Annotated in this window: 47 protein-coding genes and 1 tRNA gene (1 of these 48 running past the window's edge); 28 read left to right on the plus strand and 20 right to left on the minus strand. The window is 69.5% G+C overall.

The window, feature by feature from the left end; genetic code table 11:
• Window positions 1-734, minus strand: the beginning of a protein-coding gene (locus FV218_RS03010) for a 4Fe-4S binding protein (protein WP_056092165.1). The gene continues 1,258 nt to the left of window position 1, outside the view; 734 of the gene's 1,992 nt are visible here — the first part of the coding sequence; the start codon lies at window positions 732-734; the stop codon falls past the left edge of the window.
• A gap of 223 nt (window positions 735-957) precedes the next feature.
• Here FV218_RS03010 and FV218_RS03015 point away from each other — a divergent pair, with 223 nt between their 5' ends.
• From FV218_RS03015 to FV218_RS03070, 12 genes are all read left to right on the plus strand, one after another.
• Window positions 958-1,737 carry a biotin/lipoate--protein ligase family protein gene (locus FV218_RS03015; RefSeq protein ID WP_147708658.1) on the plus strand — a complete coding sequence of 260 codons (780 nt, stop codon included), beginning with the start codon at window positions 958-960 and terminating at the stop codon, window positions 1,735-1,737.
• Entirely contained in the window at window positions 1,734-2,291 is a 558-nt protein-coding gene (locus tag FV218_RS03020) for a DUF6505 family protein (RefSeq protein WP_147708659.1), read from the plus strand. The genes FV218_RS03015 and FV218_RS03020 overlap by 4 nt, the downstream gene beginning before the upstream one ends.
• A 37-nt stretch (window positions 2,292-2,328) precedes the next feature.
• Complete coding sequence (locus tag FV218_RS03025) at window positions 2,329-3,339, plus strand: DUF6352 family protein (RefSeq protein ID WP_147708660.1); 1,011 nt, start codon at window positions 2,329-2,331, stop codon at window positions 3,337-3,339.
• Window positions 3,340-3,350: 11 nt separating this feature from the next.
• Window positions 3,351-3,890 carry a DUF3305 domain-containing protein gene (locus FV218_RS03030; protein WP_056092155.1) on the plus strand — a complete coding sequence of 180 codons (540 nt, stop codon included), beginning with the start codon at window positions 3,351-3,353 and terminating at the stop codon, window positions 3,888-3,890.
• Window positions 3,887-4,600 carry a DUF3306 domain-containing protein gene (locus FV218_RS03035; protein WP_147708661.1) on the plus strand — a complete coding sequence of 238 codons (714 nt, stop codon included), beginning with the start codon at window positions 3,887-3,889 and terminating at the stop codon, window positions 4,598-4,600. The genes FV218_RS03030 and FV218_RS03035 overlap by 4 nt, the downstream gene beginning before the upstream one ends.
• Before the next feature lie 170 nt (window positions 4,601-4,770).
• Complete coding sequence (locus FV218_RS03040) at window positions 4,771-5,355, plus strand: molecular chaperone TorD family protein (protein ID WP_244474991.1); 585 nt, start codon at window positions 4,771-4,773, stop codon at window positions 5,353-5,355.
• 68 nt (window positions 5,356-5,423) lie between these two features.
• Window positions 5,424-5,669 (plus strand): formate dehydrogenase, encoded by a 246-nt coding sequence (locus tag FV218_RS03045; protein ID WP_056094054.1) that lies wholly within the window; start codon window positions 5,424-5,426, stop codon window positions 5,667-5,669.
• A 7-nt stretch (window positions 5,670-5,676) separates the two neighbouring features.
• Window positions 5,677-8,619, plus strand: a complete 2,943-nt coding sequence (locus FV218_RS03050) for a formate dehydrogenase subunit alpha (protein WP_147708662.1) — start codon at window positions 5,677-5,679, stop codon at window positions 8,617-8,619.
• 16 nt (window positions 8,620-8,635) lie between these two features.
• On the plus strand, window positions 8,636-9,232 hold the full coding sequence (fdh3B, locus tag FV218_RS03055; RefSeq protein WP_056092144.1) for a formate dehydrogenase FDH3 subunit beta: 597 nt from the start codon (window positions 8,636-8,638) through the stop codon (window positions 9,230-9,232).
• A 67-nt stretch (window positions 9,233-9,299) separates the two neighbouring features.
• Window positions 9,300-10,340 carry a formate dehydrogenase subunit gamma gene (locus FV218_RS03060; protein WP_147708663.1) on the plus strand — a complete coding sequence of 347 codons (1,041 nt, stop codon included), beginning with the start codon at window positions 9,300-9,302 and terminating at the stop codon, window positions 10,338-10,340.
• Window positions 10,341-10,362: 22 nt separating this feature from the next.
• Window positions 10,363-10,602 (plus strand): hypothetical protein, encoded by a 240-nt coding sequence (locus FV218_RS03065; RefSeq protein ID WP_147708664.1) that lies wholly within the window; start codon window positions 10,363-10,365, stop codon window positions 10,600-10,602.
• Between the two features lie 82 nt (window positions 10,603-10,684).
• Entirely contained in the window at window positions 10,685-11,248 is a 564-nt protein-coding gene (locus tag FV218_RS03070) for a hypothetical protein (RefSeq protein WP_147708665.1), read from the plus strand.
• Here FV218_RS03070 and FV218_RS03075 read toward each other — a convergent pair.
• The 4 genes from FV218_RS03075 to FV218_RS03090 all read right to left on the minus strand — a co-directional run bounded on the left by FV218_RS03075 (window position 11,214) and on the right by FV218_RS03090 (window position 14,311).
• Entirely contained in the window at window positions 11,214-11,717 is a 504-nt protein-coding gene (locus tag FV218_RS03075; RefSeq protein WP_056092126.1) for a DUF2721 domain-containing protein, read from the minus strand. The genes FV218_RS03070 and FV218_RS03075 overlap by 35 nt on opposite strands.
• A 15-nt stretch (window positions 11,718-11,732) precedes the next feature.
• The gene (nhaA, locus tag FV218_RS03080) at window positions 11,733-12,926 is read right to left on the minus strand and encodes a Na+/H+ antiporter NhaA (RefSeq protein ID WP_147708666.1); all 1,194 of its coding nucleotides are present in this window, start codon (window positions 12,924-12,926) and stop codon (window positions 11,733-11,735) included.
• A gap of 117 nt (window positions 12,927-13,043) precedes the next feature.
• Window positions 13,044-13,763: an anti-sigma factor gene (locus FV218_RS03085; protein ID WP_147708667.1), complete on the minus strand. Its 720-nt coding sequence runs from the start codon at window positions 13,761-13,763 to the stop codon at window positions 13,044-13,046.
• Window positions 13,760-14,311, minus strand: a complete 552-nt coding sequence (locus tag FV218_RS03090) for a sigma-70 family RNA polymerase sigma factor (protein ID WP_056092119.1) — start codon at window positions 14,309-14,311, stop codon at window positions 13,760-13,762. The genes FV218_RS03085 and FV218_RS03090 overlap by 4 nt, the downstream gene beginning before the upstream one ends.
• A gap of 231 nt (window positions 14,312-14,542) precedes the next feature.
• On the opposite strand from FV218_RS03090, the gene FV218_RS03095 reads away from it, so the two are divergent.
• A complete protein-coding gene (locus FV218_RS03095) occupies window positions 14,543-15,121 on the plus strand; it encodes a fasciclin domain-containing protein (RefSeq protein WP_056092116.1) in 579 nt (192 codons plus the stop codon).
• 204 nt (window positions 15,122-15,325) lie between these two features.
• Here the strand turns inward: FV218_RS03095 and FV218_RS03100 are convergent, their stop codons facing one another.
• A complete protein-coding gene (locus tag FV218_RS03100) occupies window positions 15,326-16,414 on the minus strand; it encodes an HD domain-containing phosphohydrolase (protein ID WP_147708668.1) in 1,089 nt (362 codons plus the stop codon).
• Window positions 16,415-16,975: 561 nt separating this feature from the next.
• Between FV218_RS03100 and FV218_RS03105 the strand changes: the two genes are divergently transcribed.
• A tRNA-Arg gene (locus tag FV218_RS03105) sits at window positions 16,976-17,052 on the plus strand.
• A gap of 562 nt (window positions 17,053-17,614) precedes the next feature.
• Here the strand turns inward: FV218_RS03105 and FV218_RS03110 are convergent.
• From FV218_RS03110 to FV218_RS22610, 6 genes are all read right to left on the minus strand, one after another.
• Window positions 17,615-18,463 (minus strand): DUF3313 domain-containing protein, encoded by an 849-nt coding sequence (locus FV218_RS03110; protein WP_246684968.1) that lies wholly within the window; start codon window positions 18,461-18,463, stop codon window positions 17,615-17,617.
• 261 nt (window positions 18,464-18,724) lie between these two features.
• The gene (locus tag FV218_RS03115) at window positions 18,725-19,324 is read right to left on the minus strand and encodes a DUF2147 domain-containing protein (protein ID WP_147708670.1); all 600 of its coding nucleotides are present in this window, start codon (window positions 19,322-19,324) and stop codon (window positions 18,725-18,727) included.
• A 141-nt stretch (window positions 19,325-19,465) separates the two neighbouring features.
• A complete protein-coding gene (locus FV218_RS03120) occupies window positions 19,466-20,104 on the minus strand; it encodes a TetR/AcrR family transcriptional regulator (protein WP_147708671.1) in 639 nt (212 codons plus the stop codon).
• Between the two features lie 663 nt (window positions 20,105-20,767).
• The gene (lpxD, locus tag FV218_RS03125) at window positions 20,768-21,862 is read right to left on the minus strand and encodes a UDP-3-O-(3-hydroxymyristoyl)glucosamine N-acyltransferase (protein ID WP_147708672.1); all 1,095 of its coding nucleotides are present in this window, start codon (window positions 21,860-21,862) and stop codon (window positions 20,768-20,770) included.
• A 409-nt stretch (window positions 21,863-22,271) separates the two neighbouring features.
• Window positions 22,272-22,583 (minus strand): hypothetical protein, encoded by a 312-nt coding sequence (locus FV218_RS03130; protein ID WP_147708673.1) that lies wholly within the window; start codon window positions 22,581-22,583, stop codon window positions 22,272-22,274.
• A 370-nt stretch (window positions 22,584-22,953) separates the two neighbouring features.
• Entirely contained in the window at window positions 22,954-23,121 is a 168-nt protein-coding gene (locus FV218_RS22610) for a hypothetical protein (RefSeq protein WP_187272950.1), read from the minus strand.
• Window positions 23,122-23,384: 263 nt separating this feature from the next.
• Here FV218_RS22610 and poxB point away from each other — a divergent pair, with 263 nt between their 5' ends.
• The 6 genes from poxB (at window position 23,385) to FV218_RS03160 (ending at window position 30,489) form a co-directional block, all read left to right on the plus strand.
• Window positions 23,385-25,145 (plus strand): ubiquinone-dependent pyruvate dehydrogenase, encoded by a 1,761-nt coding sequence (gene poxB / locus FV218_RS03135; protein ID WP_147708674.1) that lies wholly within the window; start codon window positions 23,385-23,387, stop codon window positions 25,143-25,145.
• A 74-nt stretch (window positions 25,146-25,219) separates the two neighbouring features.
• Complete coding sequence (locus FV218_RS03140) at window positions 25,220-25,963, plus strand: (Fe-S)-binding protein (RefSeq protein WP_147708675.1); 744 nt, start codon at window positions 25,220-25,222, stop codon at window positions 25,961-25,963.
• Window positions 25,960-27,519 carry a lactate utilization protein B gene (locus FV218_RS03145; RefSeq protein WP_147708676.1) on the plus strand — a complete coding sequence of 520 codons (1,560 nt, stop codon included), beginning with the start codon at window positions 25,960-25,962 and terminating at the stop codon, window positions 27,517-27,519. The genes FV218_RS03140 and FV218_RS03145 overlap by 4 nt, the downstream gene beginning before the upstream one ends.
• Window positions 27,516-28,109 (plus strand): LUD domain-containing protein, encoded by a 594-nt coding sequence (locus tag FV218_RS03150; protein WP_147708677.1) that lies wholly within the window; start codon window positions 27,516-27,518, stop codon window positions 28,107-28,109. Before FV218_RS03145 ends, FV218_RS03150 begins: the two co-directional genes overlap by 4 nt.
• Window positions 28,110-28,210: 101 nt before the next feature.
• Window positions 28,211-29,071, plus strand: coding sequence for a transglutaminase family protein (locus FV218_RS03155; protein WP_147708678.1), 861 nt, complete (start codon window positions 28,211-28,213; stop codon window positions 29,069-29,071).
• A gap of 146 nt (window positions 29,072-29,217) precedes the next feature.
• Window positions 29,218-30,489 carry a glycosyltransferase family 87 protein gene (locus FV218_RS03160; protein ID WP_147708679.1) on the plus strand — a complete coding sequence of 424 codons (1,272 nt, stop codon included), beginning with the start codon at window positions 29,218-29,220 and terminating at the stop codon, window positions 30,487-30,489.
• Window positions 30,490-30,554: 65 nt separating this feature from the next.
• Here FV218_RS03160 and FV218_RS03165 read toward each other — a convergent pair whose 3' ends face one another.
• From FV218_RS03165 to FV218_RS03200, 8 genes are all read right to left on the minus strand, one after another.
• Window positions 30,555-30,953 carry a PilZ domain-containing protein gene (locus FV218_RS03165; protein ID WP_244475089.1) on the minus strand — a complete coding sequence of 133 codons (399 nt, stop codon included), beginning with the start codon at window positions 30,951-30,953 and terminating at the stop codon, window positions 30,555-30,557.
• A 145-nt stretch (window positions 30,954-31,098) separates the two neighbouring features.
• Window positions 31,099-32,682, minus strand: coding sequence for a cytochrome c (locus tag FV218_RS03170; protein ID WP_147708680.1), 1,584 nt, complete (start codon window positions 32,680-32,682; stop codon window positions 31,099-31,101).
• A gap of 116 nt (window positions 32,683-32,798) precedes the next feature.
• Window positions 32,799-33,068 (minus strand): hypothetical protein, encoded by a 270-nt coding sequence (locus FV218_RS03175; protein ID WP_056096711.1) that lies wholly within the window; start codon window positions 33,066-33,068, stop codon window positions 32,799-32,801.
• Window positions 33,069-33,072: 4 nt separating this feature from the next.
• On the minus strand, window positions 33,073-33,567 hold the full coding sequence (locus FV218_RS03180) for a TspO/MBR family protein (RefSeq protein ID WP_056096708.1): 495 nt from the start codon (window positions 33,565-33,567) through the stop codon (window positions 33,073-33,075).
• A complete protein-coding gene (locus tag FV218_RS03185; protein WP_246684971.1) occupies window positions 33,567-34,781 on the minus strand; it encodes a geranylgeranyl diphosphate reductase in 1,215 nt (404 codons plus the stop codon). Before FV218_RS03185 ends, FV218_RS03180 begins: the two co-directional genes overlap by 1 nt.
• A 23-nt stretch (window positions 34,782-34,804) precedes the next feature.
• A complete protein-coding gene (locus FV218_RS03190; RefSeq protein ID WP_147708682.1) occupies window positions 34,805-36,142 on the minus strand; it encodes a BCD family MFS transporter in 1,338 nt (445 codons plus the stop codon).
• A 129-nt stretch (window positions 36,143-36,271) separates the two neighbouring features.
• Entirely contained in the window at window positions 36,272-37,726 is a 1,455-nt protein-coding gene (gene ppsR, locus FV218_RS03195; protein ID WP_147708683.1) for a transcriptional regulator PpsR, read from the minus strand.
• Window positions 37,727-37,761: 35 nt separating this feature from the next.
• Window positions 37,762-38,835: a cobalamin B12-binding domain-containing protein gene (locus FV218_RS03200; RefSeq protein ID WP_246684969.1), complete on the minus strand. Its 1,074-nt coding sequence runs from the start codon at window positions 38,833-38,835 to the stop codon at window positions 37,762-37,764.
• 120 nt (window positions 38,836-38,955) lie between these two features.
• Between FV218_RS03200 and bchF the strand changes: the two genes are divergently transcribed.
• The 8 genes from bchF to puhA are packed head-to-tail and all read left to right on the plus strand — an operon-like array spanning window position 38,956 to window position 49,929.
• A complete protein-coding gene (gene bchF / locus FV218_RS03205; RefSeq protein ID WP_056096701.1) occupies window positions 38,956-39,462 on the plus strand; it encodes a 2-vinyl bacteriochlorophyllide hydratase in 507 nt (168 codons plus the stop codon).
• A complete protein-coding gene (locus tag FV218_RS03210) occupies window positions 39,459-40,742 on the plus strand; it encodes a ferredoxin:protochlorophyllide reductase (ATP-dependent) subunit N (RefSeq protein WP_056096698.1) in 1,284 nt (427 codons plus the stop codon). Before bchF ends, FV218_RS03210 begins: the two co-directional genes overlap by 4 nt.
• 4 nt (window positions 40,743-40,746) lie before the next feature.
• Window positions 40,747-42,309, plus strand: coding sequence for a ferredoxin:protochlorophyllide reductase (ATP-dependent) subunit B (bchB, locus tag FV218_RS03215; protein WP_056096695.1), 1,563 nt, complete (start codon window positions 40,747-40,749; stop codon window positions 42,307-42,309).
• Window positions 42,284-46,066: a magnesium chelatase subunit H gene (locus FV218_RS03220; protein WP_147708684.1), complete on the plus strand. Its 3,783-nt coding sequence runs from the start codon at window positions 42,284-42,286 to the stop codon at window positions 46,064-46,066. The genes bchB and FV218_RS03220 overlap by 26 nt, the downstream gene beginning before the upstream one ends.
• Entirely contained in the window at window positions 46,063-46,974 is a 912-nt protein-coding gene (bchL, locus tag FV218_RS03225; RefSeq protein ID WP_056096691.1) for a ferredoxin:protochlorophyllide reductase (ATP-dependent) iron-sulfur ATP-binding protein, read from the plus strand. The genes FV218_RS03220 and bchL overlap by 4 nt, the downstream gene beginning before the upstream one ends.
• Window positions 46,975-46,985: 11 nt before the next feature.
• Window positions 46,986-47,708 carry a magnesium protoporphyrin IX methyltransferase gene (gene bchM, locus FV218_RS03230; RefSeq protein ID WP_147708685.1) on the plus strand — a complete coding sequence of 241 codons (723 nt, stop codon included), beginning with the start codon at window positions 46,986-46,988 and terminating at the stop codon, window positions 47,706-47,708.
• Complete coding sequence (locus FV218_RS03235; RefSeq protein WP_147708686.1) at window positions 47,705-49,135, plus strand: MFS transporter; 1,431 nt, start codon at window positions 47,705-47,707, stop codon at window positions 49,133-49,135. The genes bchM and FV218_RS03235 overlap by 4 nt, the downstream gene beginning before the upstream one ends.
• Window positions 49,136-49,152: 17 nt before the next feature.
• Window positions 49,153-49,929, plus strand: coding sequence for a photosynthetic reaction center subunit H (gene puhA / locus FV218_RS03240; RefSeq protein WP_056096685.1), 777 nt, complete (start codon window positions 49,153-49,155; stop codon window positions 49,927-49,929).
• The last annotated feature ends 2 nt before the right edge of the window (window positions 49,930-49,931 follow it).

The following is a 49,931-nucleotide window of genomic DNA, read 5'->3' on the forward strand; positions in this document are numbered from 1 at the left end:
GTGCCGACGAGGTCGGCCGCCGCCGTGATGGCGCGCTCCACCGCAGCCGGATCGCGCGGGTCGGCGCGAAGGTAGCCGCTGCGCAGATCATGGGCGGGAAACAGCGGCGTGCCGCCGGTGAGGTCGAGGACCACGTCGCAGGTCGAGGTGGCGCCGTTACGGGGCGGACCGAAGACGAGATGCGTGCGCGACGAGGGGGCGGGGAGGGCGTAATCGTCGATCCGCAGCTCGAACGCCCCGAGCCGGCCGGTGGCGCCCGCCACGGTGCCCTGGAGCACGGGAAAGTCGTTGCGCTGGGGCGGCTCGACGGCGTCCGGACGGGTCAGCAGCACGGTGACGTCGAGACTGTCCGAAAGCCGCCGCCCGGCCTCGATGGCGACGGCGTCCCGGCCGTAGATCAGCGCGATGCCCTGGCTCTCCATGGAGACGGTGCCGGCGTCGGGGACGGGTTCGGCGGCGGCGGCCAGGAGAGCGGCCATCTTCGGCCCGGCCGCTTCGGCCTCGGTGGACCAGCCCGCGGTCTCGCGGATCTTGGCGTAGGTGACGCGGTCCTCCGCGCCCAGCTCCTCGGCGACCTCGTCGAACAGGGGCGCCTGCAGGGTGCAAGACACGGTGACGGGCCCGCCCTCACCCAAAGCTTCGCGAAAGCGGTCGAGCTCCCGCCCGCAGAGCTGGTCGGCGGTCCGCAGGGAGCCGCCACAGCCGCGCGCGATGGCGCTTGCGTCGAGGGGCATGGTCCCCTCGCAGGAACAGGCGAACACGATGCGATCGGACACGTTTGACCCTGAGGCATTGGGAGCGGGCGCGGCCCCTTCGCGGGGCCGGACGCATCCGTTATATAATCGAACGGTTCGAAACTACGAACGGACCAATTGACCGCACCGGGGACGGGCCGCACGCCGGACCGGCGGCGGTTTCGGTCCCATCGCGAAGGTTCTCGACATCACGGCACCACCCATGACCCAGTCCTTCGTCCATGAGCCGGTCGTCCAGGGGCCGGTCATCCCTGAGCCGGCCGCGCCCGTACTGCCGCCGGCCTTCCGCTGCGTGCTCGCGCCGGCGACCGACGATGCCTTTTCGCGCGCCCGTGCGCTCGCCGAGGACGGGGCCGGCGACGCCGCGGGGACCCTGGTGCTGGTCGAGCGCGGGGACATCCTCGATCTCGCCGTGATCCTCGCCCCGGACGAGCCCCTGGCTTTGTCGCGGCGGGCCTTTCTCGTCGGCATGCTCGCCCTCATCGATGCGGTGGGCACCCACGCCGCGCCGGAGATGCCCATCACCTTGCTCTGGCCGGACACCCTGATGTTCGACGGCGCGCGCCTCGGCGGCGGGCGCCTCGGCCAGCCGGAGGGCTGCGCCGAGGACGCCGTGCCGGACTGGCTGGTCTTCTCCGCCATGCTCGTCGTCTCCAAAACCCGGATCGGGGACCCCGGCCTCACGCCGGATTCGACGGCCCTCGATGAGGAAGGCTTCGCCCCCGGCATCCGCCTCGCCCTGGTGGAGAGCTTTTCCCGCAACCTCATGAAGGCGTTCGCCGTCTGGGAGGAGGATGGCTTTGCCGGCATCGGTGCGCGCCTCCTCGCCCACCTGCCGCAGGCCGGCGGCGCGAAGGCGGAGATCGATCGCCACGGCGATGCGCTGCTGGAGCGGGACGGCACGGTCGGGCGACTTGCCCTGGCGCCCGGCCTGTCCGAGCCGGCCTGGCGCGACCCCGCCACCGGCACGGTGCGCCTGTGAGCCCCCTCAAGCTGCCCCGCACCCTGCGGCTCGACCCCTCCGACAGCTTCGTGTTCGCGCGGGCCGCCGAGCCCGGGGAATGGGCCGTCACCGGCTCGTTCCTGTTCTGGGACCGGGATCCGGCGAGCCTGACGGGCAAGGAGCGGGTCGCCTTCCGCTCGGGCTTCCTCGGCGTGCGCTCGTTCGGGTTCTCGACCTTGGTGGTGGTAAGCGAGGCGAGCGAGGGCGAGCGTGAGGACGCCGCCGCCAGCCTGGCCCGCCATCTCCAAGACCACCTCGGCGCCCCGGACCGCGCAGCGGCCCTCGCGGCGGCGCGGGAAGAGATCGATTTTGCCGCCTCGCTCTGCGATCTACCCGTCGGCACCGTCGTGGCGCTGCATCGCACGGAGACGAACGGCGCGATCGCGGAAGCTTTTCGCACGTTGCACCAGAAACCCGGCGGCGAAGATCGCCTCCATGCCGGCGCCCGCGCCTTCCGCTTCGTCGAGACCGACGACGACGGGCCGGAGGAACACGCCGACCTCATCGGCCTCGCACGGAGCCGGACACCGTGACCGCACGCCACGCACACGACAGGGACCGTCGCGCATCATGACCGAGTTCTGGGTGTCGAGCGGCCACCATCTCACCCGGCGCACCGAGGGCGGCGGCCTCGGCGTCACGGACGAGCTCATCCTGGCCTATCTGGCGCGGCCGGAACTGATCCCGCCGGCGGAGGCCTGCGCGGCCGAGCGCGCCCTGTACGCGGACCTTCGCGCCGAGCCCCGCCGCGCCATCGCACCGGAGGCGGTGGCGGCCATCGCGGACGCCGATGCGCGAGAGAACTGGGCGGTGCTCCTGGCGTTCCGCGACCGGCTGCTCGGCGCGCGCTCCATCGAGGCGGCCTACGTCGGTCTCGTGCGCGAGGGTCTGCAGGGGACCCCGTCCCTGTTCCTCAACCAGCTCGTCCACCTCATCCTGCGCAACGCCCTCGACGGCTGCGACGACCCCTACGTCCTGCGCGCGGCCGAGCTGTTCTTCCGCACCCAGCGGGTGAGCCGGCACGAGGGCGCCGTGCTCCTGGCCGATGCCGAGGTGATCGAGGCGCGCGAGGGCTCCGCCCCGCTCTCGCCCCTCGTGGCGATGCTCGGCAAGGAAGCCGCCAACGAGCTCGACGTGCTGAACGACGAGAACGCCTGGAGCTACTGGAGCCGCTCCGACGCGTTCTCCATGGCGCTCAACCTCGGCTCGAGCCCGAAGAGCCGGGCGGCGCTCGCCCGCGTCATCGAGGTGTTCGTGCGCCACCTTCTCAACACCGAGGTGACGGTGACGCCCCTCGACCGGCTGGAGGACACGGACTGGCGCTGGTTCGTCGGCCTCGACGCGGAGGGCACGCGCATCGGCAACGCCCTGTGGCGGGGAGAGGCCATCGACGCGGCGATGCAGGAGCGGGTGGTCGCCCTGTTCGCGCTGACCTTCCTCGACCCCACGCGGGTCGATCCGAACGTCGGCGAGCGGCCGGTCTACCTGCTGCTCGCCGGCACGGCCGCACATCTCGTCCAGGTCAAGCCGCAGAACATCGTCGCCGGCCTGCCCCTGCGCGCCGCGTACCCGGCGGCCTGAGGAACTCCACCATGTCAGAGCCCGCCCCCCTCCAAAAACCCGACAACCACTTCGAGGTCGGCGTGGTGGTGGAGAAGCGCCGCCTCAAGGGACCGTGGGCGACCCATGCCTGGCTCCCCGTCGCCGTCCTGCCGGCGGCGCCCGCCGCACCGCCGGGCACGCGCCTCTCCGGCACGGAGGACGAGGGCACCTACTATGCCGGGGCCTACGACGTGCACCTGCACCCGGCCGAGACTGCGCATTACCGGGACAACCTCGTCTCCGGGCGTCCCGCCCTGTGGGTCGCCCTGCGCAAGCTCGGCGAGGGGGAGTACGAGGTCGCCACCGTGACGGCCGATCCCTACGAGGGCGAATCCATGGCCGAGGGCATCGGCGAGGTGGTCGAGGCGGTGCCGATGCCGCCCGACCTCCAGGCCAAGCTGCTGGCCTTCTTCGAGGCCCACCACATCGAGCGCGTGTTCGAGAAGCGCAAGCGCGACCGGGCCGACCCCGAGGCCCTGGCCCGGCAGGCCGGAGGCGCCGAGACCGGCCGCAAGGGGAGGCGGGAATGAGCGACGGCTTCCTCGCGCGCTGGGCCCGGCGCAAGCGCGACGTTCGCGAGAGCGAGCGAACCGAGACTCCGCCGGCGGACATGGAAGCCGTCGAGACCGCAGCGGTGCCGGGCGACGACGCCGTCGTACCGGAAGCGGCCGGCACCGAGGCGGAACTCGACCTCCTGGCCGAACTCCCCTCCCTCGACGACCTCACGGCAGAGACCGACCTGCTGCCATTCCTGCGCGCCGGCGTGCCGGCGGCCCTGCGCAACGCCGCCCTGCGGAAGATGTGGTCCGTCGATCCGGCCATCCGCGACTTCGTCAGCGAAGCGCGCGAGTACGCCTACGACTGGAACACGCCCGGCGGCGTACCGGGCCTCGGCCCGCTCCTGCCGGGCGACGACGTGAAGGCCATGCTCGGCCGGCTGTTCAATCGCGACCCGTCCGAAGCCGCCGAGGCCGAAGCCGGTGCGCCCGAGGTCGACCGGGCGGACGTCGACCGGGTGGACGTCGACCGGGTGGACGTCGATCGGGCGGAGGTCGATCGGGCGGACTTGGTGCAGCTCGATCCGGACATCGCGTCGGACCCCGCGCCCGGCCGGACGCTCCCGACGACATCGATATCCGCTCCTGATCCTGCAGATTTACCGGAGCGGCTGCCCGTAATATCCGGAACGACAGTTGCGCCGGTACGCCTGCGACGCCATGGCGGCGCAATGCCCAGCTGAGCCGTGGAATCGCGATTGCGCCAATCTCGAACGCTTTTTATCCTAGCTCCAATGTAGGCGATCCGCCTAAGATACGGCGCTGGTCAGAGTTCGGGTTCAAGGGTGGGATGGGTTCCGTCGCAGTGGCTATCGAGCATGCGGACGAGGGGCCTCGAGACGGGTTCGCTTCGGTGAGCGGAACCGTCGACGCGGTCGATCTGGAGCGTGCGCAACATTACGATCTCCTCGCCGTCCTCCTCGGGCGGGCGCCGGATCGTGACCTGCTGGTGACGCTCGGTGGTCTTCGCGGTGACGACAGCGTCCTCGGCCAGCCCGTCGAGGCCGTGGCGCGCGCGAGCCGCACGGCGGCACCGGACACGGTGGCGCGCGAATATCACGACCTCTTCGTCGGCGTCGGCCGCGGGGAACTGCTTCCCTACGCATCCTACTATCTCACGGGCTTTCTCAACGAGCGGCCCCTCGCCCGGGTGCGTGCGGACCTCGAGAGCCTCGGGATCGAGCGGGACCTGAGCATGACGGAGCCGGAGGATCACCTCGCGATCCTCCTCGACTGCATGGCCGGCCTCGTGGCGGGCCGGTTCGCGTCGGAGCCCGACGCCGCGCGCGGCTTCTTCGCGAGGCATCTCGAGCCGTGGGCCGGGCGCTTCTTCTCCGATCTGGAAGGGGCCAAGGCCGCCCGCTTCTACCGGACCGTCGGCGGCCTCGGCCGTGCCTTCATCGCGGTGGAGGCGCAGGCCTTCGCCATGGACGCGTGAGCGCCCGCGACCATCAGAATCCCGGATGCGCCGAGCGCGCATCCCCCGCCGTTTGAGGAGTGCCGATCATGCGACAGGACCAGAAGGACCAGCTCGGTCGTCGCCAGTTCTTCCGCGCGCTGGGCGGCGGAACTGTGGCGGCCGCCGTGGGCGTGGCGGCGACGCCGATGACGGCGACGGACGCCCAGGCCTACGACCCCGGCCAGGACGAGACCAAGGGGCGCTACCGCCTCACCGACCACGTCAAGGCGTTCTACCGGACCAACGGGTACGAGACGCTCAAGAACAGCACCAACGACGCCGGCAAGAAGTGAGGCAGCCATGCTGACGAAGCGTAAGAGCGGCACGGCGAGCCGCACCAAGCATCAGGCGGTAGCCGCCGGCCTCGCCGCCGGAATGCTCGACCGTCGCGGCTTCCTGCGGAAATCCGGCCTCGCCGCCGGCGCCCTCGCCGCCGCCGGCTCGATCCAGCTCGGCTCCGTGCGGCAGGCGCGCGCCGCCGGTGCCTCAGCGGTGGGCCCCGAGACCGTCATCAAGAAGAACGTCTGCACCCACTGCTCCGTGGGCTGCACGGTGACGGCCGAGGTGGTCAACGGCGTCTGGGTCGGCCAGGAGCCGTCCTACGCGAGCCCGATCAACCGCGGCACCCACTGCGCCAAGGGAGCGGCCATCCGCGAGCTCGTCTCGTCCGACCGCCGCCTGAAATACCCGATGAAGCTCGTCGCCGGGCAGTGGCAGCGCGTTTCCTGGGATCAGGCCATCGACGAGATCGGCGACAAGCTCGCGGCGATCCGCGAGAAGAACGGCGCCGACTCGGTCTACTGGCTCGGCTCGGCCAAGTTCACCAACGAGGCCGCCTACCTCATGCGCAAGTTCGGCGCGTTCTGGGGCACCAATTCCGTCGATCACCAGGCGCGCATCTGCCACTCGACCACCGTGGCGGGCGTGGCCAACACCTGGGGCTACGGCGCCCAGACTAATTCATACAACGACATCCGCAACGCCAAGACGATGATCATCCTCGGCGGCAATCCGGCCGAGGCTCATCCGGTCTCCATGCAGCACCTGCTGTCGGGCAAGGAGATCAACCGCGCGAATATGATCGTCATCGATCCGCGCTTCACCCGCACGGCCGCCCACGCCACGGAATACGTCCGCATCCGCTCGGGCACGGACATCCCCGTCGTCTGGGGCATCCTGTGGCACATCTTCCAGAATGGCTGGGAGGACAAGGAGTTCATCAGCCAGCGCGTCTACGCCATGGACGATGTCCGTCGCGAAGTTGCCAAGTGGACCCCGGAAGAGGTGGAGCGCGTCTCGGGCGTGCCCGGCGAGCAGCTCAAGCGCGTGGCGGAGAAATTCGCCAAGGAAAAGCCCGCGACCCTGATCTGGTGCATGGGCGCGACCCAGCACACGGTCGGCACCGCCAACGTGCGCGCGCTCTGCATCCTGTGTCTCGCCACCGGCAACGTCGGCAAGCCGGGCACCGGCGCCAACATCTTCCGCGGCCACACCAACGTGCAGGGCGCCACCGATCTCGGCCTCGATGTCACGTCGCTGCCGCTCTACTACGGCCTCGTCGAGGGCGGCTGGCGCCATTGGGCCCGCGTCTGGGACGTGCCGTACGAGTGGCTGCAGTCGCGCTTCGACGAGGTGCCCGCCACGGCCGGCCGCAAGGCCCGGACCCGTAAGGAGAACATGGAATCTCCGGGCATCACCTCGACCCGATGGTTCGATGCCGTGAACCTGCCGCCCGAGCAGATCGACCAGCGCAGCCCGCTGAAGGCCTTCATGGTGTTCGGCCACGGCGGCAACACCGTCACCCGCCTGCCCGAGGCGGTGGAGGGCATGAACAAGCTCGAACTGCTGGTGGTGGCCGATCCGCACCCCACCACCTTCGCGGCCCTGGATGCCCGGCAGGACAACACTTACCTCCTGCCGATCTGCACCTCCCTGGAGATGGACGGTTCGCGCACGGCGTCGAACCGCTCGATCCAGTGGGGCGAGCAGATCGTGCAGCCGGCCTTCGAGTCGAAGAACGACTACGAGGTACTCTACCGACTCGCCGTCAAGCTCGGCTTCGCCGACACGCTGTTCAAGGGCATCAAGATCGAGAACAACATTCCCTCGGCGGAAGACCTCCTGCGCGAGATCAACCGGGGCGGCTGGTCGACGGGCTATTGCGGCCAGAGCCCGGAACGCCTGAAGGCGCACATGCGCAACCAGGCCAAGTTCGATCTCATCACCCTCCGCGCCCCCAAGGATGACCCGGAAGTCGGCGGAGACTATTACGGTCTGCCGTGGCCGTGCTGGGGCAAGCCCGAGCTGCGGCACCCCGGCTCGGCGATCCTCTACAACACGTCGTTGCACGTGAAGGACGGCGGCAGCACCTTCCGGGCCCGCTTCGGCACCGAGCGCAACGGCGAAACCCTGCTCGCCGAGAACTCCTTCACCAAGGGGTCCGACCTCACCGACGGCTACCCCGAATTCACGTTCGGGGTGTTCAAGAAACTCGGCTGGGACAAGGACCTCACGGAGGAGGAGCGCGCCACCATCCTCAAGATCGGCGGCGAGAAGCCCGACACCGTGAGCTGGGCCACCGACCTGTCGGGCGGTATTCAGCGGGTCTGCCTCGACCACGGCGTGATCCCGTTCGGCAACGGCAAGGCCCGCGCCAACGCCTGGAACCTGCCCGACCCGGTGCCGGTGCACCGCGAGCCGATCTACACGCCGCGCCCCGATCTCGTGGCGAAGTACCCGACGCGCCCCGACGAGCGTCAGTTCCGCATGCCGAATATCGGCTTCTCGGTGCAGAAATCGGCGGTGGAGCGCAACGTCGCCCGCGACTTCCCGATCATCCTCACCTCCGGCCGCCTCGTCGAGTACGAGGGCGGCGGCGAGGAGACGCGCTCGAACCCGTGGCTCGCCGAACTCCAGCAGGACATGTTCGTCGAGATCAACACCGGCGACGCCACCGAGCGCGGCATCAAGGACGGTCAGTTCGTCTGGGTGACGGGCGCCGAGAACAGCTCGAAGGCCAAGATGAAGGCGCTCGTCACCGACCGCGTCGGCAAGGGCGTCGCCTTCATGCCCTTCCACTTCTCGGGTTGGTACGAGGGCCGCGACATGCGGGACTACTACCCTAAGGGGACCGACCCGGTGGTGCTCGGCGAGAGCTCGAACTCGGTCACCACCTACGGCTTCGATCCTGTGACGGGCATGCAGGAAACGAAGTGCACCCTATGCCAGATCAAGGCCGCGTGAGAGGAGCGCATCCATTATGGCCCGTATGAAGTTCCTCTGTGACGCCGACCGCTGCATCGAGTGCAACGCCTGCGTCACCGCCTGCAAGAACGAGCACGAGGTGCCCTGGGGCATCAACCGCCGGCGCGTCGTCACCCTCAACGACGGCAAGCCCGGCGAGCGCTCTGTCTCCATGGCGTGCATGCACTGCACCGACGCGCCCTGCGCCGCCGTGTGCCCGGTGAACTGCTTCTACACCACGGCCGACGCCGTGGTGCTGCACTCCAAGGACATCTGCATCGGCTGCGGCTACTGCTTCTACGCCTGCCCGTTCGGCGCGCCGCAATATCCGCGCGTCGGCAATTTCGGCTCGCGCGGCAAGATGGACAAGTGCACCTACTGCTCGGGCGGACCGGAGCCCGACCTGTCGGTGGCCGAGTACGAGAAGTACGGCTCGAACCGCCTCGCCGAGGGCAAGCTGCCGCTCTGCGCCGAGATGTGCTCGACCAAGGCCCTGCTCGCCGGCGACGGCGAGATGATCGCCGAGATCTACAAGCAGCGCGTGGTCAAGCGCGGCTACGGCTCCGGCGCCTGGGGCTGGAAGACCGCCTACCGCGAGACCGTGGCGATCTGATCGCCGCTCCGGGGCCGCTGCCCACGGGCGGCCCCACCCGTACGAGACGACTTCGAAAGGAACGCCGATGCGGCGGGCAGTCACGCTCTTCAGCACCCTCGTCCTCGCGGCGACGCTCCTGGCCGCTCCGGGCGTGTTCGCGCCGGCGCAGGCGCAGAGCCCGCAACAGCAGGACGGGCTGAACCCCATGGGCACCAAGCCCACGGCGGATTCGGTCAACGAGGAGTTCCTGTTCAAGCAGGCCGACAAGATCACCGGGCGCGTCAGCATCCCGGACCAGAAATCCGCCAACCTGATCCAGCCGCAGGGCCGCGAATACCGGGCCTTCCGCGAATCCTGGCTGCCCTGGATCGGGGCGCTCGGCATCCTCGGCATGATCGGGGCCCTGGGCGCCTTCTTCATGTGGCGTGGGCGCATCCTCACCGACGACACCCAGGAATCGGGCAAGAAGATCCTGCGGTTCAACGCTTTCGAGCGGTTCGCCCATTGGATGACGGCGACGTGCTTCATCATCCTGTCCCTATCGGGCCTGAACTACATCTTCGGCAAGCGCCTGCTGATGCCGGTCATCGGCCCCGAGGCCTTTGGCACCCTGGCGCAATGGGCCAAGTACAGCCACGTCTATCTCGCGTGGCCGTTCATGCTCGGCGTGGTGATCATGGTCGCCGTCTGGGTGAAGGACAACATCCCGAACCGGATCGACTGGGCCTGGATCAAGGCCGGCGGCGGCTTCATCGGCCACGGCCATCCCCACGCCGAGCGGTTCAACGCCGGCCAGAAGGGCGTGTTCTGGATGGTCGCCGGCTTCGGCGCCGCCATGGGCGTCACCGGCCTGATGATGCTGTTCCCGTTCACGGTTCTCGACATCAACGGCATGCAGGTGATGCAGGTGATCCACGCCCTCATCGGCGTCGCGTTCATCGTCGGCATCCTGGCCCACATCTACATCGGAACGCTCGGCATGAAGGGCGCCTACGACGCCATGGGCAGTGGCGAGGTCGACCTCGCCTGGGCGCGCGCACACCACGACCTCTGGGTGGAGAAGGAGCAGGCCAAGACCTTGAGCGGTCCGCAGCTCAAGGGCCGCCATCCCGCGCCGGCCGAGTAGAATCGACCAGAAAGAACCGATCATGAAAGCCTTCGCCATTGCCGTCGCCGCCGCCATCGCGCTGGGCGTGCTGGCCATGCTCGCCCTCACGAGTTCCCAGAAGTTCGCCTATCAGGCGTTCGCGACCTCGGGCGCGCGGGTGTCGGAGCCGGGGACGAACCTCGTCGGCTCGAAGTGGAACGGCCTTCCCGTCCTCGGCGAGGCCACCGCCGAGGATCACGACAAGGTCAAGGGCGAGGCCTCGCATCCGAAGCGGTCCTGACCGCGCGAAGTCGCTGCCGGTCCGACCCGGCCGCTGGGTGAAGGGGTCGTGCCAACGACCGGGAAGGGTTGAGGACATCAGCATGTGGACATCCCCGTCGCGCGTCGCGCTCGTCATGGCCGCCGGCCTGCTCGCGCTGCCCGCCCTCGCGCAGGATGCGGCCCCGCCGGTCGCCGCGGGCGGCCCGGCCAACCTATGCCAGGAACTGAAGGCGTTCGTGACGGTGCCGGAGGCGAAGAAGCAGGAGGCGGCCACACCGCAGTCCCAGGCGACGGCGGTGTCGAACCCATCGGGCAAGAGCGACGCGAAGCCGTCGGGTTCCGGCGGCGAGCCGCAGCAGAAATCTGGCCTCAGCGGCGCAACGGGATCGGCGGACGCGGTGGCCCCCGGCGATCGGAAGGCGGCCCTGGCGCAGGCGAACGCCTCGGCCAAGGCGGCGGCCGCACCGGCCGCATCGCCGCCCCCCCCGAAACCCGATGCCGCCACCGTGGCTCGGATCGAGGCCGCGGCCGCGACCAACGATCAGGCGAGCTGCCGCGCAGCGGCCCTCGTCATGCGCAAGGCCGGCGTCCCGATGCCGCCACCGCTCCTGGCGCTGGCTGCCCTCGATCTCAAGTTCCAGACCGGCCAGGAGGCCCCTCGATAGCGGTGGCGTGACGGGTCTGGCGATCGACCTCGTCGCGGACCCCGCGCCCGGCCATCAGGATCTCGGTGAGGAAGGCCGCGATGGCCGCCACGGTGCAGACCAGCGCCACGCCGAAGCATCCGAACAAGACCGAGGCGGTGGCGGCGTCGCGGAGCGCTCCGACGAACAGCGTCAGCACCGCGATCCCGGTCATGATCCCGCCCGCCGAAGCCAGCACCACCGCGCCGTCTAGCACGAACGAGCGCCGCCGCAGGTATGACAATTGCCGCGACAGGCGGACGGCCTCGTCCGGGCTGGCGCCCCACAGCCGGGTCGAAGCGGCGTCGACCTTGTCGGCCACGCGCCCGAGGCGGGTGGAGAACACGTTCAGCAGCGTCGCCAGGGCCGTCAGCAGGAAGGCCGGCGCGAGGGCGATCTGAATGACGTGGGCGATGTCGTCGGGGGCGACGGGCGGCGACGGTGCGAACATGATATCCGTTGACGATCAGTCGCGGACGTCGGCGACGGGCCGCGGCGCGAGGAGGAGCACGAGGGCGCCGGCGACCATGCAGCTGACCGAGCCCAGGAGCACGCCGACCTTGGTCTCGGTCTCCAGGGCCGGGGTCTCCGCGAAGGCGAGGAGACCGATGAACAGGCTCATGGTGAAGCCGACGCCGCACAGGAGCGACAGGCCGTAGAGCTGCCACCACCCGGCCTGGGCGGGACGCTGGGCGAAGCCGAGCCGGATCGCGGCGACGACCGTGCCGAACACGCCGATCTGCTTGCCGAGGAAGAGGCCGAGGGCGACGCCGAGGGTGACGGGTTCGAGCAGCATGGCGAGGGAGATGCCCCCCAGTGCGACGCCCGCATTGGCGAAGCCGAACACCGGCAGCACGAGGTAGGACGACCACGGGTGGAGGGCGTGCTCCAGCCGATGGAGGGGTGAGGTCGGATCGTCCGGCCTGGCCGGCCTGGTGCGCAGGGGGATCGTCAGGGCGAGGACCACGCCCGCGATGGTGGCGTGGATGCCGGATTTGAGCACGAGGACCCACAGGACCGCACCGAGGAGCAGGTAGGGCGTCAGCCGGGTCACGCCGGCCCGGTTCAGGCCGGATAGGAACGCGACGATGAGCCCGGCGCCGGCCAGCATCGGCAGCTGCAGGTCGGCGGTGTAGAAGGCCGCGATGATGAGCACCGCCCCGAGGTCGTCGAGGATGGCGAGCGCCGTCAGGAACACCTTGAGGGAGACGGGCACCCGCGATCCGAGGAGCGCCAGGATGCCGAGGGCGAAGGCGATGTCCGTGGCCGTCGGGATCGCCCAGCCGCGCAGGGTGTCGGGCGAATGCCGGTTGACCATCCCGTAGATCAGGGCCGGGACGACCATGCCGCCGAGGGCCGCCACGCCCGGCAGGACGCGGTCCGGCCAGGTGCGCAGGCGGCCGTCCAGCACCTCGCGTTTGATCTCGAGGCCGACCAGCAGGAAGAACACCGCCATCAGGCCGTCGTTGACCCAGTGCAGCACGCTCAAGGGCCCGACATACGTGCCCACCAGGGCGAAATAGTCCGGAGCCAGGGGCGAGTTGGCGACGAGCAGCGCCAGCACCGCGCTCGCCATGAGCACCAGCCCGCCGCCGGCGTCGGTCCGCAGAGCGGCCCGAAGGGCGGAGACCGGGCGGCGGATGGCGGAGGAAACCTTCATGCCGCGACGCGTGCCAGCGATCGAGGATGCGGGCAACCCGTCGAGGGCGCGCGCCGCGCCGCCGGAGGCCGATCCGGCCGGCACGGTACAGGGGAGGCGGCCGCCGGGGCGACGACTTCAGTCCCGCAGGAGCTTGCCCGAGTAGACGATCGGCCCCGTCGGCGCGCCGCTCGGCGAACCGCCGGGCGGCTCGACGGTGACGGCCAGGAGGGCAGTGTCGAGGCGGGCGTCCTCGCGGGCGGCCTCCGGCAGGGCGAGGCTGGCGCGCCCGGCCTCGACGAGGCCAAGGGAGCGCGGCGTGCCGCCGCCGGCGATGTACCAGAGCTCCAGGCTCTTCTCCCGGGGCGTATCCGCCGCCACGGACCGTACCTGCGCGAGCCCGCGCCGCGTATCCACCCGCACCACCAGGGCCGGCAGCTCGCCGCCGCGGTTGACCACGGCGACGTACTGACCCGCCTCCGGGTCCGCCGGCGGCAGGAACCGGCCGAGGCCGAGCGCCAGGGCGAGGCCGGCGGCCAGGGCCAAGGCGCCGAGGGCCCCCAGACGCCAGCGACGCAGGCTCCGGGCGAGGCTTTGCACACGCGGGTCTTCTCCGGCGGGGCTCAGGGCCGCCCGGATGCGCAGCCAGAGGCCCGCCGGGGGAGCGACCTCCGGAACGGTGTCGGCCAGGGGCGTCAGGCGGATCTGCCAGCGCGCCACGGCCGCCTGCAGATCGACCTCCGTCGCCAGGGCGCGCGCGAAGGCGAGGCGCTCGGCCAGGGGCAGGGTGCCGAGGACGTACTCGGCCGCCTGGATGTCGCGGTCGGGCGGGCGGAAATCGGCGGGGCCATCGCTCATGCGTTGGCGTCCAGGCAGGAGCGCAGGTTCGCCAGTCCGCGGTGGAGCCACGTCTTGATGGTGTTCACCGGCCGCTCGAACCGGGCCGCCAGTTCCTCGCGGGAAAATCCTTCGCAATAGGCCAGCACGAGGCATTGCCGGTGCATCGCGTCGACGCGGCCGAGGCAGAGCGCCAGGGCGCCGCGATCGAGGATGTCGCTCTCGCCGTCGTGCGGATCGGGCACCTGATTCATCCAATCCTCGCCTTCGACGAGATCCGTGAGGGTGGTTTCCTTTCGGGCGCGCACCACGTCGATGGCCCGATTGCGGGCGATGGCGCACATCCATGTGATCGGGCGGCCGGCCGTGGGGACATACGCCCCGGCATTCTGCCAGATCCGGAGATAGACATCCTGAAGCACGTCCTCGGCGGCTTCACGATTGCGGAGGATACGGAGCACGAGCCCGAATAGTTTCGCCCCCGTCTCGTCGTAGAGCGCCTTGAGCGCCGCCTGATCCCCGCCCGCGATGGCGGTCAGGCGCGCCTGGAGCAGATCATCGTCAGGCACGCGGCACCGCCACCGAACTCACCATTCCCCGTCCCCCCGGCCGTGCTCCAAGCATCGAAACCTCGGCATCGACGCCAGGTCGCGGCTTGTTCGGCATTCTTAGCGATCCCTTAAAGCAGCGCGGACCGCACGAAGCACCTCATAGCAGATCTTTCCTGAAACTTTCATTCCGAACGCGCCGTAAGTCACCCCGATTGTCCCGCCCGGGACATCCGAGGAGACAAGAAATCGATGCATAATCTTACCGCACGCCGTCCGCTGGTCTCCAAGCTGGCCGCCTTCGGCCTCAGCCTCGCCATCGGCGCGGCGCTCCCGGCCGCCGCCCTCGCCAAGAACCCGACGGTCGGCGGCGCTCCGATGTACGCCTCGAAGACCATAGTCGAGAACGCCGTCAACTCGAAGGACCACACCACCCTGGTCGCCGCCGTGAAGGCCGCCGGCCTCGTCGAGACCCTGTCGGGTCCCGGTCCGTTCACGGTGTTCGCCCCCACCAACGCCGCCTTCGCCAAGCTGCCGGCCGGCACCGTCGAGACCCTGGTGAAGCCCGAGAACAAGGCGACGCTCACCAAGATCCTGACCTACCACGTCGTCCCGGGCACCTACACCGCAAAGGACCTGATGAAGCTCGCCAAGGACGGCGGCGGCGAGGCCCAGCTCAAGACCGCCGCGGGCGAGCCCCTGACCGTCCAGACCAAGGGCAAGAAGGTCTACGTGACCGACGCCAAGGGCAGCACCGCCACGGTCACCATCGCCAACGTCATGCAGTCGAACGGCGTGATCCACGTGATCAACGGCGTCCTCCAGCCCTGATTTCTTCGGGGGTCTGCCCCTCGGCCGAACCGTGATGAACGCCTCCCGGCCCTCGGCCGGGGGGCTTTTTCGCGAAGGATCGGCGTACAGGTCCGGCACCGTCGCATCCGCCGGTACCACCGCGCGGCATGCGAGTGGCGATTTTGCGGCCCGAGTGCACCCGATCCCGTGGACCCGCGGAAGACCGGCTTCACCCCGTCCGCCCTATGGCGCCACCGCCGTCATGGCATCGCCGAAGCACCGCACGAGACCGGATTCGAGCTTCGTGTCCATGCTCTCGAGGACCGCGAGGGCGTCGCGCGTCGGCATCGGCTCCTTGTACGACCGGCGCTCGGTCAGGGCCGCGTAGATGTCGCAGATGGTCAGGAGCCGCACGGTGTCGCCGATGGCCGACCCGACGAGGCCGTCGGGATAGCCCGACCCGTCCAGCATCTCGTGATGATGGCGCACGGCGCCCAGGGTGGCGTCGTCGCAGCCGCTGTCGCGCAGGATCTCGTAGCCGATCACCGGGTGGGTGCGCATGATCGCCATCTCGTCGGCGTCGAGGCGACCGGGCTTGTTGAGGATCGCCTGCGGGATACGGGCCTTGCCGAGGTCGTGCAGCAGGGCCGCCCGGACGAAATGCTGCCGGTCCTGCTCGGGAAATCGCAGGAAGTTGACGAACTGGGCGGAGACGCCGGCCACCAGCAGGCAGTGCTGATAGGTGGCGTCGTCGTGGGTCCAGACGGTATCGAGCCACCGGGTCAAGCCCCCCTCGCGCACGGCCGCCAGGATCGGCGTCAGGCCCGCTTCGACCACGCCGAGGGTCACGCCTCCGACGCGGGCCCCGGCGAACAAGCCGGTGAGCGCCTCCGTGGCCCGCACGATCCCCTGGCCCGCCACGCCCCTGGCGGTCTCGTCCCGCGCGGCGACCTGATCCCGGATCACCTGTGCGACGACGTGCGGGGACGTATAGGCCGGCAGGCAGACCGTGGCCCCGAGATCGCGCGCCTGCCGCAAATCTCCGTCCGAGGTCGAGCGCATGAGGCAGATGACCGGAATGCGCCCCGCTTGACCGGCCACGGGGACGGGCCCGGGGCGGGCGGCCTGACCGGAGGGCATCAGCGCGCGCAATCGTCCGACGGATTCCCGCCGGCTGAGGGTGAGATCGGAGACGATAGCGACCGGTGCGCCCGGCGGCGGCGTCTCCTCGCCGGCCACGACCGCGCAGCGACCGACGGTGTTGAGAATCGTTTCGAGGGCTGCGCTGCGATCGGGACGATCGGTCAGGAGGAAGATCGCGCCGTCAGTCATTCCCGTGCGTCCAAGCCCCTATCCCATGCGTCGAAGACCCTACCCCGTGCGTCCAAGGTCCTGCGTCTTCCACGCCCGCGTTGCCGGAGGATCGCGCCGAACCGGACGCGTGGCTCCCGGCGTCGTACGGAAGCTGCGCGCGGCGCTGCAAGAAGCCCGGAACTCGCGGATGGATTATCCGCGTCTTTCGTGTCCAAGGAAATACCCATTCCTTCCAATCGGGCACCTGCACACACCACCCGGAGCCGTTGTCGACCGGGGTCCTCGAAGAAGAGTCCCCGAAAAAGAGGACCGCCATGCCGTGCCGGAGACTGCGCCATTTCGGTCCAGAACGAGCGATCACTTTAGCAAGATTCGGTCCTTCAAAGGGCCGCCCCGGGGATCGCACGGCCCGTTGCTTCATCATCGCACGCGCGAACCATCGGTCGCGACGGCATGAATCTCCCGTCTTGGTGCATCGCAGCACTGCGCAGGCGCGTCGTCTCGAGGGCCACGGGCACGCGGCCGCACGCGGGGTTGACCAGGAGCGGCCCCCATGGCTTCTACCAGCCCTGGCACTCCGACTCCGTAGCTCAGCTGGATAGAGCAGCCGCCTTCTAAGCGGCAGGTCGTTGGTTCGAGCCCAACCGGGGTCGCCACAATATCAACACTGGGGTCAATAGTTTGGAAGGCGCTCTCGCCTTTCGGCTGGCAAAGCGTGCGGGGCAACACGGTCCGGGGGTTCAGGACGGGCGACGCCCCGGCGCAAGGCCGGTTCGGGCAACACGCATGGAACAGGCGCGGATCGTTTCGCGGTGCCGTCCGACATTCTTCGAGCGTCGGATTTCCACCCCCGCGGCCGGCGCCACGGGGGCCTCAGCCTCGCAGGGGTCCGTGGCGCCGGCCGGCGCGGCCTTGGCCGGCCCACGCATCGTCAAGGGTTTCGGGGAGCGATCCGCTCGCGCTCCGCCATGACCGGACAACGGCGCATGGGCACCGGGCGCCCTCCGCTACGGATCGCACAAGCTCGGGACGCTGCGGCCTTGGCCGCGAGGCGCTTCACCGAGCGGGCGGTGAGGCAAGGCGCGGCCGGTCGGGACTCATTGGTTGGGTGGATACTCAGAAGGACGGATTTCGGTAGTCTCCGACGCCGCGCGGCCTTGCCCGGAGGCCACCTGGGCTGACTGCGACGAGGTCCGGTCCGATCGAGGGGACACCGTATCAATCCGGCTTCTTCGCGCCATCGTCGCTCCATTCGGGCGGCAGTCCGAAATGGGTCGCCACGGCTCCGGCGAGGCCCGGGCTTCGGCCGAACGCTTCACAGACCGAGTTTTTGGGTGCCATTCCGAGGGCGCGCCCCATCTTGTCCGAGGACGGCCAGGAGCCCATGCGCCCGAAGGGACTTTCGCCGTCAACGAGAAGGTCGCTAAAATCCTCGCCGAACTTGCCGGCCAGGGTGTAGGCGTCGCCGACATCGGAGACGGTCGCGGCCGAGGCCATGATTTCGGCGCCGCGCGCCCACACCATCGCGGCTTTCTGGGCGCCCTTCGCGTCCCGCGCTTCCGCCTCCACGGAGAGGCTACCAAGGCCGAAGGGCAGGCGTGGGATGGGTGCGGGCACGCCGATCACCATGGGTACGAATCCGATGCCCTTGGAGACGCCCGCAGAGACCTGGTCGGTGACCTCGAGGTTACCCACGACGGCATGAACCGTGAGATCGGCGGGCTGCCCGGCCCCCACCATCTCGAAGCGCGCGCTGAGATCGGTACAGAGCGCACGGTCGACGGCGTTCGTCACCAGCTTGCGCTGGTCGGGGGTAAGAGGAACGTCCAAAGCTTTGCGCGAGAACGTCGTCGGCACGACGCGGACGGTGCGCGCCGCCTTGACCGCCGGCCCATCGACATGGACGAGGGCCTTGGTAACGAGTCCGTCGGATGGCTTCAGGTTCGCGTAGGATTGCAGGGAGCCGGATTGTTGCAGGTAGGTCTCCTGGCATCCGGCCGAGAGACCCAGGGGCGCAAGGATCAGCGCCCTCCCGAGCAGGCGTGCCGGCTGCCGCAGAGGCTTCAAGGGGACTGCATCGTTCTTGCGCATCGTACCGTTGCCTCGACGTGACGAGCGGCCGCGTGACCGGCTCGATGGGGGGTTCGCGGAGCGGGTGAGCGCGAACGGGAAAAGCAGCGACCGACACCTGCGGCGGCGACGAAAATTCAGGAAACCGGTCGGGCAGTGCGGAGAAGGGGGGCGTCTTCCACTCCGACCGACCGGTTCCACCGCGGGCCCGAGACGGGCCGCGCGGATCTGGGATGACGTGATGCGCGGGGCGCGAGGCTAGCGTCTCGGTTCAGGCGCGGCCCTGGCCTCGAGCGTCGGGCCGCCCGCCGTCGACGGGCGCTTCGGAGCCCACTCGCGATCCGCGCGCGGGCCGTTCGATTCGTCCGTGAGACCGTGAAGCTGACCGGGCAGGACGTCGGCAACCCGCCGCCAGGTCTGAGTGCCGCAGAGGACCGCGAGCATGCAGCCCTCGACCAGGAGTTCGCCGGATCTCTCGCTCCGGATCGTCACGTCGTACTGCTTGCCGTCGTCGGCGCTGTAGATCTTGCCCCCGTAACGGTCATTCTCGTCCAGCTTCAGCCCGAGGATCATCTGGTGTCCGAGAACAGGCCGGTTGCGCTTCCGAGCGTCAGGGTTCTCGGCGTCGATGCGAGGATCTTCACTCGCCGTCGTCGTCCCGGACCAGACGACGTAGCCGCAGAGATGCTTGTTTCCGGGACCGCATCGTTCGGTGCGAACCCGGGCGCGGCCATCCTCGGTGAGCCACGTTCCGGACGGGTCGACGGCTTCGGCCGATATCGATTCGACGGCGAAGTGGACGGACGTGGCAACGAGAACGGCCATCATCAGGCGCGGTACCACCAGAATCATCGTCATCGCTCGGGTCCTCCGTTCGGTTCGGGCAGCCGCCCGCGCTCCCCGAATCCGAGGGGGATGTGAGGTGAGACGCTCGGGGTAAGGCAGTTGGATCGGCGGGATCGGATCGAACGCCGTCGATCCGGCTCGCCCGTTGGAAACCTATCCGTCGACGGAGGATTTGCGCTGAGGAACCTTCGGCATTTGTCCGGCGAGGGCAGCCTCGATCAGGGCATGGAGTTGGGCCACGACCGGCCCGGCATCATAATCGTCCAAGAGGGCACGACAGACGATCATCCCCTTCAGGAGTGCGCTGATCGCCTCGAAGAGGGCATGCGGATCACAGTCCGGCGACGTCGCGAGCGAGGCCAACGCATCGACGAACCAATCCTGGCCGGCCTTCTCGCGCTCTCGGACGATGGCACCGACTTCGGTATTGCGCGTGGCCTCGGACCAGATTTCGAGGCGCAGGGTGGCATGGGCACGCGTGATGTCGAGGTGATGATACTCGATGATCCGCATCAGAGCGGAATGCTTGTCGCCCACCGCCTCGAATCGCCCCAGGCGGTCATTGCTCCTTTGCTTTTCCCGATCCGCGATCGAGACGAGAACCGCTTCCTTGGAGACGAAGTAGCGATAGATGTTCGGCGAACTCATCGCCGCTTCCTTCGCAATGTCCTGCATCGTCGAACGGTTGTACCCGCTGCGAACAAAACAGGCCTCGGCTGCATCCAGAATCTGCTCCTGGCGCGCCGAAAATGACCGCGATGAATTGAGTACGTTGCTTGCAGAAGCGCTCATCCTGAAGACCTCATCCTCATCATCAGCCAGCCACGCAGTACGGACTGTTTGGCCATCCTTACTGCACCGGAGGGTGACCGGGTAAGCGAGATTCGAGTTGGCATGAACCTCGAGTTGGCATGAGTCTCTTGTCGGATCTCCCGAACCGACGGAGCGGCATCCCCGCTTGGGTCCGCCCCGGCACGAAGCACCGGAGAACCCGACTGCCAGAAACGATAGTGACTGGTCATTATCATGTCAATCCGTTTTCCAGACCACGTCGCGCCTGTTCCCACGATTTCCTCCACGAGGCGTCCGTTTCGCGACGTGACGATCGAGATCCGGACGTCGGCGACGGCGTGACGACGATGGCCCGTGCCCGGCATCATGCGATCTTGGGATCTTGAGATCTTGGGATCTTGATCGTGACGTGCTTCGTCCGAACTGCCGGGATGACCTGCATCACGCCTCGTGCCGACTGGTCATGGGCGGTGTTCAGTTGCGCGAAGGCGACTCGCCCGTCCCCTCGAACAGGATCGCTGCATCAAACAGACCAAGTAGGCGGGACCGAAGGCGAACAGCGCGACGAGGAGGTTCGTGGTCATGACGGCCATGGGGATGCACTTGCGACGAGAGGGAGGGATTGCGAGGGAGGGAAGAGAAAGCGGCGTGCACGACCCCGCGTCATGCGTCGACGTCGGGCCCCGCTGCGGCCGACCATTCGACCGCGCGCCGATCGGCGGAGCGCTGGGCCAGTTTCTTCAGAGTCGTCTGTTCGCGGAACCACGTCCGGATCGGCTTGGCGGGCATCCCGCCCCACCGCGCGCCGGCCGGGACATCATCCATGAGCTTGGAGGCCGCGGCGAGACTCGCGCCCCGGCCGAGGCGCAGATGGCCGGCAATCGCGCTCTGGCCGCCCACGACAACGAAGTCCTCCAGCACGGTCGAGCCGGCGATGCCGACTTGAGCGACGATCACGCAGTGACGGCCGACCCGCACGTTGTGAGCGATCTGGACGAGATTATCGATCTTCGTCCCATGGCCGATGGAGGTATCGCGCCCCGAACCGCGGTCGACGGTCGTGTTCGCGCCGATCTCGACATCGTTCCCGATCATGACACGCCGGAGTTGAGGGATTTTCAGGTGGCCGTTCGCGCTCATCGCGAAGCCGAAGCCGTCCTGCCCGATGCGAGCGCCAGGATGAATGATGGTTCGGCTGCCGACATCGCAGCGCACGATGGTGACGCCCGCGCCAATCGAGCAGTCAGGGCCGATGGTCACGTCGGGTCCCAACACCGCATAGGCGCCCACGGTGGTACCGGGCCCGATCACGACCCCCTCGCCGATGACCACCGTCGGATCGAGCGCCACACCGGTTCCGATCCTGGCGGACGAGTGGATGAAGCGGCACGCACGCGTCCCGGTTTCCGGGAGCGCGGCCTCCGAAAGGTGGAGTTGCGGGCGCATCAGGTCGGGATGCAGCCGGGACAGCAATTTGGCGTAAGCCGTGTGCGGATCGCGGACCACGACGGCCACCGTACGGGACGGCACCATGTCGGCGAAGCGGTCCGAGACGATGCAGGCGCCCGCACGGGTGCCGGACAGCGAGGCGGCATAGCGGGGGCTGTCCATGTAGGCGAGGTGCCAGGGTTCGGCGGTCTCCAGGCTGGCGCCTCCGCGCAGGACCAGATCGGGATCCGCGGATACGGGAAGCGGGGCGCCGACCGCCGCGATCAGGTCGCTCAGGCGCAGGCCGGGGGGTTCGTCGAGGACAATCACGGCGCGCGCGCCTCCAGGCTTCAGGGGAGATCAGGAAATCGGGTCGTGCGCTCGCCGTCGCCCTTACCCGGGTCAGGCGCCGGGCACCCTGGCGGTCCGCCGTGTTCGCGGGTCAGGTCGGGATCGGCCGAGGAGGCGGGTCAGCGGGTCGGCCAGCCCCGGATGCGGTTGCTTCCGTCTCACGGCAAATGACCGTCAAAGTGCCTGGATGATCGGAGACTTGCAGGATCGAGATCCTTGAATCCCGACCGATGCCCCATCTCTTGGCCATGTGATCTTTTCCTTCACCGATCCGGCGGACGAGGTTCCGGGGGCCCCGATACGGCGAGCCGGACGACGGCAGACGACGACGGGTCTGGATCCTGGGCGGAATGGCGGGCCGCAGCCGCGAGGCGGCCTCGATGGGCCCTCACGGTCGCTCCGCTGCATCGGGCGGAACGCGGTCCGTGTCCGCCGCCGCCAGCGACGGGCCATGATGACCGGACTCGTTCCGCAGGACCGAGAAGACGAACAGGTCGGCCACATAGCGTCCGATGTACGGCTCGGCGCGGCGCCGCAGATCCCCCTCCACGATCCCAACCGTCGCGACGGCCAGCAGCGCGCCCAGCCAGGCGAGCCTCCTGATGTAGGCAACCTTCGCTTTGGGTCGGAGCACGGCCGTCGCATCCTTCGCTGGCAGCGGCAGACCGAACCTCGACTGAATCGATGTCGCTTCCGTCATCCCGTCGTTCCTCGGCCCTCCGGGACCGGCCGCGGGGTCCGGTCGAATACCCGGCGGCATTCGTCCGAACGAAAGCGGTCGCTCACCGAGCGTAGGACGGAGAGAATCTGACCGCCTCAAACAGGATAGTGAATGGTCATTATCGTGTCAATCGAATCACGCTGCCGGAAAATCGTCGCCTCGGAGATTCCGTCGGCGGCCGTCGGAACGATGGAATCAAACATCCGGGTCGACGTCGGGCATGCCCGGGAGGGCCGCTCATGCTTCGCGAGGAAGCGGCAGGTCTTTGCTTCGACGGTTCGAGCCCAACCAGGGTCGCCGACACGTCGTACGCCGGGTCGAGGCCGCGGTGGATTGCCTTCGCGTCGGCCTACAGCAGCGTCAGGGTCGCCAGCGGGAGCCAGGCTTCCTGGCGCTCGCCATCGACATCGCCGTCCACGAACCAGGCGCACAGGGCCAGGTCTCCCTCGATGCGCTCGACGGTCAAGGTCGCCTCGTTGTCGTCGGACGCGACGAAGTCGCCGGCCTTGATGCTCACGGATGCCGCCTCATCGAGAAGTGTTGTTGAGGAAGTTTGATCGGGGATAGATACTTGCACCGCGGGGATGGATACTTGCACCGAAGGAAATGCGGACCCGCCGCGGAGCATGCGCCGACCGGGACCCGTCCCGGTCCGGCCACCACGATAGCATCGCGGAACACCGGTGCAACGGTCCGCGCGGCGGCCCGCTCCGCACGACGGGCATGCCGGAACACCAGGGGAGGTCGGACGGTTCGGACCACCAAAGAAGGAAGCCCTCCATGAAGACCGTTACCGTCGCGGACCTCATCGTCGAGACCCTGGAGCAGGCCGGGGTCCAACGCATCTACGGCCTCGTCGGCGACAGCCTGAACGCGCTGACCGAGTCGCTGCGGGCGCGCGAGACCATCGACTGGGTGCATGTTCGCCACGAGGAGGTCGCCGCCTTCGCCGCCGGGGCCGAGAGCCAGATCACCGGGGACCTCGCGGTCTGCGCTGGGTCCTGTGGACCGGGCAACCTTCACCTCATCAACGGCCTGTTCGACTGCCATCGCTCGCGGACCCCGGTTCTGGCCATCGCGGCGCATATCCCGTCCGCCGAGATCGGCTCCGGGTACTTCCAGGAGACCCACCCCGAGACCCTGTTCCGTGAATGCAGCCATTACTGCGAACTGGTCTCGGACCCTTCGCAGCTGCCGCAGGTGCTGGAGAACGCCATGCGGGCGGCCATCGGCCTGCGGGGCGTCGCCGTCGTGGTGATCCCGGGCGATGTCGCCCTGAAGGACGCGCCGGAGCGGGGCGTCGCGCCGAATCCCGGCCTGATTCCGCCAAAGCCGATGGTGCGCCCGGCCACCCGCGAACGCGATGCGCTCGCCGATCTGCTCAACGGATCGAGCCGCGTCACCCTGTTGTGCGGTCGGGGCTGCGCCGGGGCCCATGCCGAGTTGCTGCAACTCGCCGAGGCCCTGAAGAGCCCCATCGTCCACGCGCTCGGCGGCAAGGAATTCGTCGAGTACGACAACCCCTACGATGTCGGCATGACGGGGCTCATCGGCTTCTCGTCGGGCTACGCCGCGATCATGGGCTGCGACACCCTGCTAATGCTCGGCACCGACTTTCCGTACCGGCAGTTCTACCCGACGGATGCGAAGATCGCCCAGGTGGACCTCCGCCCCGAACAGCTCGGCCGCCGGTGCAAGCTCGATCTTGGCCTCGTCGGCGACGTGAAGGACACGATCGCGGCCCTAATGCCGAAGCTCGCGCCGAAAGACGACCGCAAGCATCTCGACGCCGCGCTCAAGCACTACGCCAAGGCGCGCGAAGACTTGGACGACCTCGCCACCGGTGCCCCGAAGAAGGGTTGGTTCGGCCTGAAATCCGCAAAAAGCCCGATCCATCCGCAATACCTCACTAGGCTCCTGAGCGAGGCGGCATCCGAGGACGCGATCTTCACGGCCGATGTCGGTACGCCGACGATCTGGGCCGCGCGCTACCTCAGGATGAACGGCAGGCGCCGGCTGCTCGGCTCGTGGGTCCACGGCTCCATGGCCAACGCCATGGCGCAGGGGATCGGCGCGCAGGCGGCGCAGCCCGGACGTCAGGTGGTCTCCCTCTCGGGCGACGGCGGCTTCACCATGCTGATGGGCGACCTCCTGACCCTGCGCCAGGAGAAGCTGCCCCTGAAGGTGGTGGTGTTCAACAACGGCACCCTGGGCTTCGTCGAGATGGAGATGAAGGCCGCCGGCTACATCGAGACGGGGGTCGCCCTCGACAACCCGGATTTCGCCGCCATGGCCCGGGGCGCCGGCATCTTCGCCGTGCGGGTCGAGGACCCGGCGGAGTTGGAGGCGGCCGTGGCGCAGGTCCTGGCCCATGACGGCCCGGCCCTCCTCGACGTGGTGGTCGCCCGCCAGGAACTGTCGATGCCGCCCAAGATCGACGGGCAGCAGGTGAAGGGGTTCAGCCTCTACGTGATGCGCGCCGTCATGAGCGGGCGCGGGGATTCGGTCCTCGACCTCGCCAAGACGAACCTGCTTCGCTAAACCGGAACCGTCGATTCGAATGTTTCCAAGGTGGGCGGCGTCCCGGCGCCGCCCGCGAACAGAAGAAAAACGCCATGCGCATCGGGCTGTTCGTGCCGTGCTACGTCGATGCCTTCGAGCCCGAGGTGGGCATGGCCACCCTCGAGCTGCTCGAACGCTTCGGCCTCGACGTCCACTACCCGTTCGACCAGACCTGCTGCGGCCAGCCGATGACCAACACCGGCTGCCACGCCGAGGCCGCCGCCACCGAGGCGCTGTTCGTGAAGAACTTCTCGGGGTTCGACTACGTCGTCACGCCGTCGGGCTCGTGCGCGCATCAGGTCCGAGAGCACCTCACCGCCATTCCGCAGACGGACGACGTGACGGCCGTGCGGTCGAAGACCTTCGAACTGGTGGAATTCCTCCACGACATCCTGAAGGTCGAGGAATTTCCCTGGGCCGAGTTCCCGCACAAGGTCGGCTACCACTCGAACTGCAACGCCCTGCGCGGCATCCACCACGCCCGGCCGTCGGAACTGAACAAGCCCTATTACTCCAAGCCCCTCGATCTTCTCGGCAAGGTCAAGGGCATCGAGATCGTCACGCCGTCCCGCCCCGACGAGTGCTGCGGCTTCGGCGGCACCTTCTCGGTGTTCGAGCCCGCCGTCTCGGCCAAGATGGGCTACGACAAGGTCACGGACCACGCCCAGGCCGGCGCGGCCTACGTCGTCTCGGCCGATTCCTCCTGCATGATGCATCAGAAGGGCTGCGCCGCCCGCCTCGGCACGCCCCTGAAATTCATCCACATCGCCCGCATCCTCAACGGAGCCGCCGCATGAGCATCGAGGATCAGGGCTTGCGCGAGACGGCGCCCGAGAGCGATCACGGCCAGGACGGCCGCCGCCTCCAGCATGCGGAGGCCGCGACGAAGCCTGTCGCGGTGAAAACTTCGGCGGTGAAGACCGTTCGCGAACCGCAGCCGCGCGGCGCCAAGATCCGCGGCGACCGGCCCATCGATCAGGCCGAGGCCGCCGAGCGCTTCCTCGCCGCGCCCCTGCATCAGAAGGCACACGACGCCCGCCTGTGGGACCTGCGCGGCAAGCGCGACGTCGCCGCCTTCGGCATTCCCGAGTGGGAGGAGCTGCGCGAGCTCGCCTCGCAGATCAAGACCCACACCCTGTCGAACCTCGACCGCTACCTCGAGGAGTTCGAGGCCAACGCCCGGGCCAACGGCGTCCACGTCCACTGGGCGGCGGACGGCGCCGACCACAACCGCATCGTCCACGGCATCCTCAAGGATCACGGCGCCAAGACGCTGATCAAGTCCAAATCCATGCTCACGGAGGAATGCGGCTTTCGGCACTACATGGCCGGCACCGGCATCGAGGTCATCGAGACCGACCTCGGCGAGCGCATCCAGCAGCTCGACAACGAGGAGCCGAGCCACGTCGTGGTGCCGGCGGTGCACAAGACCCGCTTCGACGTGGCGGAAGTCTTCGCCCGGACCATGGGCACCGACCCCGAGAACGACGACGCCCACTATCTGGCGGAAAGCCAGCGCATGCACACGCGGCCCCTCATCCTCGACGCCGATGCGGGGATGACCGGGTGCAACTTCGCCATCGCGGAGACCGGCACCGTCGTCACCTGCACTAACGAGGGCAACGCCGACCTGTCGGGCAACGTGCCCAAACTCCAGATCCACTCCATCGGCATCGAGAAGCTGATCCCGCGGATCGAACATCTCGGTGTGTTCATCCGCCTGCTGTCGCGCTCGGCGCTGGGCTCGCCCATCACCCAGTACACCTCGCACTTCCGGGGTCCGCGCGCCGGCACCGAAATGCACATGGTGCTGGTCGACAACGGCCGCTCCGAGCGCCTCGGCATGGAGGAATTCTGGACCTCGCTGAAATGCATTCGCTGCGGCGCCTGCATGAACACCTGCCCGGTCTACCGGCGCTCGGGCGGCCTCTCCTACGGCGCCACCTATTCGGGGCCCATCGGGCTCATCATCGACCCGACTTTCAACAAGCGGAAGTATTCGACCCTGCCGTTCTCCTCGACCATGAACGGCTCCTGCACCAACGTCTGCCCGGTGAAGATCAATATCCACGAACAGATCTTTGCCTGGCGCAAGGTGCTGGCCGAGGAGCACCAGATTCCGTTGCTGAAACAGGGAATGATGAAGGCGGCCGGGCAGATCCTGAGCCGGCCGGCGGCCTACCGCGCCGCCATCGGCGCGGCCGACTCCGCCCTGCGAACCCTGCCGCGCTTCGCCGTCTACAACCCCCTCAACACCTGGGGGAAGGGACGCGAGATGCCCGAGACCCCGCGCCAAAGTTTCCACAGCTGGTACAAGCAGAACCGCATGACCCGGCAGGACGGCTCGAAATGAGCGCCCGCGAAGACACCCTCGCGCGCATCCGGAGGAACCGGCCGGCCGGCGACCATCCCCTGCCGGACGTGCCACTGTTTCCCCCCCTCGTCGGCGACGATCACGTGGCGGAGTTCGGCGAGCGCCTGAAGCGCATGGGCGGCCGAATCGCCGCTCCGGTTCCCGGCGAAGACCCGTTTGCTGCGGTGCGCGAACGCCTCGACACGGCGACGGTCATCGCCTCCGCAGTGACGGAGATCGCCGGCAATCGCGATCTCGGAGCAGTCGCCCGCCCGCAGGACCTCGCCGACGTGGATGTGGCCATCGTGCGCGCGGTGTTCGGCGTGGCGGAGACCGGTTCGGTGCTGTTCACGCAGGACGAGTTGAGGGTGAACGCCGTGGCCTACCTCGCCCAGCACCTCGTGGTGCTGCTCGATCCGGTCGACATCCTGGTCAACATCCAGGCGGCCTATCGCCGGCCGGATTTCGGCCGTGCCGCCTACGCCGTGCTCCACACCGGCCCCTCGGCCACGGCCGATATCGAGGGCGTGCTGATCCACGGGGCGCAGGGCGTGCGCTCCCTCACGGTGATCCTGCTGCCGCGATCCTGAACCGCCCCGCAGGGGGAGGGCAGGGGATGAAAAGCGCATAGCCGCCCGGACGAAGAGGCGTAATCCTTGCTAGCTTTCGAGGCACAAAGGAAGGAGCTTCCATGCGCTACACCCTCGGCTGCAGCCTGTCGTACAACATCCTCTCGGACACGACCTTCATCTTCAACCTTGAAGTCGCCAAGCTTCGCAGCCTGGAGATCTTCACTGAATCCCTAATCCTGACGCCGAACCTCAAGCGCGACGTCTACACGACGCCGGATCTCCTGAACCGCTATCTCGGCGTCAACGTGCCGATGGGGCAGTTCTCCCTCGAATACAACGCCGAGGTCGAACTCACCGTCCACCGCGCCGACCCGGCGACCATCGACGAGACGCCGATCGGCCAACTGCCCCTGGACATCCTGCCGTTCCTGCTGCCGAGCCGCTTCGTCTCGTCCGACCGCCTGACGCCCTTCGCCCAGGCCGAGTTCGGGGCCCTGCCCAAGGGGCACCAACGCGTCAACGCCATCTGCAACTGGATCCACGACCACCTGACCTATCAGCCGGGCACGAGCGACGGCGAGACCACCGCCGACGAGAGCCTGCTGAAGCGCGCCGGCGTCTGCCGCGACTTCGCGCATATCGGCACGGCGTTCTGCCGGGCGCTCGGCATCCCCGCCCGCTTCGTGAGCTGCTACGCCCACGGCCTCGTGCCGAGCGATTTCCACGCGGTGTTCGAGGCCTATCTCGATGGGCGCTGGTGGCTGTTCGACGCCACGCGTCAGGCCGATCTCGACGGGCTGGTGCGCATCGGCGTCGGGCGGGATGCCGCCGAAATCGCGTTCTCGACGCCCTACGGCAACATGCAGCCCGTCAACCAGCAGATCCGCATCGTCCGCTCGGATGGCCTCGGCAGCCCGCCCCAGCGCACGGTGGACGCCATCTCCACGGAGGTGCCGGCGCCGCATGCGGGCGCCGCCTGAGGGTCGGGGATCCGGCGGAGTCGATCGGTATCCGTCCGCGTCATCGGCGTGGCGCCGACGGATTTCAGGAACTCTTAAAGCGAACGCGTCAAGGCTCGGCCGGCGAAGACGAGAGCGGGTCGCCCGGACCCGGCCGGGAGGACACCATGCGGACGGCCCTGGAGCAGGAGGCGATGGTCTCGAGACCGTATCCCGCCCGCGCAAGCGGCCCGGTGGCCACGACCCCGTCGCCCCTGTTCCTGCCCGCGATCCTCGCCATCCTCACGGTCCTGCTCATCGCGAAGACCGTCGAACTGACGGGGCAGGACCCCGGGCGGATCACCAAGCTCATCGACTTCGACGCGTTCCGCAGCGCCGGCCGCCTTGTCTGGCGCGGTGAGATCGCCCAAGCCTACCACTTCGCCACGATGGTGGAGGCCCAGCGCATCCTCGGAGCGCCCGACGCCTTCCTGCCCTGGACCTATCCACCGGTCTTCAACCTCGTGGTCGCGCCCTTCGCCCACCTCCCGCGCGGGCTCGGGTACCTCCTGTTCACCGGCGGAGCCCTGGCGGCCTACATCGTGATCCTTCGGCGATTGGCGCCGCAGCATCTCGGCGCGCTCCTCGCACTGCTGTTTCCGGCCGTGGCCGTCACCATCGCGTGCGGCCAGAACGGTTTCCTCAGCGGCGCCCTCGTGGGCACTGCCTGCCTCTTCCTCCGGCGTCGCGACCCGCGGGCCGGGCTTCCCCTCGGACTCATGGCGATCAAGCCCCATCTCGCCGTCGGCTTCGCGCTCCACGCCGCGTTGACCCGCGATTGGCGCACGGCCCTCACCGCCGCGGGCGTCGCCGCCGCCTCGGCCGGCCTCGCCACCCTGATCCTCGGCCCGTCCGTCTGGGCTGCGTTCCTCGACGGCGTCGCCGAGGCACGCATCTTCCTCGAACAGGGGTTCTACCCGCTGTTCCGGATGATCTCGGCCTATGCCGTCGTGCGGACCCTCGGGGCGCCGGCGTCTGTGGCGATGGCCGCGCAGGTCGGCGTGGCGCTGTTCGCCCTCGGCTTCGTGGCCCTCGCCATCCGCCGCCGGATGCCCACCGCCCAGGTGATCGGCCTGACCGCCGTGGCGAGCCTTCTGGTCAGCCCCTACGCCTACGATTACGACCTGCCGATCCTCGGTGTCGGGCTGGCCTTGCTCGCCCCGGACCTCCTGGCCCGCACCACGTCACGCGAGCGGATGGCGGTGTTCGCCCTCGTCTGGGTCGCATCCGGATGGGGCCTGGTGATGACCGGGTTGCTGCGGTTCTGGTACGGCGAGGACCGTATGCCGCTCGGGGCCATGCCCCTCTCGCTCGGCGGTCTGGCGCTGATCACCCTCGTCGGCCTGATCTGGCAGGTGCTCCGGCGCCGGCCCACCGACCGCGAGGTGCCGACGTCGTAGGGCGTGGCAAGGTCCTTCCGGCTCGGACGATGGCTCGATCGAATCGGAGCCGGGATCGGATTGCGTCAGAAGGAGGAAATCCCCCGGGTGCGCCGGAGACCGGCTGGTGCGCCCGTGTCCTGGGACGCGACGGCGACCGCAGGGGACACCGGAGCGGACGCCTCCGTGGGTGCGGCCGGAGCCGGAACCTTACCGACCCGCTCGATGCGCACGCCGGCATAAGCGCCCCGGCGCCAGGCCAAGCGGACGAGGCAGAGAAAATCCCGGCCGATGATCCGCAACATGAACACGTCGGGCAGGACGCAATCGGCCGGAATTCCGATCCGCGCCCCGGACTTCGAGACATCCTTCACCGTGCACGGCAGTTCCGTTCCATCGCGAAACCGGATCGTCGCGATCCAGTTGGTCTCGCTCCTCGCTTCGCGCCGCGCCACTTGGGTCGCGCTCTCCGCACTCGCCGTCACGCGCACTTCTCCGCGTCAAATCAATCTGACGCAGAGTACAGTCGAGAGCTTTACGGATCGATACCGCGCGGCACAATTCCGATCACGCATCCGTGATCAAGAGGCACTGACCTGCAGCATTCGAAATCGAACTTAAATCGAAGCTCTAATTCGGCTTGATTGTTCCACCGGGAAGCGTCCCCGGGCTGGAGGCCTGCTTCTCGGGGTTCTTGATCTGGCTATAGGCGACGCTGGAAAAGCTTCCGATGACAGCATGCCAGCCGATTTTTCCATAAGCGGGATCGTCGCGGCCGGCCTTGCAGAAGGCCGTGGTGACGCCGTTGACGATGTCGTCGTCCTTGGCCCCCGGGGCCGCCGCCTTGATCCGGGGCAGCAGCGCGTCGAGGCGCGGGATGAAGTCCGCCGGGGTCAGACCCTTCAGGGCCTCGGCCGCGCCCGCCGCGTCGAGGGCCCGGGCGAGTTCGGGCTGGGCGATCTCGGCGCACGGCGCGCTGCCGGCCAGCATGGTCTGGGTCTTCTCGCGTGCCGTCGCCACGACACCCCGTTCCGTAATGACGGGGGCGCTGTTGCCCCAGGCATTGCGGATGTAGTCCGTGACGTCGGCCACCTCCGCGTCGGTCATGCCGACACCGATGGCCGGCATCGGGGCGTAGCCGTTCTGGGCCGCGAGCCCGCCGAGGATCACCCGGATCACCGTCTCGGGGCCCTCTGCCTGCACCGAGGTGTTGCCGGCGAGCGCCGGGATCGCCCCCTCGACGCCCTTGCCGTCGGGCTTGTGGCACGATGAGCAGTAGCTGAGGTACGTGCCGGCCCCCGGCGCACCGGCGGCATTGAAGGCCTGGAGGTCCTTGGTCTTGTAGCTCTCCTTGGCCTTCTGCGTGCGCAGATACGCGACCATCGCCTTGAGGTCGGCGTCCGTCATCTTGGACAGGGATTCCTGGATCGTCTGGCGCATGGGTCCGGCGGCGACGCCGGGGCGGTCGCCCGGGGCGGTGCCGGTCTTGAGGTAGGTCACCACTTGTTCGTCGGTCCAGGCCCCGATGCCGGTGTGATCGTCGGGGGTGATGTTGGGCGCGTACCAGCCGTCGATGACGCCGCCGCCGAGCTTGCCGGCGAGGCCGCTGTTGCCGACGATCTTGTTGGCGTTGTGGCACATGCCGCAATGGCCGAGCCCCTCGACGAGGTAGCCGCCGCGGTTGACCTCGGCGCTCGCCTCGGGGTCGGGCTTGAACTCGCCCGCCGTGAAGAACGCCGTGCGCCACGTGATGAGGGCGGTGCGGATGTTGAACGGGAACGGGATCTCGGAGGGCTTGCGCACCTCGCGGACGGCTTCGAGGGACTGCAGGTAGGCGAAGATCGCGTCGGAATCCTCACGCGTCACCTTGGTGTACCAAGCAAACGGAAAGGCCGGGTAGAGATACGACCCGTCCTTGGTGATGCCGTCGTGAAAAGCGCGGTAGAACTCGTTGGCACTCCAGTTGCCGAGGCCCGTCTCCCTGTCGGGCGTCAAGTTGGGCGTGCGAATCTTGCCGATGGGCGTATCGAGCACGTAGTTGCCGGCGAATGGCTTGCCGCCGGGGGCGGTGTGGCAGGCAACGCAGTCGCCGGCGGTGACGAGATACTCGCCGCGCCTGATCAACTCGGCGTTGGCGTCCTGCGCATTCGCGGGGAAGACTGCGGAACACAGGAGGAAGCCGGGACCGAGGCCGAGGGCGACGAGGCGATGCATCACACCTGTTCTCCGCGCAATCTGAAAAACTGGAATTATATTAACTCATGGCTCGGGAACGCGACGGTTTCCGGCATTGTTCCGCTACCCGACACGGGTGGTTTGCCGCAGGCCGCCTACGCCCCGGTGGCATCCCACAGGCGCAGGCCGAGTTCGGTGGCATGGGCCAGGAACGCGGCGAGGAGGCAGACCGCAACCGTCCACCACGCCGCCCCCGTCAGCGCCGCGCGCACGGCCAGCATCAGGGCCGCACCCGAGGCGAGGTTGAACAGCAGTGGGCGCAGGGGCACCCGCCGGCCGCGCCAGAGCGCGAGGGCGAGGGCTTCGCCGACGACGAGGACCAGGATGGCATCGATGATATGCCCGGAGGCGAAGAACCAGGCCATCGCCCTAGCCCGCCCCGAACGGACCGTTGAGGCGCACGATGGCCCGGTTCAGCACGGCGGCGATCCCGACCCAAGCGAGATAGGGCAGCAGAAGCAGCGCCCCGAGGGTGGAGACCCGCAGGGTCACGACGATGAGGGCCAGGATCGACAGCCACAGGACCACGACTTCGGCGAGCGCCCAGTCCGGCCGGCGCATGCGGAAGAAGATCGCGCTCCAGGCGATGTTGAGGACGGCGTTCACCGCGTAGGCCAGGATCAGGGCGCCGCGCCGCTCCGGGCTGGCATCGGCGTTCCAGGCCAGGACGGCCGAGATGGCGGCCAGGGTGAAGATCGTGGTCCAGATCGGCCCGAACGCCCAGTCCGGCGGCTTCCAGGCCGGGCGGCGCAGGCCGTGATACCAGGGCCCGATGGTGGTGAGCACGCCGCCGGCCACCGCCACCACGAGGGCGATGCCCGCCGCGACGGCGATGGGCGTCCAATTCCAGGGGTCAGACTCCATTACGGCGAGACCCACCGGAACAGGTGCGCGAGGTCCTTGAAGAAGATCCGCACGTGGGCGACGGGCTTGGCGCGGACCAGCTCCTTGTTCATGTAGGAATCCCAGGTGAGCTGCTGGACGTCCTTGTCGCGGCAGATGGAGACGAAGCGCTCGCGCAGGGCGTCGTTGCGATACCAGACCCCCTGCATGATGCGCAGGATGAGGAAGACACGCCCGTGGAGGCGCATGAACCGCTTTCGCGCCAGCGCCAGGGCCGAGGCCTTGCCGGTGACGAGGAAGCGCTCGGCGGCGTCCGCCGCGAGCCGGCCGCCCAGCATCGCGTAGTAGATGCCTTCGCCGGACGCCGGTGCGACGAGGCCGGCGGCATCCCCCGTCAGCAGGACGTCGCGGCCGTTGTCCCACTTGCGCAGGGGCTTGAGGGGCAGGGGCGCGCCTTCGCGGCGCACGGTCTGCCCGGCATCGAGGCCGGTCTCGGCGCGCAGGTCCCGGATGGCGCCGCGCAGGGAGAAGCCCTTCCGGGCGCTGCCCGTGCCGATGCTCACCGTGTCGCCATGGGGGAAGACCCAGGCGTAGAAATCCGGCGAACGCCTGCCCTGGTAGTAGACGTCGCAGCGCGTCGCCGCGACATCGCCGCCCTCGGGGGTAAGCCGGACGATCTCGTGATAGGCGAACACCTGCTTCATCGCGGCGTGGCCGGGGATCTCGGCCCGGCCCACGGTGGAACTCGCCCCGTCGGCGCCGATGACGAGGCGGGTCCGGACCCGGCGGGGCGTCCCCGCCTGCCGGTAATGTACCGTGGCGAGCCCCTCGGCGTCGCGCTCGATCCGGTCGAAGGTCGCCGCGCGGAGATCCGCCCCGGCCAGGACGGCGCGGTCGCGCAGCCAGGGGTCGAACTGCTCGCGATCGACCATGCCGACGAAGCCGTCGCCGATGGGCATGTCCACCCGCTGGCCCTTGGGCGAGATCATCCGGGCCGAGCGGACCTTGGCGACGAGGAGGTCGTCGGGAATGGCGAAATCGCGGATGAGGCGCGGCGGGATCGCGCCGCCGCAGGGCTTGATCCGCCCCGGCTTGTCGAGGAGCAGCACGCGCCGCCCCGCCCGGGCGAGGTCCGTGGCGGCCGTGGCTCCGGCGGGGCCGCCGCCCACCACCACGCAGTCGAAGGTTTCCGGCTCGGACGGATTGGGATTCGGTGAGGAGTTGGGTGAGGACATGGGGTGGGGTGAGGACATGGGCGTCACCTCGTGGACAGGCTCGGAGCGAAGGGGGTCGGATCGGAGCGTGGTGCGCGGCGCGGTGCCGGGACGTGCGCGATGCGCAGGGCGAGGATTGTGGCGACGAGGAACAGCCCGGCCTCGGCGGCGAACACCCCGGCATAGGCATGGACCGGCGGCAGGACGAGGCGGGCGGCATCCACCGCCACGGTGCCGAGGAAGCCGCCGGCGCCGAAGGCGACGCCCTGGGCCGCGCCCCACACGCCCATGCGGGTGCCGCGCTCGGCCTCGCCGCCGGCCCCGGCGAGCCCCATCATCGAGCCGATGGCGGCGACGGCGAAGACGCCGTTGGCGAGTCCGAGGGCGAATACCGCCGCGCGCAAGGGGAAGTCCGGCCCGACGAGGCCGCCGCCCGCGATGGCGAGGAGCGCCACGGTCGAGCCGACGCAGCCGAGGGCGGTCCAGACCTTGAGGGAGCCGAGGACGGGCCCGCCGATCCCCATGGTGAGGCCGGCGACCAGCAGCATCCCGGCCAGCACGCCGCCGTGCTGGAGGCCCGCGAGCTTCGTCGTGCCCCCCGGCGTCATCGCGAAGACGAGGCCGGCGAAGGGCTCGAGGATGAGTTCCTGCGCGCTGTAGGCAAGCATGGCGACGAAGATGAACACCGTGAAGCGCCGCGAGGCCGGTTCGGCCCAGACCCGGGCGAGCACGGCCCGGAACGGCGTCTTCGCGACGGCGTCGCGGGTGTCGCCCGGGGGCCGGGCCGGCTCGACGCCGCGCACGGCCAGGGCCGCGACGACGAAGGCGACGGCCGAGACCGTGCCGGAGACGGCGACGAGGCGCGCGCCGGAGAACGGATCGAGGAAGTGGCCGGCAAGCGGCGCGGTGACGGCGAACCCCGCTATCATCATTACCCAGACGACGGTGGCGGCGGCCCCCCGGCGGCGATCCTCGACCCCCGTGGCGAGGAGCACGAGGAGCGAGGTGCCGGCCGCCCCCGCGCCCATGCCGACGGTGAGGAAGGACAGGATCGCGAGCAGGAGGCCGGCCGTCTGATGGGGCTCGGCCAGGGCCGTGGCGACGGCGGCGCCGAAACCGCCGAGCGCCAGGGCGGCCATACCGCCGACGATCCAGGGCGTGCGGCGGCCGTGGACGTCCGAGCCGTAGCCCCAGCGCGGCCGTAGGATCTGGACGGCGTAATGCAGGGCGACGAGGCCGCCGGGGACGACGGCCGGGAGGGCGAGCTCCACCACCATTACGCGGTTGATGGTCGAGGTCATCAGGACGATGACGGCGCCGAGCGCCGTCTGGACCAGGCCGAGGCGGACGATCTGCCACCACGTGAACGCGAACGGTGCCATGCCTCGGCCTCCCAGGCGCCATCGGCACGGTCACCGAGGCGACCGTACCAGGGAACGCTAGTGACTGACAGCGACGAGTGTCAAGTTTGATTTACAGGCCGGCGATCACAATGTCCGGCCGCCGCATCTTCACGCCTCGTCGGCGGAGTCCGGCCCATCGAGGTCGCCGATGCCGTAACGACGCAGCTTGGCGTAGAGGCCCTGGCGGCTGAGGCCAAGCATCTCCGCGGCCGAGGCGCGGTTGTCGCGGGTGATGCGCAGGGCGGCCTCGATGCACAGGCGCTCGATGAGATCGGTGGATTCCCGCACGAGGTTCTTCATGGAGACCCGTCCGACGAGCTCCGTCATCTGCTCGACGGAGCGCGGCAGTTCCCGGCCGCCGGCCGCCGTCGGAGCGGTGCGGCGCGGCGCCCTGCGAATCGTGAAGCCGAGGCAGGGCTGCGCCCCGCCCGGGACCGAGACGGCCGCGACCTCGACATCCTCCACGGCACCGTACTCGCCGCGAAAGCCCGTGGCGTAGTGCCGGACGGAGCCGTGCTGGACCAGGGTGGCGAACAGGGCGGCAGCCTCGGTCTCCTCGCGGCCGAGCCAGCGGTCGAGGGGCTCGCCGCGCACCTGTTCCTCGGTGGCGAGTTGCGCCAGGTCGAGGAAGGCCGGATTGGCGGCGAGAATCCGCCGGGCCGGATCGGTGACCACGAACCCCTCGGGCAGGTTGTGGAGCACGTCGAGGATGCCGGTATTGGTGCGGCTCGGGCCGGCTTCGGACGCATGGTCCGGGTCGGGTGCGAGGCGCAGGAGGACGCTCGTGGCGCTCTCCTGCCGGAACAGGGAGGCCGAGACCCGCACGGCCCCCCGCGCATTGCCCAGGCGGGCCTCGAGATCGCTCGCCTGACCCGTGACGCGCAGGCCGGCGAACAGGGATTCGAGGTCGCGGGTGCTGCTCGCGTCGAACAGCTCGACGGCGTCGTGGCCGACGATGCGCTTGTCGGCCTTGCCCAGCAGGCGCGCCGCCGCCGGATTGACCTCGGTGACCCGGCGGTTGGCCGCATCGACCACGAGGACCGGCTCGGCGCCGAGCTGGAACAGCAGCCGATAGCGCGTCTCGGCCCCCCGCATGCGCAGGTAGTCGCGCTCGAGGGCCTGCTGGGTCTCGGCCAGGGTGCGCTGGAGGGAAGCCATCGCCCGGAGGTTCCGGCCGATGACGATCACGGGGCCGTCGCTCTCCAGGCGCATGGCGGCGTAGCGCACGGGCAGGTCGATGCCCGTGTCGGACATGTGGTTGACCTGCCGCCATCGGGTCACCGACCCGGGTTTGGCATCCTTGAGCAGGGCGGCGATCTTCGGACGGCTCTCGATGGTGACGGTCTCGACCCAGGGACGGCCGAGCCAGGTCTCACACCCCTCGCCGGCGAGGTCCGTGCCGCTGAAGGCCGCGTCTCGGATCACACCCGCGCCATCGATGACGAGGGACAGGTCCGTCGCCGCAGCGACGAGGAGCCCGGCTGCCTGCGCATCGAGGGGACCGAGGGTTTTGTGAAGCGCCGCGAACGCGTGGCTCGCGGCAGGAAGCGCCAGGCTGGTCAAGGATCACCACGTCGTGATGTGGTCGGGCGGGTCTTTCAGCAGGGTCTGGCCGGGAGATCAAGCAGGCTTTCGGCGGTGCTGATCGCGTGGCGGGCGTCACCTGCGGTCGCATCCGCACCGACGCATTTGCAAGAATCCGGATCGGCCGTGAAGACCGGGCCGCCGACCATGACACGAACGGCGCGATTCTGCGAATGGCGCCGCAGGCCGGCGACGACATTCACGAGAGTCGGCAGCAGCGCCTCACAGGCGAGCGACAGGCCGATGACGTCGAACCACGTGGTCCGGACGCGCGCGAGGGGGTCGCCGCCGGGGTCACGCACCGTGCTGGTGACGTCCCATCCGGCATCGCGGAAGAATTGTTCGACCACGGCCAGGCCGAAGCTGTGCTGTTCGCCGGGACAGGGCAGCAACAGGATGCTGCGCCCGTGCCGGTGCTGCGGCGTCTCCCCGCCGAAGCGCCGGGTGACCTCGTGCATGATCCGCTGCAGCCGGCCCATGGCCACGGTGACCTCGGTGAAATCGCACAGGTCCTCCTCCCAGAGGACTCCGAGGTGGCGCGCGGTGGGCGCGAGGAGATCGAGGAGCAGGCTCTCGGGGGTGAGGCCCTTGTCGATCAGGGCGGCGATGCGGGCTTCCACCTCATCCTCGGCGGGGGCGAGCATCAGCGTGCTGAAGGTCTCGATCTGCTCGGGGCTCGGCAAAATAATGCCGATTGCGGCGTGCGATTCGGGCCGGTGGACGATCATCAGGCGGGGAATGATCTCGGCCTCGACGAGGCGGGCGAGATCGCCGCCCCAATGGTCGCCGCGCGGAACGAGGCCGAGCCTCGCTTCGAGACCGGCTCGGCACAGGTCGGAGACGTCGCCGCCGGACCCTTCGTAAGCGAAGCCCTCTACGGACTGCCTCATCTCATCCATTGGAGCCTCCAATGTCGCTGACGGCATTTTTGCTTCGCTACGATCTTGTGCGTCGAGCTTCCACAACCTTAGCGGCACGTCTTTCTCGCGTGCCCGCTTGTTCCAATCGACTCGTAAGGTGACCGGATAGGGCGCGACGATACGCTTCGGAACCATTTTGACAAGGCCGAGCCTGTAACTATTCTGCATTCAATCTGTAATCATCCTTTGACGTAAAGCCAACTTGACACTCGCGGATGGGGTTCCTAACCTCCCTCCAACGAACCTCCGAAGAGGGGTTCGCGTCGGGGCGGAGCGAGGGCGCGGGCGATGAGCCAAAGGGGGAGCCGGACGAGACAGCCTCTTTACGACGCCCAGCAGCGGGCGCGCCGCGACGCCACCGCCTGGACCCTGGTCCAGGGCGTTCTGGCCCCGCTTCAATTTCTCGTGTTCCTGGTGAGCCTCGCCCTCGTCCTGCGCACCCTGGCGTCGGGGGAAGGGGCCTTCGCGGCGAACGTCTCCATCGTCGCCAAGACCGGCCTGCTCTACGCCATCATGGTCACGGGCTCGATCTGGGAGAAGGTGGTCTTCGGACGTTACCTGTTCGCCCCGGCCTTCTACTGGGAGGACATGGTCAGCATGCTCGTGCTGGCCCTGCACAGCCTCTATCTCGTCGCCCTGGCCACCGGCTGGCTCGACACCACCGGCCTGATGCTCCTGGCGCTCGCCGCCTACGCCTCCTACGCGATCAACGCGACGCAGTTCCTCCTGAAGCTGAGGGCTGCGCGCCTCCAAGCCGGCCCCGCCCTGCACCTCTCCCCGGAGGGGGCGCGATGAACGCCCACGTTCCGCTCTCCGCCACCGATCCCACCTGCGGGGTCACCATCCGCCAGGAGCGCGGACAGCGGGCGGTGTTCTGCGGCCTCACCGGCATCGTCTGGCTGCACCGCAAGATCCAGGACGCGTTCTTCCTCGTGGTCGGCTCGCGGACCTGCGCCCATCTCATCCAGTCGGCCGCCGGCGTCATGATCTTCGCCGAGCCGCGCTTCGCCACCGCCATCATCGACGAGCGCGATCTCGCCGGCCTCGCCGACATGAACGAGGAGCTCGACCGGGTCACCCGCCGGCTCATCGAGCGCCGGCCCGACATCCGGCTGCTGTTCCTCGTCGGCTCGTGCCCGTCGGAGGTGATCAAGCTCGACCTGCCCCGCGCCGCCCAGCGCCTGTCGCAGAGCCTCGGTCCGGACGTGCGGGTGCTGAGCTATTCCGGCAGCGGCATCGAGACGACGTTCACGCAGGGCGAGGATGCCTGCCTCGCCGCCCTCGTGCCCGCGCTGCCGCAGGCCGACGCCGAGGCCGCCCCCTCCCTCCTCGTGGTCGGCGCCCTGGCCGACGTGGTCGAGGACCAGTTTTCGCGGTTGTTCGCCGGCATGGGCCTGGAGCACGTCGCCTTCCTGCCGGCGCGGCGGGCGGGTGCGATGCCGGCCATCGGGCCGAACACCCGCATCCTGCTGGCCCAGCCCTTCCTCGCCGATACGGCGCGGGCCCTCGAAGCGCGCGGCGCGACCCGGATTCCCGCACCGTTTCCCCTCGGCGCCGAGGGCACCACCGCGTGGCTGCGGGCGGCCGCCGACGCGTTCGGCGTCGCGCCCCGCCGTTTTGCCGACATCACCGCCCCCGGCCTGCGCCGGGCCGAGCAGGCGCTCGCCCCCTACCGGGCGCTGCTCGGGGGCCGCCGGGTGTTCTTCTTCCCCGATTCCCAGCTCGAACTGCCGCTCGCCCGCTTCCTGTCCCGCGAGATGGGCGCCGCGCTCATCGAGGTCGGCACGCCCTACCTCCATCGCGGCCACATGGCCCCGGAACTCGCCCTGCTGCCAGCGGGCACCGAGGTGGTGGAGGGCCAGAGCCTCGACGCGCAGATGGACCGCTGCCGCGCGGCGCGCCCCGACCTCACGGTCTGCGGCCTTGGCCTCGCCAATCCCCTCGAGGCGGAGGGGCTCGCCACCAAGTGGTCCATCGAACTGCTGTTCACCCCGATCCAGGGCTACGACCAGGCCGGCGATCTCGCCGAGCTGTTCGCCCGCCCGCTTGTTCGCCGCACCCGGCTGGAGGTCTGAGGCGATGCAGCTGACGCTCTGGACCTACGAGGGACCGCCGCATATCGGCGCCATGCGGGTCGCCACCGCCATGCGCGGCCTGCACTACGTGCTGCACGCCCCCCAGGGCGACACCTATGCCGACCTGCTGTTCACCATGATCGAGCGGCGCGACGCCCGCCCGCCGGTGACCTACACCACCTTCCAGGCGCGCGACCTCGGCGCCGACACCGCCGCGATCTTCCAGAACGCCGTGTCGGAGGCTTATGCCCGGTTCCGGCCCGAGGCGATGATCGTCGGCGCCTCGTGCACGGCCGAACTGATCCAGGACGATCCGGGCGGCCTCGCCCGCGCCCTCGACCTGCCGATCCCGGTGATCCCCCTGGAGCTGCCGGCCTATCAGAAGAAGGAGAACTGGGGCGCCTCGGAGACCTTCTATCGGCTGGTGCGGGCGCTCGCCGGACCGAAGGTCGAACCCGCCCCCCGCGAAGGCCGCCGCCCGCGCTGCAACATCCTCGGCCCGACGGCCCTGGGCTTCCGCCACCGCGACGACCTCGTCGAGATCGAGAAGCTGATGGCGGCGCTCGGCATCGACGTGAACGTCGTCGCTCCCTGGGGGGCGAGCCCCGCCGATCTCGGGCGCCTGGGCGCGGCCGACTTCAACGTGGTGCTCTATCCCGAGATCGCCCGCGCGGCGGCCCAGCATCTCCAGAAGACCTTCGGCCAGCCCATGGTCGAGACCGTGCCCATCGGTGTCGGCGCCACGACCCGCTTCGTCGAGGAGGTGGCGGCGCTCGCCGACGTCGATCCGGCCCCGGTGCTCGCCGGCGCGCCCTCCCGGCTGCCGTGGTACTCGCGCTCCGTCGATTCGACCTACCTGACGGGCAAGCGCGTCTTCGTCTTCGGCGACGCCACCCATGCGCTGGCCATCGCCCGGGTCGCCGCCGCCGAGCTCGGCTTCAAGGTCGTGGGGCTCGGCACCTACACCCGCGAATTCGCCCGGGAGGTGCGGGCGGAAGCGGCGTTGCACGGCATCGAGGCGACGATCACCGACGACTACCTCGACGTCGAGGCGGCGATCCAGTCCGCCCAGGCCGAACTGGTGCTGGGCACCCAGATGGAGCGCCACGTCGCCAAGCGCCTCGGGGTGCCCTGCGCGGTGATCTCGGCCCCGATGCACGTGCAGGATTTCCCGGCGCGGCACTCGCCGCAGATGGGGTTCGAGGGCGCCAACGTCCTGTTCGACACCTTCGTCCACCCCCTGATGATGGGTCTGGAAGAGCACCTGCTCGGCATGTTCCGCGAGGATGCCGAGTTCCACGACGGCGCCGCGCCGTCGCACCTGACCCGGCACGGGACGGCGGAAGGGGAACCGGCCGCTCCCGCCATCGAGATCCCGCCGACCGCACCACCCCCCGACGCCATCCCGGCCGCCTGGGAGGCCTCGGCCGAGAAGGAGCTGAAGAAGATCCCGTTCTTCGTGCGCGGCAAGGCCCGCGCCAACACCGAGCGGTTCGCCCGCGAGCGTGCCCTGTCCCGCATCACCGTCGAGACGTTGTACGATGCAAAAGCGCATTTCGGCCGCTGAGCTCATCCCCATGCGCGTCGTCATCGTGACGATGGACACGCATCTCGCCAGTTCCGTCGAGCGGGCGGGCCGCATCCTGCGCCGCGAGGCTCCGGGTCTCTCCATCGTCCTGCACGCGGCGACCGAGTTCAGCACCAACCCCGACAAGCTCGCGCGCTGCCGGGCCGACATCGCCACCGCCGACATCCTGCTCTGCGCGATGCTGTTCATGGAGGACCATTTCCAGCCGGTCCTGGCCGATCTCGCCGCCCGGCGCGCCGATTGCGACGCCCTCGTCTGCATGATGAGCGCGACGCCGGCCACCCGGCTCACCCGCATCGGCGCCTTCAGCATGGACGGCAGCCAGACCGGGCCGATGGCGCTGCTCAAGCGCCTGCGGGGCTCGCCGAAGACGCGCGCCGCCAGCACCGGCGCCGAGCAGATGAAGATGCTGAAGCGCCTGCCCAAGATCCTGCGCTTCATCCCCGGCACCGCCCAGGACGTGCGGGCCTACTTCCTCACCCTGCAATACTGGCTCGCGGGCTCGGACGAGAACGTGCTCAACATGGTCCGCGCCCTGGTGGACCGCTACGCCGACGGCCCGCGCCGGGCCTATCGCGGCACGCTCAAGGCCGCCCCGCCCGTCGAATACCCGGAGGTCGGCGTCTACCATCCGCGCCTGCCCGGACGGATGGGCGAGGATGCCCGCGCGCTGCCCGGCCATGGCGACCGCGGAACCGGCGACCGCGGCACCGGCAACCGCGGCACAGTCGGGGTGCTCGGCCTGCGCTCCTACATGCTGTCGGACAACAGCGCCCACTACGACGGCGTCATCGCCGCCCTCGAGGCGCGCGGCCTGCGGGTGATCCCCGCCTTCGCCAGCGGCCTCGACGCCCGCCCGGCCATCGAGCGCTACTTCCTGAAGGACGGCGTGCCGGCCATCGACGCCCTGGTTTCCCTCACCGGCTTCTCCCTCGTCGGCGGCCCGGCCTACAACGACGCGGCCGCCGCCCAGGACATCCTGGCCCGGCTCGACGTGCCCTACATCGCCGCCCACCCGGCCGAGCTGCAGACCCTGGAGCAGTGGGGCGCCTCCGACCGCGGCCTGCTGCCGGTGGAATCCACCATCATGGTGGCGATCCCCGAACTCGACGGCGCCACCGGCCCGATGGTGTTCGGCGGCCGGTCCGACAAGTCGGGGGCGCCGTGCCGGGGCTGCCACGTCGCCTGCGTCTTCCCGGCGGGTGCGGACGACCGCGACATGCATGCCTGCGTCGAGCGCGCCGGCATGCTCGCCGCCCGCGTCGAGCGCCTGGTGCGCCTGCGCCGCTCGGACCGGGCCGAGCGCAGGGTCGGCCTCGTCCTGTTCAACTTCCCGCCCAACGCCGGCAACACCGGCACCGCCGCCTACCTGTCGGTGTTCGAATCCCTCCACCACACCCTCGCGGCCATGCGGGACGCGGGCTACGCCGTGACGGTGCCGGACAGCGTCGCGGCGCTCCGCGAGGCCGTGGTCACCGGCAACGCCGCCCGGTTCGGGGCCACCGCCAACGTCCACACCCGCATCCCCACCGACACCCACGTGCGGCGCGAGCGCTACCTCGCCGAGATCGAGGCACAGTGGGGCCCGGCCCCGGGCCGCCAGCAATCGGACGGCGCGTCGATCTTCGTGCTCGGCGCCCAGTTCGGCAACGTCTTCGTCGGCATCCAGCCCGCCTTCGGCTACGAGGGCGATCCGATGCGTCTCCTGTTCGAGAAGGGGTTCGCCCCGACCCACGCCTTCTGCGCCTTCTACCGCTGGCTGCGGGAAGACTTCAAAGCCCACGCGCTGATCCATTTCGGCACCCACGGGGCCCTCGAATTCATGCCCGGCCGCCAGACCGGCCTCTCGGCGGCGGACTGGCCCGACCGGCTCATCGGCGACGTGCCCAACATCTACCTCTACGCCGCCAACAACCCCTCCGAGGGGGCGCTCGCCAAGCGCCGCTCGGCCGCGACCCTCGTCAGCTACCTCACCCCGCCCATTGCCCATGCGGGGCTCTATCGCGGCCTCGTCGACCTCAAGGCCTCCATCGAGCGCTGGCGCGGCCTGGACCCAGACGCGCACCGCGAGCGGGCCGACCTCGCCACCCTGGTCCAGGCTCAGGCCGCCCTGGTCGAACTCGCCCCGGCCGAACCCGCCTGGGCCGAGGCCGGGGCCGAGATCGCCCGCATCGGCCGCGCGGTCCTGGAACTCGAATACACCCTGATCCCGCACGGGCTCCACGTGGTCGGCGCGCCGCTCTCGTCCGAAGCGCGGATCGACATGCTGCTCAGCATGGCCGATTCCGCCCACGGGGTCCGGCTGGCGCGCGACAGCGTCGCCGCCCTGGTGGCGGGGGCGAGCCCGGAAGCCGCCCTCAAGGCCGGCGGCCCGGTGGCGAGGGCCGCCGACCTCGCGATCCTGCGCGAGCTCGGGGCCACCGACGCCCTGCTCGGGCAGGACCACGAGATCCCCGCCCTCCTGCGGGCGCTCGATGCCCGCTTCATCCGCCCCGCCCCCGGCGGCGACCTCCTGCGGACCCCGGCGATCCTGCCGACGGGGCGCAACCTCCACGGCTTCGACCCCTTCCGCATCCCCAGCGCCTTCGCGGTTCAGGACGGCGCCGCCCAGGCCCAGCGCCTCCTCGACCGCCACCGCGCCGACGGTCTGCCCCTGCCGCGCTCCGTCGCCATCGTGCTGTGGGGCACCGACAACCTCAAGAACGAGGGCGGCCCCATCGCCCAGGTCCTGGCGCTGCTGGGCACCCGGCCCCGCTTCGACGGCTACGGCCGCCTCGCCGGTGCCGAACTCATCGCCCTCGAAGACCTCGGCCGGCCGCGCATCGACGTAGTGGTCACCCTCTCGGGCATCTTTCGCGATCTGCTGCCCCTGCAGATCAAGCTGCTGGCCGAGGCCTGCCTGCTCGCGGCCTCGGCCGACGAGCCGGTGGAGCAGAACTTCGTCCGCCTCCACACCCTCGAATACCAGCGCGTCCACGGCGGCGACTTCGAGACGGCGGCCCTCCGGGTCTTCGGCAACGCCGAGGGCGCCTACGGCTCCAACGTCAACCACCTCGTGGAGAACGGCCGCTGGGACGCCGAGGACGAACTCGCCGAGACCTATTCCCGCCGCAAGGGCTTCGCCTACGGCCGGGATGGGCGCCCGGTGCAGCGTTCCGCGCTCCTGAAGAGCGTCCTCGCCGACGTCGACCTCGCCTACCAGAACCTCGATTCCGTGGAACTCGGCGTCACCACCGTGGACCATTACTTCGATACCCTGGGCGGCATCAGCCGGGCGGTGAAGCGGGCCAAGGGCGGGATCGAGGCCCCGGTCTATATCGGCGACCAGACCCGGGGCGAGGGCTGCGTCCGCTCCCTCACCGAGCAGGTCGCCATCGAGACCCGCACCCGCATCCTCAACCCGAAATGGTACGAGGGCATGCTCGCCCACGGCTACGAGGGCGTGCGCCAGATCGAGACCCACGTCACCAACACCATGGGCTGGTCGGCCACAACGGCGCAGGTCGATCCGTGGGTCTACCGCGAGATCACCGCCACCTTCGTCCTCGATCCGGCCATGCGCGAGCGCATGGCGGCCCTCAACCCGACCGCCTCGGCAAAGGTCGCCAACCGCCTGATCGAGGCACACGAACGCGGCTTCTGGCAGCCCGACGCCGCCATGCTCGACGCCCTGCGCGAGGCCGGCGACGAGCTCGAAGACCGCCTCGAAGGCATCACCGCAGGGGTCGCAGCATGAACATCGCCATCCGGAATCCGGTCGCGTCGCGGCAGCCCCAAGCGCCGCGGCAGCCCGAAGGGAGCGTCCAGGTCGAACTCGATCCGACCCTGAAGATCGGCACCGCCAAGGTGTTCGCCGTCTACGGCAAGGGCGGCATCGGCAAGTCCACCACCTCGTCGAACCTGTCGGTGGCGTTCTCGAAGCTCGGAAAACGCGTCCTGCAGATCGGCTGCGACCCGAAGCACGACTCGACCTTCACACTGACGAAGCGGTTAGCCCCCACGGTGATCGATGCCCTGGAGGCGGTGCAGTTCCACTCCGAGGAGCTGCGCATCGAGGACTTCGTGGCGGAAGGCTACAACGGCGTCATGTGCGTCGAGGCCGGCGGCCCGCCCGCCGGGACGGGCTGCGGCGGCTACGTCGTCGGCCAGACCGTCAAGCTCCTGAAAGAGCATCATCTGCTGGAGGACACCGACGTCGTCATCTTCGACGTGCTCGGCGACGTGGTCTGCGGCGGCTTCGCCTCGCCGCTCCAGCACGCCGACCAGGCGCTCATCGTCACGGCCAACGACTTCGACTCGATCTTCGCCATGAACCGCATCGTCGCGGCAATCCACGCGAAGTCCAAGAACTACAACGTGCGGCTGGGCGGCGTCATCGCCAACCGCTCGGCCAAGACCGACGAGATCGACCGCTTCAACGCCGCCGTCGGCCTGGAGCGCATCGCGCACTTCCCCGACCTCGACGTGGTGCGCCGCTCCCGCCTCAAGAAGTCGACCCTGTTCGAGATGGAACCGACGCCCGAACTCGTCGCCGTCACCGACGAGTACATGCGCCTCGCCGCCCATCTCTGGGCCGGCGGCAAGCCGCTGGCTGCGCTCCCGATGAAGGACCGCGACCTGTTCGAATTTTTGGGATTCGATTGAGGGTGAGCGCCATGACGAGCACCACCTACGCCGAGCGCCGCGGACAACTGACCCACTACTTCGACCGCACGGCGGTCGACGCCTGGGCGCGCCTCACCTCGGACGCGCCGGTCTCGAAGATCCGCGCCACCGTGCGGGCCGGGCGCGACGCCATGCGGGACAACCTCCTGTCGTGGCTGCCCGGCGATCTCACCGGTAAACGCGTCCTCGACGCCGGCTGCGGCACCGGGGCACTCAGCATCGAGGCGGCCCGCCGCGGCGCCGAGGTGGTGGCCATCGACGTCTCGCCGACCCTCGTCGGCCTCGCCCGCGAGCGCCTCGCCGAGCGTCCCGAAGCCGCCCGCATCGACTTTCGCGTCGGCGACATGCTCGATCCCTGGCTCGGCCGCTTCGACCACGTGGTGGCGATGGATTCCCTGATCCACTACGCCACCCCCGACATCGTCCGGGCGCTCGCCGAACTCTCCCTGCGCACCGACGGCTCCCTGGTGTTCACCGTGGCGCCGCGCACGCCGCTCCTAACCCTTATGCACTGGGCCGGCCGCGCCTTCCCCCGGGCCGACCGGGCCCCGGCCATCGTACCGGTGGCGGACGCGACCCTGCGCCGCCGGGTGGCCGCCGAACCGGTGCTCTCTGGATTCGCCCTCGCCCGGACGCACCGGGTCAACAGCGGCTTCTACCTGTCGCAGGCCTTCGAACTCGTCCGCACGGCGTCGGGGAGGGGGGCGCCATGATCCGCCTCGGCGACACCGTGGCCCGGGGCCTCATGCGGCTCGGACCCGGCATCCTGCCCTTCGCGGATGCCGCCACCGCCGAGCTGCCCCTGGGGCGCCTGCTGCGCCTCGCCCTGTTCCAGGTCACCGTCGGCATGGCCGCCGTGCTCCTCATCGGCACCCTCAACCGGGTGATGATCGTCGAGCTCGAAGTGCCGGCCTGGATCGTCGCCGTGATGCTGTCCCTGCCCCTGATCTTCGCGCCGTTCCGGGCGCTCGTGGGCTTCCGCTCCGACACCCACCGCTCGGTGCTGGGCTGGCGCCGGGTGCCCTACATCTGGTTCGGCACCCTGCTGCAGTTCGGCGGGCTCGCGATCATGCCGTTCGCCCTCCTGATCCTCTCGGGCGACACCACCGGGCCGACCTGGCCGGGCCATGTCGCGGCGGCCCTGGCCTTCGTCCTCGTCGGCGCCGGCCTCCACACCACCCAGACCGTGGGCCTGGCGCTGGCGACCGACCTCGCGCCCGCCCATGTCCGGCCGAAGGTGGTGGCGCTGCTCTGCGTGATGCTGCTCGCCGGCATGCTGGTCAGCGCCGTGGTGTTCGGCCTGCTGCTCGCCGACTTCTCGGCGCTGCGCCTCATCAAGGTGATCCAGGGCGCGGCCGTGGTCACCATCGTGCTCAACGGCATCGCCCTGTGGAAGCAGGAGGCGCGCGATCCGTCGCGCACCGACCGGCACGCCCCGCGCCAGACCTTCTCGCAATCCTGGGCCGCCTACGCCAACAGCGGTCTCGCCCGCCGGCGCCTCGTCGCCACCGGGCTCGGCACCGCCGCCTTCTCCATGCAGGACATCCTGCTCGAACCGTATGGCGGGCAGATCCTGCACCTGGCCGTGGCGGCCACCACGGCGCTCACCGCCATGCTGGCGGCCGGCGGCGGACTCGGCCTGCTCCTGGCCGCGCGCTGGCTCGGCCGGGGCGGCGACGCCTTCCGGGTGGCGGCGGCCGGCACCGGCACCGGCATCCTCGCCTTCTCGGCGGTGATCTTCGCCGCGCCCCTCGATTCCATCCCGCTCTTCGCCCTCGGCGTCACCCTCATCGGCCTCGGCGGCGGCCTGTTCGCCCACGGCACCCTCACGGCCTCCATGGCCAAAGCCGGCCCCGAGGAGACGGGCCTGGCCCTCGGCGCCTGGGGCGCGGTGCAGGCGAGTGCGGCCGGCGTCGCCATCGCGGCGAGCGGCATCCTGCGCGACCTCGGCTCGTACCTCGCCACTTCCGGCGCCCTGGGGGAGGGGATGAACCAGCCCTCCACCGGCTACCTCATGGTCTACCACCTCGAGATCGCCCTGCTGTTCGCGACCCTCGTCGCCATCGGCCCCCTGGTGCGCGACCCCGCCGGCCGGCGCCGCGCCGCGCCGATCCGCACCCTGCCCAACCCATCCGTCTGAGAACCGGGAGACACGCCATGTCGAGAGGTGAAATCACGGGCTACGTCGATGTCGCGCAGGTGGTGCTCTACGCCTTCTGGATCTTCTTCGCCGGCCTGATCTTCTACCTGCGCCGCGAGGACCGCCGCGAGGGCTACCCCCTGGAGGCCGAGGGCCTGACCGGCCGGCGCGCCATGCCCGATCCGATCCTGATCCCGACGCCGAAGTTCTTCCACCTCTCCAACGGCGAGGTGAAGAGCGCGCCGCCGCACGAGGGTCCCAACACCTGGAACTACCGCGGCCACAAGCACGAGGTCTGGCCGGGCGCCCCACTGGAGCCCGACACCGACGGGCTGCACGACCAGATCGGCCCCGGTTCGTTCGCCGACCGCGACGATTCCCACGACCGCACCTGGGACGGCGACAAGCGCATCGTCCCCCTGCGGGTGGCCGAGCACTTCGTCGTCCACGAGGACGGCCCCAACCCCATCGGCATGACCGTGTTCGGCGCCGACCGCCAGCCGGCCGGCACCGTCTCCGACCTCTGGGTCGACCGCGGCGAGTCCATGGTGCGCTACTACGAGGTCGAGCTCGGCGCCGGCGGCCGGCGCGTGCTGATGCCCAACACCTTCTGCCGCACGGGCCGCTTCTCGCGGACCGTGAAGACCGAGGCCCTGCTGGCCCACCAGTTCGCCGACATCCCCGCCCACAAGGACCCGGATTCCGTGACCCTCTACGAGGAGGAGCGGATCATGGCCTTCTTCGGGGCCGGCACCCTCTACGCCACCCCCGCCCGTCAGGAGGCGTTCCTGTGACC

This window comes from Methylobacterium sp. WL69 (genome assembly GCF_008039485.1).
In the GTDB taxonomy this organism is placed as follows: Bacteria; Pseudomonadota; Alphaproteobacteria; order Rhizobiales; family Beijerinckiaceae; genus Methylobacterium.

Coding starts and splice junctions, on each gene's coding strand:
- FV218_RS03150 (WP_147708677.1), top strand. CDS start 27,516: ATGAGCGCCCGCGAAGACACCCTCGCGCGCATCCGGAGGAACCGGCCG.
- bchF (WP_056096701.1), top strand. CDS start 38,956: ATGAGCCAAAGGGGGAGCCGGACGAGACAGCCTCTTTACGACGCCCAG.
- FV218_RS03025 (WP_147708660.1), top strand. CDS start 2,329: ATGACCGAGTTCTGGGTGTCGAGCGGCCACCATCTCACCCGGCGCACC.
- FV218_RS03095 (WP_056092116.1), top strand. CDS start 14,543: ATGCATAATCTTACCGCACGCCGTCCGCTGGTCTCCAAGCTGGCCGCC.
- bchB (WP_056096695.1), top strand. CDS start 40,747: ATGCAGCTGACGCTCTGGACCTACGAGGGACCGCCGCATATCGGCGCC.
- FV218_RS03235 (WP_147708686.1), top strand. CDS start 47,705: ATGATCCGCCTCGGCGACACCGTGGCCCGGGGCCTCATGCGGCTCGGA.
- FV218_RS03145 (WP_147708676.1), top strand. CDS start 25,960: ATGAGCATCGAGGATCAGGGCTTGCGCGAGACGGCGCCCGAGAGCGAT.
- FV218_RS03130 (WP_147708673.1), bottom strand. CDS start 22,583: ATGACGGAAGCGACATCGATTCAGTCGAGGTTCGGTCTGCCGCTGCCA.
- FV218_RS03220 (WP_147708684.1), top strand. CDS start 42,284: ATGCAAAAGCGCATTTCGGCCGCTGAGCTCATCCCCATGCGCGTCGTC.
- FV218_RS03045 (WP_056094054.1), top strand. CDS start 5,424: ATGCGACAGGACCAGAAGGACCAGCTCGGTCGTCGCCAGTTCTTCCGC.
- FV218_RS03085 (WP_147708667.1), bottom strand. CDS start 13,763: ATGAGCGATGGCCCCGCCGATTTCCGCCCGCCCGACCGCGACATCCAG.
- puhA (WP_056096685.1), top strand. CDS start 49,153: ATGTCGAGAGGTGAAATCACGGGCTACGTCGATGTCGCGCAGGTGGTG.
- FV218_RS03185 (WP_246684971.1), bottom strand. CDS start 34,781: ATGTCCTCACCCAACTCCTCACCGAATCCCAATCCGTCCGAGCCGGAA.
- FV218_RS03175 (WP_056096711.1), bottom strand. CDS start 33,068: ATGGCCTGGTTCTTCGCCTCCGGGCATATCATCGATGCCATCCTGGTC.
- bchM (WP_147708685.1), top strand. CDS start 46,986: ATGACGAGCACCACCTACGCCGAGCGCCGCGGACAACTGACCCACTAC.
- fdh3B (WP_056092144.1), top strand. CDS start 8,636: ATGGCCCGTATGAAGTTCCTCTGTGACGCCGACCGCTGCATCGAGTGC.
- FV218_RS03035 (WP_147708661.1), top strand. CDS start 3,887: ATGAGCGACGGCTTCCTCGCGCGCTGGGCCCGGCGCAAGCGCGACGTT.
- bchL (WP_056096691.1), top strand. CDS start 46,063: ATGAACATCGCCATCCGGAATCCGGTCGCGTCGCGGCAGCCCCAAGCG.
- FV218_RS03120 (WP_147708671.1), bottom strand. CDS start 20,104: ATGAGCGCTTCTGCAAGCAACGTACTCAATTCATCGCGGTCATTTTCG.
- FV218_RS03155 (WP_147708678.1), top strand. CDS start 28,211: ATGCGCTACACCCTCGGCTGCAGCCTGTCGTACAACATCCTCTCGGAC.
- FV218_RS03115 (WP_147708670.1), bottom strand. CDS start 19,324: ATGACGATGATTCTGGTGGTACCGCGCCTGATGATGGCCGTTCTCGTT.
- nhaA (WP_147708666.1), bottom strand. CDS start 12,926: ATGAAGGTTTCCTCCGCCATCCGCCGCCCGGTCTCCGCCCTTCGGGCC.
- FV218_RS03065 (WP_147708664.1), top strand. CDS start 10,363: ATGAAAGCCTTCGCCATTGCCGTCGCCGCCGCCATCGCGCTGGGCGTG.
- FV218_RS03070 (WP_147708665.1), top strand. CDS start 10,685: ATGTGGACATCCCCGTCGCGCGTCGCGCTCGTCATGGCCGCCGGCCTG.
- poxB (WP_147708674.1), top strand. CDS start 23,385: ATGAAGACCGTTACCGTCGCGGACCTCATCGTCGAGACCCTGGAGCAG.
- FV218_RS03200 (WP_246684969.1), bottom strand. CDS start 38,835: ATGCAGAATAGTTACAGGCTCGGCCTTGTCAAAATGGTTCCGAAGCGT.
- FV218_RS03060 (WP_147708663.1), top strand. CDS start 9,300: ATGCGGCGGGCAGTCACGCTCTTCAGCACCCTCGTCCTCGCGGCGACG.
- FV218_RS03050 (WP_147708662.1), top strand. CDS start 5,677: ATGCTGACGAAGCGTAAGAGCGGCACGGCGAGCCGCACCAAGCATCAG.
- FV218_RS03190 (WP_147708682.1), bottom strand. CDS start 36,142: ATGGCACCGTTCGCGTTCACGTGGTGGCAGATCGTCCGCCTCGGCCTG.
- FV218_RS03160 (WP_147708679.1), top strand. CDS start 29,218: ATGCGGACGGCCCTGGAGCAGGAGGCGATGGTCTCGAGACCGTATCCC.
- FV218_RS03075 (WP_056092126.1), bottom strand. CDS start 11,717: ATGTTCGCACCGTCGCCGCCCGTCGCCCCCGACGACATCGCCCACGTC.
- FV218_RS03140 (WP_147708675.1), top strand. CDS start 25,220: ATGCGCATCGGGCTGTTCGTGCCGTGCTACGTCGATGCCTTCGAGCCC.
- FV218_RS03030 (WP_056092155.1), top strand. CDS start 3,351: ATGTCAGAGCCCGCCCCCCTCCAAAAACCCGACAACCACTTCGAGGTC.
- FV218_RS03180 (WP_056096708.1), bottom strand. CDS start 33,567: ATGGAGTCTGACCCCTGGAATTGGACGCCCATCGCCGTCGCGGCGGGC.
- FV218_RS03015 (WP_147708658.1), top strand. CDS start 958: ATGACCCAGTCCTTCGTCCATGAGCCGGTCGTCCAGGGGCCGGTCATC.
- FV218_RS03100 (WP_147708668.1), bottom strand. CDS start 16,414: ATGACTGACGGCGCGATCTTCCTCCTGACCGATCGTCCCGATCGCAGC.
- FV218_RS03170 (WP_147708680.1), bottom strand. CDS start 32,682: ATGCATCGCCTCGTCGCCCTCGGCCTCGGTCCCGGCTTCCTCCTGTGT.
- FV218_RS03210 (WP_056096698.1), top strand. CDS start 39,459: ATGAACGCCCACGTTCCGCTCTCCGCCACCGATCCCACCTGCGGGGTC.